Origin of the sequence: Sphingobium sp. B11D3D (assembly GCF_025961755.1) — a bacterium.
Classification (GTDB): Bacteria; Pseudomonadota; Alphaproteobacteria; order Sphingomonadales; family Sphingomonadaceae; genus Sphingobium.
The window spans coordinates 2,782,538-2,836,770 of record NZ_JAOQOG010000001.1; the positions used below are offsets into that span (position 1 = coordinate 2,782,538).

The window sequence follows — 54,233 nt, forward strand, 5'->3', positions numbered from 1 at the left end:
CTCGCCGGGGCGCCGCCCAGCAGCGCCAGCGCCACCACCCAGGGGGCGATGCGGGTGATCACTGGACAACCACCGAGTAGATCTCGTCCGGCCGCCAGCCAAGGCCCAGCGCCATGCGGATGGCGATGACCAAAGCGATGAAGGCCAGCGCGACGCGCAGATATTCCGGCCGCGCTCGCATCGAGATGCGGCTGCCGATCTGCGCGCCGGTCACGCTGCCGATGAGCAGCAGGAAGGCGAGGACGAGGTCCACCGCATGGGTGGTGGTGGCGTGGACCATCGTCGTGAACATCGTCACGAACAGGATCTGGAACAGCGACGTGCCGATGACGATCTGCGTCGACATGCCAAGAATGTAGAGCATCGCGGGCACGAGGATGAAGCCGCCGCCCACGCCCATCAACATGGTCATGATGCCCGAGAAGATGCCGAGCAGCAGCGGCGCCAGCGGCGAAATGTAAAGGCCCGAAGCATAGAAACGCCAGCGCAGCGGCAGCGCCGCCACCAGCGGGTGGTGCCGCCGCTTGCGCGCGGCCTGCCGCTGCCCGCGCCGCGCCATCACCAGCGCATGGATCGATTCCCGCGCCATCAGCATGCCGATCGAGCCGAGCATCAGCACGTAGAGCACGGCAATGGTGGTATCGATCTGGCCCATCCGCTCCAGCACGCGATAGATCACCGCGCCCAGCGCCGCGCCGATGGCACCGCCGACGACGAGGACGGCGCTCATCTTGAGATCGACCGTCTTGCGGCCGAGATGGCTGAACACGCTGGAAACGCTCGCGCCCATCACCTGCGTGGCGGAGGATGCGGCGGAGACGGTCGGCGGGATGCCGTAGAAGATCAGCAAGGGCGTGGTGAGAAATCCGCCGCCCACGCCGAACATGCCCGAGAGCAGGCCGACAAGGCCGCCCAGGCCGATGATGACCAGGGCGTTCACCGACAGGTTGGCGATCGGCAGATAGATGTCCATGTCGCCCTCGGTAGTCGCAAAGCGCCCGATCAAAAAGGGGCTTGCCGCCCGATGCTCAAAAATCCGTCGCGAGGGTGATCGCAGGGCCGCTTGCCGGGCGTGCATTGCCCGCGATGCGGAAGCGCCATTCCGCCGAGAGGCTCAGCCCCGGCCGGGCCCATGGCAGCCGCGCGCGGAGTTGCGGCCCGATGTCCAGCCGCCGCGCACCGGGCTGGACGCTGCCGGAGAGCGCGCCACCGACTGCCAGTGCGAGCCCGCGTCCGGGCGGAAACAGCCGGTAAGAGAGCGCAGCCTTGCCGTCCGCAAAGCCATCGCTGCCGGGCAAGCCGACAAATCCGGCCTGTGCATAGCCGTCCGCCTCGACGCGCGGCAGAATCGCGGTCGTGTTCAGGCCGCCGGCCGCCAGCAGGGCGAACCCGTTGCGACCGCCTGTCCCGAGACGCTGGCGTCGCTCCACCATCAGCGAGACTGGCAAGGCAGCGGGCAGCCCGGCCGGGCGCCAGGCGAGGCCCAATGCTCCCTCCTCCGCGAACGGCCGTTCAATTGCGCGGCTGGCCCGTCCATAGAGGCTGAACACGCCCATCTCGCTGCTGCTGACGCGATAATCGAGCCGGACGCCCATTTGCGATCCGCCGAGCAGCGGCGCAAAGGCGCGCGACCCGCCGGCATCGGGGCGCCAGAACAGCCATGCCTGGCCGGACACGCGCCCGCTCTTGCGCGCTTCTCGCAGGGTGCCGATCGACGGCTCGCCAAGCACGGTCCCTTGCGAAGGCGTCGCTGCCGAAGCCGGCGCATTGCGCGGAGCGTCCGACCTTGGCTGTGGCATGTCCGTTCGAGGAGCCTGCGCCCAAAGCGCGACGGGCGTCCGGTATGACAGAACCGCATGGTGAGATCGTGCCGCCGTGCCTGCCGGTCGGCCGGCGACAGCGGGGGCATCGCCCGACAATCCCGCGCTGCGCTGCCCGTCGCTATGATCAGCCCGGACCCCGCCACTCGGCGCCTGCGCCGCAGGCAAGGCCGCAACGTCCGTCGCCCCGCGCTCGCCTCCCGCCATCACGGGCCAGCCCAGCATCACGCCGCGCGCGCAGACCCAGCAGCCCAGGACCGCGCCCAGGAACCGCAGCGGCCGCCCGCCACCCGCGCTCATGCCGAGACTCCCGTGGCCGCGTCAGGGAAGCGATGGCGCGTCTTGTCCCACACCAGCGCCCGCCCGCGCAGATGCCGCACGTAGATCGAAATGGCGCGCCCGGCGGCGAGAATGGCAACGATATTGCCAGTGATCGTGCGCGGCACGGAGAGGAGCGCTTGCCCCCAGCCATAGGCTCGCCAGACGAACAGCATGCGCATGATGAGCCGCCAGGCGAGCAGCACGGCCGTCGCGCGCATCAGCCAGGGCAAGGGCTCGGGCCAGGTCATCGGCGGCAGGCCCATCAGGCTGCGCGTGATGTGGATGAACAGGGCCAGCCCCAGCCCGGCATAAGCCGCGACCAGGACGATCGCTGCCAGCGCGGCGCGTCGATCGCGCAGACGCATCCAGCGCTCGCGCCAGGGGCCGGACCAGCCGAGCCGATCCCAGCCGGCCAAGGCGATCCCGACCGTCCAGCGCGCCTTTTGCCGAACGGCGGCGCCCCAGCTATCCGGGAAATACTCGCGCGTGGCGATCAGCTCGCCCCTGGCGTCGCGCATCCGCACCAATATGCCGCGCCCGCCGGCATCGCCAATGCGCAGGCCCAGCTCATAATCCTCGGTGAGGCTGGCCTCATCGAATGGGCGCCCGCCCCGCTCCATCGCCACGGCGGCGAGCGCATCGCGGCTGAAGCCGCAGCCGACGCCGGCCGACGGCATGGCTGCGCCCAGCGCTTCCCGCACCGTCAGCGAGGCGCCGTGCGCGACCGCGAATTCATCGAGATAATGGCCCGCAACCCATTGCGAGCGCGCCGATTTGAGCGGAAGGACCGGGAGCTGGACGAGCGCGAAGCGTGGCGCGAGATAGCCGATCACCCGCAGCGCATCGGGATGCACGACATCCTCGGCATCGTGCAGCACCACCGTGAGCACGCGGCGCTCCTGCTCGGCTTCCCAGCGTTGCATGGCGACCCACAGCTGGTTCAGGCAATCGGCCTTGGTGGTGGGACCGGGCCGATCATTGACCACCAAGGTCACGCGCCCGCCGCCCCGCTCGGTGATCAGCGTGCAGACCGCCCACAAGGTCGCCGGATCATTGGGATAAGCGCCGACAAAAATCTGCACATCCTCGCCGGCCCATTTGTCGAGGCAGCCGGTGAGCATGGGACGGATCACGTCCGACTCGTCCCAGGCAGGAATGAACACCGCGATCGGCCCCGCAGAGCCAGCGGGCGGCAAATCGCGTGACGTCATCCGCGCCACCCGGCTGTAGACGGTCAGCGACCGCCAGCCGCGCCGCGCCAGATAGATGAGGTCGATGGCCAGATCGTCCAGCCCACCGATGATAAGCCCCAAAGCTGCAAACAAGAGAAGCTCGCCGCACAGCAGCTCGCTCAAAGCGAGTGTCCCACCCATCTTCCCCCCCCCCGAGTCGACACCGCGTTCCCCCTGCGCTGCCGAGCGATTTATTGAGCATAATGAGGGACCTGGAGCAATGATGCTTTTCGCGGCGTTAACGTTTCCCCGGATCATCCTGGCCATTGCCGGTTTGACCTGATCCCGCCCGGCCTCTAGCGACAGGCCATGAGCTGTTGCGCGCCCGCCCCCGACCAGCCGCAGACCTGCGGGAGCCAGCCCGCATGACGCGGGGCAAGCGCGTGCCGGTCGGCTTGCTGGGTGGATCGTTCAACCCCGCCCATGGGGGCCACCGCGCCATCTCCTTGTTCGCGCACGCCGCACTGGGGCTGGATGAGGTCTGGTGGCTGGTCTCGCCGGGCAATCCGCTCAAGCCACCCGCCGGCATGGCACCGCTGAACGCGCGCGTGGGCAGCGGCAAGGCGGCCGCCCGCCGCGCGCCCATCCGCGTCACCGCCATCGAGCGGGAGACGCATACCCGCTACACGCTCGACACGCTGCGCCGGCTGACGCGCCGCTACCCGCACCGCCGGTTCATCTGGCTGATGGGCGAGGACAATCTGGCCCAGTTCCACCAGTGGAAAGGCTGGCGCGATATTGCGCGAACAACGGCCATTGCTGTTATCGCCCGACCCGGCTATAGTCGGGCGGCTGTAGGCTCACCGGCCATGGCCTGGTTGCGGCGTTTCGTCCGACCCGCCAGTCAGAGCAAAAGCTGGACGACATGGAGACTGCCGGCGCTCGTGCTTTTGCGCTTTCGCCCCGATCCCAGATCAGCCACGCTGCTTCGGCAGAAGGCGCCTCTTTGGCACCGTAGCTTTGCTGATGTTGCGCCGATCGACGGCGTGACCGGTCGCCGCATCCCACAGGAGTGACATTGCCCGACCCGTTACCCATGCCCGCCCGTCCTGCCCCCGCTGGAGGACTGTCCCAACCCGGCATCGATGCATCCTCGGATCGCCTCCTGGCGATCGTTCTGGAATCGCTGGACGATGATCAGGCGCAGGAAGTCGTGAGCATTCCGCTTGCCGGCAAGAGCAGCATTGCCGATCACATCGTGATCGCGTCGGGTCGTTCGTCCCGGCAGGTGGCCGCCATTGCCCAGAAGCTGGCCGAGCGGATCAAGCAGACGATGGGCCGCAATGTCCGCATCGAAGGCCTGCCCGTCGCCGACTGGGTGCTGATCGACGCGGGCGACGTCGTCGTGCATGTCTTCCGCCCGGAGGTCCGCAGCTTCTACAATCTCGAGCGCATGTGGGGCTTCTCGGACGCACCGCTGGCCGCCGGCGAGGCCTGATCCTTATTTAAGCGTACCCCGGGGGCCGAATGCTGCTGCACATCGTCGCACGGGGACGCATCGGCCGCTCGCCAGAGGCCGATCTCGTCGAGCGCTATCTCAAGCGTGTGACGCTGCCCGCCAAGGTCACCGAACTGCCGGATCGTGGCGGCAAGGCGCCGCCGCCCCTGCCCGCCCAGTCGGTCATGGTGATGCTCGATGAAACCGGCAAGCAGCTGACCTCCATGGCCTTTGCCGAGCAGATCGGCCGCTGGCGGGACGACGGCGTGCGCGAATGCCGCTTCATGATCGGCGCGGCGGACGGGTTTGAGACCGCAGACCGGGCCAGCGCTGACCTTCTGATCGCCTTCGGGGCAATGACCTGGCCGCACATGATGGCGCGGGCGATGCTGGCCGAACAGCTCTGGCGCGCCACCAGCATCCTCGCCAACCACCCCTATCACCGGGAGGGATGAGGCGTGGTGGCGGCCAGCTGGACCCGACTGCCCCGGCCGCCGGCACTGCGGCCGTCCCTGCCCGTCATGCTGGCCACCGCTGCCCTGCTCATCACCGCCATCGCGGCACCGCTGGCTCTCTCTGCCCAGCGCAATCCGGCGCCGCAGGCCGCGCAGGCGGAGATCGCCCGACAGCAGGCCGCCCTGGCTCGCGCCCGCGCGCAGGGCGAGGAAGCCCGCAAGCGTGGCGAAGCCCTGGAAGCCCGCGCCCGCGCCTCCTCCGCCGCAGCCGACAAAACCCGCAACGAAATTGCGGCGCTCGCCGCCCGCATCCAGCAGAGCGAGGCAGATCTGCGCGCGGGCGAGGCGCGCATGGCGATCATCATCACGCGCCAGCGCGAGCAGCGGCGCCAGCTCGCCACCCGCCAGCAACCGATCGTCCGACTGACCGCCGCCCTGCAGCAACTGGCCCGGCGCTCGCCGGTGCTCGCACTGGTCGCGCCCGGCACGATCAGCGAGGCGGTGCATCGCCGCATCGCGCTCGCGCAGATATTGCCGACCATCACCGCCTCCACGCAGGATCTGCGGGGCGCCATTGCGCGCAGTGCCGATCTGCAGCGCAGCGCGCAGGCGGCGGCGCAGTCCCTCGTCCGCACCCGCGCCGGGCTGAAAACGCAGCAGGCCGCGCTCAGCACGCTTGAGCAGCGCCAGCGCGGCGCTTCCCGGCAGTTGCGCGCGGAGGCCAGCCTGCAGACCGAGCGCGCTCTCGCCATGGGCGAGCAGGCCCGTGATATCAGCGATCTGATGGACCGGATCGGCGATGCGGCGCAGGTGCAGGAGGCGTTGCTGCGCCTGCCCGGCCCGATGCCCCGGCCGGCCCGTCCGCAAAACAGCGCCGCCCCAGCGCCCGAGCGGCCGAGCGTCGCCGCAGGCCAGACCCCGGCGCCACCCTACCGCCTGCCCGCGATCGGCGACATCGTCACCGGCTTCGGGGAATTGAGCGCAGGCGGCGTGCGCGCGCGGGGCATCACCATGGCGACCGCAGCCGGGGCCGCGGTCATCGCGCCCGCAGCGGGGCGAGTCGCCTTTGCCGGGCCGTTTCGCGGCTATGGCAAGATCGTCATTCTGGAGCATCGCGGCGGCTGGACGAGCCTGCTGGCCGGGCTGGACCGGTTGAGCGTGGCGCCGGGAGATACCCTGCGCCAAGGCGACCCGGTCGGCGCGACCGGCAGCGACCCGGCCCGCCTCATCATCGAGCTGCGCCAGCAGGACCGCGCTGTCGATATTGCTTCCCTTGTCCGCTAGCCCCGTTCAGCAGCGCGTAACGCTATCTTCGCTACGCTGGCGTGCGACCTAGGCAGAACCGTTGTTCCTGCTATAGGTCAGGACAGCATTTTTGTCGAAAGCGTCTCCATGGCCAATGCCCGCCGCACCCTGTTTCTCCGTTCCGCCGCGATCCTGGGCGCCATCGCGCTCATTCCCGCGTCGACCTCTGCCGTTACGGAGACCGAGGGCGAGACTTACAAACAGCTCGATCTGTTCATGGACGTGTTCCAGCGGGTGCGCGCCAATTATGTCGAGCAGGTCGATGATGCGACGCTGATCAAGGGCGCCATCGAGGGGATGCTCTCCAGCCTCGATCCGCACAGCGCCTATCTGGACGTCCGCTCCTTCGAGAATTTGCGCACCCAGACCGAGGGCAGCTATGGCGGCCTCGGCCTCTCCGTCACGATGGACGAAGGCGTGGTGAAGGTGATCGCGCCGACCGACGACACCCCCGCCGCGCGCGCGGGCATCAAGGCCGGCGACTATATCACGCATATCGACGGCAAGCTGATTTATGGCGGCACGCTCGACGAAGCGGTCGAGAAGATGCGCGGTGCGCCGAATACCAAGGTGAAGCTCACCATCGCCCGCGAAGGCCGCACCGAGCCGTTCGACGTGGAACTGACGCGCGCGATCATCGATATCAAGCCGGTCAAATGGCAGGTGAAGGGCGATGTCGGCGTCATCAAGATCGTCAGCTTCTCCGCCGATACCGGCGCGGACGTGCAGAGCGCCATTCGCGGCATCGACAAGTCGCTCGGCCACAAGCCGATCGGCTATGTGCTGGACCTGCGCTCCAACCCCGGCGGGCTGCTGGATGAAGCCGTGCGCGTCTCCGACGCCTTCCTCGAGCGCGGCGAGATCGTCTCGCAGCGCGGCCGCCAGCGCGGCGACACCCGGCCTTATTATGCCCGGCCCGGCGATGATGCGCAGGGCCTGCCCGTCGTCGTGCTGATCGATGCGGGGTCGGCTTCCGCCTCCGAGATTGTGGCTGGCGCCCTGCAGGACCAGAAGCGCGCGCTCATCATGGGCGAGCGCAGCTTCGGCAAGGGCAGCGTGCAGACGCTGCTGCCGCTCTCGCAGGATACGGCCCTGCGGCTCACCACCGCGCGCTATTACACGCCATCGGGCCGCTCGGTGCAGGAAGGCGGCATCGAGCCGGACATTCTGGTGCCGCAGCTCTCCGACCCCGATTACGCCAAGCGGCCGAAATATCGCGAAAGCGACCTGCGCCGTCACCTCATCAACGAGGCCAAGCTGGATCGCTCGGAGCTGGAGGCGGACAGCAACCCCGATCCCCGCTTCACCGCGACGGCGGAGGATCTCAAGAAGCAGGGCGTTGAGGACTTCCAGCTCCATTACGCGCTGCAGACTCTCGGCCGCCTGAACGGAACGCCGCAAATGGCGGCAGCCCCGACGACGAAGGCACGGCGGTAAGCAGACCGATGTCGCGTGACACCTCCCTGTCGCTCGCCCGGTTCGTGGCGGTGATGCTGCCGACCCTGCTGCTGGGCGGCGCGCTGCTCTCGCAGCATGTCGGCGGGCTGTTCCCGTGCGAAATGTGCATGTGGCAGCGCTGGCCGCATCTGGGCGCGATCATCGCCGCGCTCGCCGCGATTGCCCTGCGCCGCACCGCGCCGATGAGCGCGATGTTCACCATGCTCGCGGCGCTGGCCATCGCGACCAGCGGTGCCATCGGCGCATTTCACGCCGGTGTCGAATATGGCTGGTGGCAGGGCCTGACCAGCTGCACCGCGACTATGGACACGTCTTCGGGCCAGTCGATGCTGGATTCGATCATGTCGGCCACGCTGGTGCGCTGCGATGTCGCGCCCTGGTCGATGTTCGGCATTTCGCTCGCCGGCTACAACGCGATCCTCTCGCTGGGCGGCGCACTGCTGATCCTCATTCTGGTTCTCAAATGGAGCCGGTCATGACCGACAGCACACGCGTCTCGCCCCGTCCCGGCCAGCGTCGTGCGGACCGCGCCTCGATGTTGCGGGTCGATCAGGCCGGCGAATATGGCGCGGTGCGGATTTATGCCGGGCAGCTCGCCGTGCTGGGCGACCGTCATCCGATCAGCCGCGAGATTGCCGGTATGGCGGCGCAGGAAGAGCGGCACCGCGCGCATTTCGACGCGATGATGGTGGAACGCGGCGTGCGCCCCACGCTGATGCAGCCCTTCTGGCATGTCGCCGGCTTTGCGCTCGGCGCTGCAACCGCGCTCATCGGCCCGCGCGCGGCGATGGCCTGCACCGCCGCCATCGAGACCGAGATCGACGATCATTACGGGCAGCAGCTCAAGGAGATCGGCGAGGATGACCCGGCGCTGACCGAAGCGATCACGGACTTCCAGGCCGAAGAAGTCGAGCATCGCGATGCCGCGATTGCCCATGGCGCAGAATCCGCGCCTGCCTATCCCTTGCTTTTCGGGGCAATCCGGCTTGGCTGCCGCGCTGCCATTGCCCTCTCGAAGCGGATTTAAGAAGGAACCTGTCGATGCGTGCCCTCGTCCTTGCACTCCCCCTCAGCCTCGCTCTTGCGGTCCCTGCCTTCGCGCAGGCCGCCCCGGCCGCTCCCGCTGCCGCCGCCGGGCCGGAGGATGTCGCGAAGGTGAAGCAGGTGTTCGTCTATGGCGAAGACCCGTGCCCGGCGAGCGAGGGCGACGAGATCGTCGTCTGTGCGCGGATGCCCGACAATGATCGCTACCGCATCCCCAAGGAACTGCGCACCGATCCCAACAGCCCGGCCGTGCAAAGCTGGGCCAATCGCGCCCGCTCGATCGAATATGTCGGCGCGTCTGGGACCGACAGTTGCTCGCCCACCGGCTCGGCTGGCTTCACCGGCTGCTTCACACAGATCGCGCGTGCGGCGCGCGAGGAGCGCCAGAAAATGCTCGGTTCCGGCACCTGGGCCGATGCCGTCGCCAAGGCGCGCGAGGAGCGGCTCGGCAATCTCGATGCGGAATCCGCACAGATCGAAGCACAGGCCAAGGCCGATGAGGAGGCCGCGCGGCTCAAGGCGCAGCGTGAGGCGCAGCAGCAGGGCCCGACCGTTACGCCCTGATCGCGCGAGGCGTTACAGGAAATATTGCAGCTTCACCGCCGTCCGCTTCGCCGCGCCGGGGGTGACGGTGAGGACGACGGACTCAAAGCCCGGCGCGCCGAAGCGCAGCCGGGGGTTGCGCGAAAAGCCGACCCCCTCGCGCGGGATGCCCAGCATCGTGTCCAGCCGGCTGTTGCTGTTCTCATCGTGGAAGACGAGCAGCGCATAGTCGCCGGGCGGCACGCGTGCGAACAGAAGTTCGGCATGGTCGCCCGCCGCAACGCTGGCCGTGAGGGCGAGCGGGTCTTTCTCGCATTTGGGGAAATGGGAGCGGTCCTTGGTCAGGCAGGCGCGCAACATGCCGCGAGTGGAGCGCAAGCCCTCGAACCGCACGTCGATCTGGCCCGTGGCCGGTGCAAGGCCCGCCGCTGCCGGAACGACCGCATCGGCGGTGCGCACGGTGGCCGCGCCATCTTCACCCAGCGCCAGGGTTGGCGCGCCGAGCGAGAGCAGCAGGCCTGTCAGCATCAGCGGCCGTGCGACACGACGCGCCAGACCATGGTCGGCACCGTCAAAGAACATCATGCAGCATTATCCCTTGCCGGCGCGGGGTCATCATTGTGCGGCATGGCGGCGGAGCCTCCCGCCGGTGTCGGCGCGAACCGGGGAGACAGGCCGCGATCCGTGCCGCACAGCCGGTCCCACACGCGGAAATAGAGGCCGTAATTGCAGCGATACTGCTCATGATGCTTCTCATGGTGGGAAGCGGTGATCAGCCAGCGCCCGGCGGGGCCGTTCACCAGCCAGCGCGGGAACATCTCCCAGCCCATATGATTGGTGACGCCCATGACAGTCATCACCGTTAGCACCACCCCCAGTGCCGCAACATGAATGGGAATGACGAAGACGAGGAACGGAATGACGACCGCGCCGGTCACCGCCTCCCACGGATGGAAGCTCATCGCCGCCCAGGCCGTGGGCGGCCGGCTGGCGTGATGCACCGCATGGGCGACGCGAAACCAGGCCGGGCGGTGGAGCAGCCGGTGCGTCCAGTAGAACCACGTATCGTGCGCGGCGAGATAGAGCAGCACGGAGATCGGCAGATACCAGAGCGGGTAGGCATCGACATCGGTGTAGATCAGCGTCCAGCCGTGGCTCTGCCAGCCCCAGGCGACGATCCCCGCGGGCAGGCCAAAGATCAGCGCCGAAAGGAGCGACCAGCGGATTTCCGCGCCGATCTGCCGGCGCAGCCCGGCATAATGGCCGGGGCGTGTCATCCGGGTCGCCAGCGCGAACCCGCCACTGGAAAGCAGGTAACGCACCGCGATGATGCCGGACATCGCCAGAATGGACGCAAGGATCAGCATCGCGGGCTGCATGGCGATGCTATAGGGAGCCCCGCCTGAGAGGGAAACGATAATCGGTAAAGCGTTCGCGCCGGTCGCTCGCCAAGCGCAGAGATAAGTTCCCCCGCCCCTTCGGGCATCGTTCCCACATCACTGGCCGATAGCCAAGCGCCTCCCCCTCGGCTAGGGCTGCGCGGATGACAGGCGCACGACCTATCGATCTGGCCATTGTCGGCGGCGGCCTTGCCGGCAGCCTGATCGCGCTGGCCCTGCGCGCGCGGCGACCTGAGCTGCGCGTCGTGGTGATCGAGGAAGCCGCGCGGGCTGGCGGCAATCAGCTCTGGTCCTGCTTTGCCGAGGATGTCGCGTCCGCCGATCGCTGGCTGATCGAGCCGCTGATCGTGCATGGCTGGGGCGGCTATGACGTGCGCTTCCCGGGTCAGGTGAGGCGCCTGCCGAGCAGCTATGCGACGCTGACCAGCGAGCGGCTGGGGATGCGCCTGCACCGCGCCATGCCGGAGGGTGACCTGCTGTTCGACCGGGCGGCAACCGCGCTCACGCCGCACAGCGTCACACTGGCCGATGGACGCGTGATCGAGGCGCGCGGTGTCATCGACGCACGCGGGCCGGGCGACATGAGCGCGCTGGAGCTGGGCTACCAGAAATTCGTCGGGGCGAGCTGGCTGTGTCATACCCCCCACGGCCTTGCCGAGCCGATCATCATGGACGCGACCGTCGATCAGCAGGACGGCTATCGCTTCGTCTACACCCTGCCCCTCTCCCCCACCGAGCTGTTCATCGAAGACACTTATTATGCCGATGGCCCGACGCTGGATGAGCCCGTGCTCGCGGCGAGAATTGCGGCATATGCCCAGGCGCAGCGCTGGGAGGGCGCGGCGCGCGGCCATAGCGAGACCGGCGTGCTGCCCGTGTGCATGGGCGGCGATTTCGCGCGGCTGTGGGAGGCCGAATCCCCCGGCGTCGCCAAGGCCGGACTGCGCGGCGGCTTTTTCCACGCCCTCACCGGCTATTCGCTGCCGGATGCGGTGCGCAACGCGCTCGCCATCGCGGCGATGGACGATCTCTCCGGCCCGGCCCTGCATCAGGCGATGCGCGCGCGCGGCGCCGCGCACTGGCGGGGGCAGGCTTATTACCGGATGCTCTCACGGCTGCTCTTCCGCGCCGCCGAGCCGCAGGAGCGCTGGCGGGTGCTGGCGCGCTTCTACCGGCTTGACCCATCCCTCATCGCCCGCTTTTATGCGGGGCAGAGCACCCTTTTCGACAAGCTGCGCGTTCTGACCGGGAAGCCTCCTGTTCCCGTCAGCCGAGCCATTTCAGCCCTTGGAGCGACACGCGGATGAAGACAGCCATCGTCATCGGCGCCGGTTTTGCGGGCCTTGCCCTCGGCCTGCGCCTGCAATCGGCGGGCATCGCCACCACCATCGTCGAAGGGCGCGAACTGCCCGGCGGCCGCGCCTATATGTGGCAGAAGGAGGGCTTCACCTTCGATGCCGGGCCGACTGTCATCACCGACCCGGATTGCCTTGCCCAGCTCTGGCGCCTGACCGGCCACGACATGGCGCAGGACGTGACGCTGCTGCCGGTCAGCCCCTTCTACCGCCTGCACTGGCAGGACGGCACGACCTTCGATTATGGCAATGACGATGCCGCGCTCAACCGCGAGATCGCCAAGCTCGATCCCGCCGACATCGCCGGCTACCAGCGCTTCCTCGCCTACAGCGCCGAGGTCTATCGCGAGGGCTATGAGAAGCTGGGGCATGTCGCCTTCCTCGACTTCAAGTCGATGCTCAAGGCCGCGCCGGACCTCGCCCAGCATCAGGCGTGGCGCTCGGTCTATTCCATAGTTTCCAGCTTCGTGAAGAACGAGAAGCTGCGTCAGGCACTGAGCTTCCACACCCTGCTGGTCGGCGGCAATCCGATGACGACCAGCGCCATCTATGCGCTGATCCACAAGCTGGAGAAGCAGGGCGGCGTCTGGTTCGCCAAGGGCGGCACCCATGCGCTGGTGCGCGGCATGGTCACGCATTTCGAGCGGCTGGGCGGCACGCTGATCCTCGGCGATCCGGTCGCCAAGATCGAGACGGTGGGCGATCGCGCGACCGGCGTCGTGACCCGCTCGGGCCTGCATATCGAGGCCGATGCGGTGGCGAGCAACGCGGACATCATGCACAGCTATGCCGACCTGCTGGCTGACCATCCGCGCGGCCAGCGGCAGGGCGCCAAGCTGTTCCGCAAGCGCTGGAGCCCGAGCCTGTTCGTCGTCCACTTCGGCATCGAGGGGACTTGGCCCGGCATCCCGCACCACATGATCCTGTTCGGCCCGCGCTATAAGGAGCTGCTGACCGACATCTTCGACCATGGCGTGCTCTCGCAGGATTTCTCGCTATACCTGCATCACCCGACCGTCACCGACCCCGATCTGGCGCCGCCGGGCCACTCGACCTTCTATGCGCTGGCGCCGGTGCCGCATCAGGGCAAGCTGCCGGTGGACTGGAACGAGGTGGGGCCGATCCTCACCGGGCGCATTCTCGACGAGATCGAGCGCCGGCTGATCCCGGACATCCGCTCGCGCATCAAGGTCCAGTTCTCCTATGCACCGAGCGACTTCACCCATGATCTCAACGCGCATCTGGGCAGCGCCTTCAGCCTGGAGCCGCTGCTCACCCAGAGCGCCTGGTTCCGCACCCACAATCGCGATGATGTGATCAACAATCTCTACTTCGTCGGCGCCGGCACCCATCCGGGCGCCGGCATTCCCGGCGTCGTCGGCTCGGCCCGCGCGACGGCGGCTTTGATGCTCGAGGATCTGGCATGACATCGTTCAACCGGCTGGCGGTCTATTGCGGCTCCGCCACCCCACCCGACCCGATCTACATGGAGACGGCCCGCGCGGTCGGCGCCGGGCTGGCCCGGCGCGGCATCGGCGTCGTCTATGGCGGCGGCAAGGTCGGACTGATGGGCGCCATTGCGGACTCCGCGCTGGCGGCCGGCGGCGAGGTGATCGGTGTGATCCCCGAGGCGCTGGTGAATGCCGAGGTCGCCCATCGCGGCCTCACCGAACTGCACGTCGTGCCGGATATGCACAGCCGCAAGGCGTTGTTCACCACGCTTTCCGATGGGTTCGTGACCCTGCCGGGCGGCGTCGGCACGATGGACGAGCTGTGGGAAGCCGTGAGCTGGGCGCAGCTCGGTTATCATGACAAGCCGGTCGGACTGCTCAATACCGGCGGCTTCTACGATCAGCTGATCGGCTTCAATCGCCAGATGATCGAAACCGGCTTCATCCGCCCGCCCCACGCCAACATCCTCATCGCCCGCGAGACGCTGGACGACCTGCTGGACGCGATGGCCGCCTACACGCCCCATGAGACGATCTTCGCGATGAAGGTCGACCGGCTTTGAGAGGCTAAATGTCGGTCGAGCAACGCCCTGCCCTCGTCGGTCTTGCGCAGGAGAGCATTGCGCGCGGGTCGAAGAGTTTTCGCACGGCCTCGCGGCTGTTCGACCGGGAGACGCGCGAGCGGGCGTGGTTGCTCTATGGCTGGTGCCGGGCATGCGATGACATTGCCGACGGGCAGGATCATGGCGGGACCATGCAGGCGACCGGCGACCCCATGGCCCGGCTGGCCGACATCCGCGCGCGGACCGAGCGCGCTCTGGCGGGGCAGGCCGGGCTGGATGATCCCGCCTTTGCCGGCGGGGCGCTGGTGGCGGCGGAATGCAAGATTCCGCGCCGCTATATGGACGATCTCATCGAAGGCTTCGCGCTCGATGCGCAGGGCTGGCGACCGCAGACCGAGGACGATCTGCTGCGCTATTGCTACCATGTCGCCGGTGCGGTCGGCTGCATGATGGCCATTGTGATGGGTGTCGCGCCCGATGACGAGGCGACGCTGGACCGCGCCTGCGATCTGGGGCTGGCCTTCCAGCTCGCCAATATCTCCCGCGATGTGGCCGAGGATGCGGCAGGCGGGCGCTGCTATCTGCCCGCGGACTGGCTCATCGAGGCCGGCATCGACCCGACGGACCCGATGGCGGCGGAGCGGCGCCCGGCCCTCGCGGCGGTCACGGAGCGCGTGGCGGCGATGGCGGCGCGCTATGAAGACAGCGCCCGGCATGGCACCCCAAAGCTGCCGTTCCGCTCGGCATGGGCGGTGCTGGCTGCCGCGGGCATCTATGGCGGCATTGCCCGGAAGGTCGCCGCCGACCCGCAGGAGGCGCTGCGTCGGCGCCTGTTCACCAGCAAGGCGGAGAAGCTGGGTTGGCTGCTCCGCGCCGGCACGCAGGCTGGTCGGCGCACCAGCCTCTACCCCCCCGCGCCGCGTGATCCATCGCTGTGGAACCGGCCCCGCCAGAGCGCGCGCATTTCGGAGGCTTGATCCCGATCAATTTCTGCATGGGCGCGATCTGCTGAAGAGGCAGGCGGGAGGACATGCATGATTCCGTCACGTCACGCTTATTACCGCAACCGCGCCAACGAACATCGCCGTCTGGCGCAAGTCGCCGCGGAGCCCGCACAGCGCCTGATGCACGATCGTCTGGTCGAGGCCTATCTGGGTCTGGCGCGCGAATCGCGGCTGCGGCAGGTCGTCCGGCTCAAGGCCTGAGCGCAGCCGCGCCCAGACAAGCCGATCATCCCTGCTTGAGCAGCCTGAGCGCCCGCGCGCGCAGCCGGCCCAGGCCGGCATCGTGCAGGGCGGGAACGGCGCAGAGCATCCCCGTCACATAGGGGTCGGGCTTGTTGAAGATGATGGGTTCGCCCAGCGCATCGGTAACGCGGGCGCCGGCTTCCTGCGCGATGAGAGTCGCGGCCGCCAAATCCCATTCCGCGCCGCGTCGCAGGCCGGCTACCAGATCGGCTTCATTGGCCGCCACCATCGCCATGCGCAGCGCGATGCTGTTGGGCTTGGCGACCATGCGGTAGTCGATATCGATGCCGCCCAGATGATCGAGCGGCACGCGTGCGCCCGAGAGCGTGGCATGATCGCCCACGGCGAGCCGCTCGGGCTGTGCCCCCGTGCGCTCCCGCCAGGCACCGGCGCCGCGCACCGCCCACCAACGCTCGTTGCGCGCCGGTGCGGTCAGCACCGCGACAGTCGGAACGCCGTCCTCGACCAGTGCGACCGAGACCGCCCAGCCGGCCCGGCCCCGCACGAAATCGCGGGTGCCGTCGATGGGGTCGATGATCCACGCGCGCCGGGCCTCAGCGCGTCCGGGCGTCTCCGCGCTTTCCTCGGAGAGCCAGGCGGCGTCGGGCAGAAGCGCGCCAAGCTGTGTGCGCAGCAGCGCATCGGCGGCGAGATCGGCCTCGCTCACCGGCTCGCCGGGCCGCTTCTCCCAATGGCCGTGCATGGGCGCGCCGGCTTCCCAGAAACGCATGGCCATCTGGCCGGCAGCGTCGGCTATGGCCAGAATATCGGCCAGAAGATTCAGAGTGGGGGGCTCACTCCCCGGCAACGGTCATCCCGTCGATGCGCAGGGTGGGCACGTTGATGGCGCGGCGGAAGGTGAGATCGTTCGCAGCGATGATCCGCCCGAACATCTCCTTGAGATTGCCCGCGATGGTGATTTCAGACACGGCGTGGCTCACCGTGCCGTTCTCGATCAGGAAGCCGGAGGCGCCCCGACTGTAATCGCCGGTGACGCCGTTGACGCCCTGGCCAATCAGTTCGGTGATGAACACGCCGCGCTTCACGTCTGCGAACAGATCGCGCACGCTGGCCGTGCCGCCTTCCAGATGCACATTGCTCGCGCCGACCCCGGGCGAGCCACCGCCCCGCGTGGCATGGCCGGTGGGATCGAGCCCGAGTTGGCGGGCTGAGGCGCTGTCGAGCATCCAGCCGGTCAGCACGCCGTCATCAATGAGGCGCCGCCGCCCAGTTGGCAGTCCTTCGCCATCAAACGGGCGCGAGCGCAGGCCCCGCTCGCGCAGCGGATCGTCGATGACGCTCAGCCCCTCGGGCAGAATGCGCTGGCCGAGGCTGTCGAGCAGGAAGGTCGCCTTGCGGGTGACCGATGGCCCGGCGATGGCGCCGAGCAGATGCCCGATCAGGCTGTTACCCACGCGCGGATCGAAGATCACCGGCATCGTGCCGCTTGGCACCCGGCGCGCGTTGAGCCGCGAGACCGCGCGCGCGCCGGCGCGCTGGCCGATGCTGTCCGGCCCTTCCAGATCATCGAGATGCCGGGCGCTGTGGCTGGCAAAGTCCCGCTGCATCGCGGCGCCCTCACCCGCCAGCACGCTGGCGTAGAGCGAATGGCTGGTCCCGGCATAAGCGCCCGAAAAACCGTGGCTGGTGGCCAGCGCCGCCTGCGCGCGGGAGAAGCCCGCACCGGCGCCTTCGCTGTTGGTGACGCCCAGCACGCTGCGCGCCGAATCTTCCGCCGCCAGCGCCCTCTCGCGCAGTTGGGCCGGCGTCGGCTCCTCATCATCCTCGATATCGAGCGAGGGCAGCCGGCGCCGCATCAGCATCTGCTCGGGCGCGAGGCCCGCATAGGCATCTTCCGGCGCCTCGCGGGCCATGGCCACCGCGCGCTCGACCAGCGTTTCGAGCGTGCGGGGCGTCAGGTCCGATGAAGCGACGCTGGCCGAGCGTTGGCCGACAAACACGCGCAGGCCGAAATGCTCGGATTCGGATTGCTCGACATCCTCCAGCGCGCCCAGCCGCACCGTCACGCCGGACGAGGCATCGCAGCCATAGACGGCGTCGGCCGCATCCGCGCCCGCCTTGCGGGCCGCGGTGACCAGCGACCGGGCGCGATCGAGAGCTTCGTTAAGGCTGAGCATGAAAGACGCGGTCCGAATGATGTCTGATGAAAGGCCGCGCTTTAGCTCCCGCGGCGAGGCGACGCAATGCGGCTGCGTCAGGTGCCTTCCGACCAGTCGCTCCGCTTTGCGACGAACGGAGGACAGCAACATTTTTTATAGGGAACCACCAGGCCTCGCCGATCCTTTTGTTGATAACATCAACCCACAGGAGCATCTCATGGCGACTGAAACATTCACCGACGCGATTGCCCTGCTCAAAGCGGATCATCGCACGGTCGAGGATCTGTTCGAGAAGTTCGAAAAGGCCAATGCGGCCGGCCGCAAGGAATCGCTGGCCCGGGAAATCTGCACCGAACTCAAGATCCACACCATGCTGGAAGAGGAAATCTTCTATCCGGCCTTTCGCGGCAAGATCGAAGACGATCTCATGGATGAGGCCTATGTCGAGCATGACGGCGCGAAGGTGCTGATCAACGAAATCGAGGCCGGCTCTCCGCAGGAAGATTTCTACGATGCCAAGGTGAAGGTGCTCTCGGAAGAGATCGAGCACCACGTCAAGGAGGAGGAACAGCCCTCCAAGGGCATGTTCGCCCAGTGCCGCAAGACCGACGTCGACCTCGTCGAGTTGCGCGACCGGATGCTCGCCCGCAAGAAAGAGTTGCTGGCCCAGGCGAAGAGCGAAGGCCTGCCCCCGGCAGAGCCGCGCACGCTCAGCGTTTCGGCCGTCTGACCCGGACGAAACGGCATGTCGGCGGCGTTTTCATTGTTCGAACCTTCCGATAAGGACGCCGCCGCGCCGGCGCCGCACCCCAATGATGCCGAGCGCACCCGCCTCGGCATCATTTTGCCGCGCTTTGGCGGACTGGGCCGAGATGCGGCCTTGCGGCAGGCGCAGAGCGAGCAATCTGGTGACTGGATGCTGCGGCACCGCGATTAGGCGGCGGGCGGTTGTTCCGTCTGTCTGCTCTCCAACCAGTAGCGCAGCATGTGATGGGCGACCGCGATGGCGGATGGCGGCAGGAACCTAGCGCCCTCCTCCCCGGCCAGAGCGGCCCTGACATCATCAGTGCTCACCCAGATGGCCTCGGCGATTTCCTCCTCATCCAGCGTCAACGCGTCATCATCGGCCTGCGCGATGCAGGCGACCATGAGCTGGGAGGGGAACGGCCAAGGCTGACTGAACAGATAGTCGACCTGCCCGGTGCGCACGCCGCATTCTTCCCACAGCTCCCGCCGCACCGCTTCCTCGATGGTCTCGCCCGGCTCGACAAAGCCGGCCAGTGCGGAAAAGCGACCGGCAGGAAAGCGCGGATTGCGCCCGATGAGCACCTTGCCGCGATATTCCGCCAGCATGATGACCACCGGATCGGTGCGCGGAAAATGCTCCGCGCTGCACCGGCTGCACCGGCGCGCCCATCCGGCCTTGATCGGATGGGTATCGCCGCCGCAGCGTGCGCAGAAACGGTGGCGATCATGCCAGTCCACCAGGCTGCGCGCCGCCGCATAATGCGCGGCTTCGGCCATGGTGAGCTGCGGGATGATGTCCCACACTTTCGCGGGAAAGCTCGGGGGCTCGACGCTGTGCTCGACAAGCAGCGGGACGAAAACCGGCGTGCCGTCCTCGCGCAGCCCGAGCAGGGCGTGGTCGGCCAGCACAGCGCCGGGCGGCACCGGCTCGCTGGCGAGCGTGCCGTCCGGCTCGATCACCGGGTCCAGCCCATCGAGTTGCACGATGCGCGCGCGCGGATCGGCCCAGGCCCCGGCCAGCCGGTCGGGGTGCACGCGCAGCTGATCAGCGCGGTTGAGCGTGCCGCCGGTGAAGGTGATTGCCTGCCGCGCGGGCAGATCAGGCCGGGTCATGATGCGCATTCTCCTGCTCTCTGGCGTCCAGTGCCGCTTGCGCCGCCCGGGCAAAGACGGTGGGCAGCCCCGCATCGGCCAGCGTGTCGAGGGGCCACAATTGGCCCGGCCCCAGGGCGCTGGCAAGCACGGCGGGATCGGCCCCATTCTCGATCCGCAGCATGGCCACGCGCAGATCGAGCGCGAAATGGGTGAACACATGGCGCACCGGCTGGTTGAGTATCTGCCAGCTGCCCGCCAGAGGCGCATGCGGCAGAGCCTCTGGCGCTTCGCTCCAGTCGCTGGTCGGCAGCGCCAGCATTCCGCCGAGCAGGCCCTTGTCCGGCCGCCGGACCAGCCAGACAGCATTGCGGGTCTCGACCCACCAGGCGGTGCCGCTGCGCGTCGGGCGCGCCTTCTTCGCGGCCTTGAGCGGATAGCGGGCCGAATCGCCCGTTGCCCGCGCGGCACAAAGCTCCGAGAGCGGACAGGCGAGGCAGGCGGGATTGCGCGGGGTGCAGACCGTGGCGCCCAGATCCATCATGGCCTGCGCGAAATCGCCGGCATGAGCCTGCGGGGTGATGCGGTCAGCCAGCGCCCGCAGGATCGGCTTGGCCGCCGGCAGCGGCGTCTCCACCGCGAACAGCCGGCTCACCACCCGCTCGACATTGCCATCCACCACAACGGCGCGCTGCTCGAAGGCGATGGCGGCGACGGCCGCCGCCGTATAGGCGCCGACACCAGGCAGAGCGCGCAAGCCCGCCTCGTCCGAGGGGAAACGCCCGCCCAGCGCGCCTGCGACATAGCGCGCGCAGGCTAGCAGATTGCGGGCGCGGGCATAATAGCCAAGACCTGCCCAGGCGGCCATCAGATCGCCATCCTCCGCAGCCGCCAGCGCCTCGACCGTCGGCCAGCGCGCCAGAAAGCGCTCATAATAAGGCGCGACGGCCGCCACCGTCGTCTGCTGGAGCATGATTTCGGAGAGCCAGACGCGGTACGGGTCCGGCGGCGGCGCACCGGGCGGGCTGCGCCAGGGCAGTGCGCGCGCATGGCGGCGATAATGCGCGAGCAGCGCCGGAGCGACCGCCTCTTCCATCCCCCGCTTTGCGATTAATCCATCGACGGCCATGGCGTGCCTATGGCATGGACGCAGCCATGACAGAAGCCACCCCAGATGCGCAGGCGCCCACAAAGGCCAGCCGGGCCAAACGCCCGGCCGCGCGCAAGGCCAATGGGGCCGGCAAGGCCGAGATGCCGCCGCACGAACGCCCGCGAATCAACGCGCCCCGCGCGATTTCCGATCTCATGCCGGACATTGGCCGAGCCGCCTTCCGCAAGTTCGGCTTCATCCAGTCGAGCATCGTCACGCGCTGGGCCGAGATTGTCGGAAAGCGCTATGCGGAACTGACCAGCCCCGACTCGATCCGCTTCCCCACCGGCAAGCGCTCGGGGGGGACGCTGCAGCTGACGGTCGCCAGCGGCCATGCGCCGATGGTCCAGCATATCGTGCCGGAGATCATCGAGCGGGTGAACCGCTTCTTCGGCTATGAGGCCGTCTCCCGCGTCGCCATCAAGCAGGGCCAGGTCATCCCGCGTGAGCCGGTGCATCGCCCGCCGCCCACGATGCTGCGCCCGATCCCCCAGGAGCTGGGCGAGGGCCTGCGCGAAGTGAGCGACCCGGAACTGCGCACCGTGCTCGAATCGATGGCGCGCAGCTTCTCCAACCCTGTGCGCCCCCCCAAGATCAGCTAAGCCAAATTTCCACCACGGGACCATGCCCATGACCGTCATCTCGCCAGCTTCGTCCGTCTCCCGACAGATCGCCGCACTGGGTGCCCTGTGCCTTGCGGCGCTGACGCTTGCCCTCGCCCTGCTGCTGCCAGCCCCCGCCAGTGCGCAGCGCAGCGCGGCGCGCGACTGGAGCCAGACCGTAACGCTGGGTGCGAACGGCGCCTTCGTGGTCGGCAATCCGGCGGCGCCCACCAAGCTGGTCGAATATCTGAGCTACACCTGCTCGCATTGCGCGGATTTTCAGGCGACCGGAACGCCCGCGCTCAAGGCCCAGTGGATCCGGCGCGGCCTGGTCTCGCTGGAGCTGCGCAATTTCGTGCGCGATCCCTTCGACCTGACGGCGGCGCTGCTCGCGCGCTGCGGCGGCGCGACGCGGTTCGTTGGCAATCATGAAGCGATGTTCGCCGATTATCAGGCCTGGATGACTCGCGCGCAGAGCTTTGCCCAGGCGCAGGAAGGCAAGCCGCCGGCTGCCAATCGCGCCGCGCAGCTGACCGCCATTGCCGGGGGCACCGGGCTTGGCCCGCTCCTCGCCAAGCGCGGCCTGACGCCAGCGGCGCAGGGCAAATGCCTGGCCGACGAGGCGATGCTCAAGACCGTGCTCGGGCTGACCTCCAGCGCCGGCACGATCAAGGAATTCACCGGCACGCCCTTCTTCCTGCTCAACGGCAAACCGCTGGAGAATGTGCATACGTGGGAGGCGCTGCGCCCCCTGCTGCCGCCATTGCCCGCGTCCGGCAAGTGAGCTAGACCGGCCCGCACAGCCACTTTCCGTCCCCCCGATCGATGAGGCCCATCCGTCCCATGAAACCCCTTGCTACCGCCCCGCTCGCCCTCGCTCTGCTGGCTCTCGCCGCCTGCGGCTCTCAGGACAGCAACTCGAGCGCGCCCATCGGCAAGGTGGAGGGCAAGGCCGCCCCGGCGGGAACAACATGGGCGCAGCAGGTCGTCGCGACGCCCGAGGGCGGCATCCGCATGGGCAACCCGGATGCGCCGATCAAGATCATCGAGTTCGCATCCAACACCTGCCCGCACTGCGCGCACTTCTCCGAGGAATCCAAGGATGTGCTCGAGCGCGATTATGTGAACACGGGCAAGGTCAGCTTCGAGTTTCGCAACTTCGTGATGAACCCGCTCGACATCAGCATGGCGATGCTGGCCCGCTGCACCGGCCCGGAAGCCTTCTTCCCGCTGACCCACCAGTTCTTCGCCAATCAGCAGGCGATCATCGAGAAGCTGCAGTCCGCCGGCGAGGATGCGTATAAGAACGCGATGTCGGCCGCGCCGGATCAGCGCTTCCAGCGCATGGCCGAGGCTGCCGGGCTGATCGAGTTCGCCATGGAGCGCGGTGTGCCAGAGGCCAAGGCCCGCCAGTGCCTGGCCGACCCCAAGACGGCCGAAACGCTCGCCGCCAATGTGGAGCGCGATACGGCGCAATATTCCATCACCGGCACGCCGAGCTTCATCATGAACGGCAGCAAGCTCGACAATGTGTCGACCTGGCCGCAGCTCGTCGAGCAGCTGAAGAACGCAGGCGCCTGATTGGCGAGGCTGGGGGGCCATAGCATCGGAGCGGGCGTCGGACGGCGCACCGCCTCGCAGGCTGGGTCAGTCCGGCTGGGCCGCCCTGCCCGCTAAGCCATGCAGATTCGCCGCCTCAAGCTGACCGGCTTCAAGAGCTTCGTCGAGCCGACCGAGTTGCGGATCGAGCCGGGGCTGACCGGCATTGTCGGGCCGAATGGCTGCGGCAAATCCAATCTGCTAGAGGCGATCCGCTGGGTGATGGGCGAATCCAGCCCCAAATCCATGCGCGGCGGCGGGATGGACGATGTGATTTTCGCCGGCACCGCCACTCGCCCGGCGCGCGACTTTGCCGAAGTCGGCCTGTTCGCCAGCGTGCCGCCGGGCACCGTGCTGCCGGCGATCGACATGGGCAGCGATGGCGAGCTGGAAGTCATGCGGCGCATCGAGCGCGGCGCGGGCAGTGCCTATCGCGCCAATGGGCGAGACGTGCGCGCCAAGGATGTCGCATTGCTCTTCGCCGACGCCGCCACCGGGCCGCACAGTCCGGCGCTGGTCAGCCAAGGCAAGATCGCGGCGGTCATTGCCGCCAAGCCCGCCGAGCGCCGCGCGATGCTGGAAGAAGCGGCGGGCATCGCCGGCTTGCATGTGCGCCGCAAGGATGCCGAGCAAAAATTGCGGGCGAGCGCGGCCAATCTCGCCCGGCTGGATGAAATCCTCGCCGAGATGGACGTGCGCGCCAATGCGCTCCGTCGACAAGCGCGAGCCGCCGAGCGCTACACGGAATTGAGCGAAAAGATCGTTCTGGCCGAGGGCCGCGTGTTCTTCGCCCGCCATCGCGAGGCCGCCACCGAAGCTGATCGTGCCGCGCAGGATGCCGAGAAGGCCGAGGCACTGGTGCGGGTGGCGCAGGAGGCGCAGCTGGGCGCCGCCGCTCATCAGCAGGCCGCCATCGAGACACTGGCGCGCGCACGCACGGCCGCCAATGAGGCCCGAGAGGCGGCAACGGAGGCCCGCTTCGCGCTGGAGCGGCTGACTGGCGAGCGCGATACCCTGCTGCGCCGGATCGCCGAGCTGGAAAGCCAGCTCGCGCGTGTGAGCGAGGACCAGCAGCGAGAGGGCGCGCTGGCCGCCGATGCCGCCAATGCCATCGAGGCGCTGCAGGCCGAGGATGCGACGCTCGCCGAGCGGATCAAGGCGGCGAAGACGACGCTGCCGGCCTTCGTCACGCGCCTCGCGGAGGCCGAAACGGCCAGCCGCGATGCCGAGGTCGCGCTGGCGCAGGCCATGGCGCGACTGGCCGGCGAACAGGCCGAGCGCCGGGTTGCCGAGGCTGGGCTGAATGCCGCGCGGCAGAAGCTCGCCCGCGCTCGCAGCGAGGCCGAGCGGATCGCCTCTGCCCTCACCGCCCTGCCCGATGCCGCGCCGCTCGCCACCCGCCAAGCCGAGGCCGAGCAAGCCAAAGCCGATGCCCTCACCGCCCGCACCGATGCCGAGGCGCGCATCGCCGCCGCCGCGCAGGCGCGCGAGGCGCATACGCAGGCTGTCGGCGAGCAACAGCGCGCGCTCGCCGCCGCCCGCGCCACCGTCGCCGCGCTGGATAGCGAAGCCAAGGCACTGGCCCGCGGGCTGGAGACGCAGGGCAGCGGCGATCGCGCCATCGATGCCCTGCGCGTCGACCCCGGCTATGAGCACGCGCTCGCCGCCGCGCTGGGCGATGATCTGCAGGCCGCGCTCGGGGCGCAAGGTCTGGCCCGCTGGAGCGGTGCCGCCGTCGATGCGCGCGATCCCGCTTTGCCGGACGGGTGCGATGCCCTCGCCTCCCATGTGCGCGCGCCCGAGGCGCTTGCCCGCCGTCTCGCCCAGATCGCCGTGGTCGAGCAGGATGACGGCCAGCCGCTTGCGGTGGGCCAGCGCCTTGTCACGCGCGACGGGCAATTGCGGCGCTGGGATGGGTTCGTGGCGCAGGAGGGCGGTGGCGCGGCGGCCGAGCGGCTGATCCGCATCAACCGCCTTGCCGCGATCGAGCGGGAGCGGCCTGCCGTCGCCGCCACGGTCAGCGCTGCCGAGCAGGCCTTGGGCGCCGCCGAGGCATCGCTGCGCGCGGCCGGCACCGACGAGCGCGCCGCCCGCGAGGCAATGAGCGCTGCCGATACGGCCCTGCGCGGGGCAGAGCGCACGCTCGGCGAAGTGGCGACCGCACTGGAACGCCTTGCCGGACAGCGGGCGGACCTCGACCGGCGCCATCAGGAAGCCTCTGCCGATCTCACCACCGCCGAGCGCGAGCTGGAGAGCGCGCAGGCCGCCCATGATGCGCTCCCGGCTGGCGACGACACCGCCGCGCGTGTCGATCTGCTCAAGTCGGGCGCGGAACGGTGCCGGGCCGCCATCGGTCAAGTGCAGGCCGAGCGGGCCATGGCCGAGCGGGCGCTGGCCGCCGATGAGGAGCGCGTGAAGGCGATCCGCAGCGATGTGGCGGGCTGGAAAGCGCGTGCCGGCGATGCCGTGCGCCGCGTCGCCGAGATGAAGACGCGCGCCGAAGCGCAGGCGACCGAACTGGACGGGCTGCGCGATCGGCCCGCAGCGCTGGCGACGGAACTCGACGTCCTGACGCAGGCCGCTCGCGACAATCAGGCCTCCGTCGACCGCAGCCGCAGCGAGGAGGCTGCCGCCGAGGCGACATTGACCGCCGCGGAGAAGGCGCTCGCCAATGCCAATGAGGCTCTCTCCACCGCCCGCGAGGCGCGGGCCGGAGCGCAGGCGCGCGCCGAACATGCCGTCGCGCGCCGCCGGGAAATCGGTCAGGCCTGCGGCGAGCGCTTCTCCTGCCCGCCGCCCGTGCTGCCGAGCAAGCTTGGCTTCGCGAGCGAGGAGGTCGTCGCCGCATCCGAAGAGCAGGCCCGCTATGACAAGCTGGTGCTGGACCGCGAGCGGATCGGCCCGGTCAATCTCGTCGCCGCTTCGGAACTGGCCGAGCTGGAGGACACGCAGACCCGGAGCCGCGCCGAAAGCGAGGAACTCACCACCGCGATCAACCAGCTGCGCGGCTCCATCGGCCATCTTAATCGCGAGGGACGGCAACGGCTGCTCGCAGCCTTCGAGGCCGTGAACGGCCATTTCCAGCGCCTGTTCAGCACGCTCTTCCAGGGCGGCAGCGCGCATCTGGAATTGATCGAGAGCGATGATCCGCTGGAGGCTGGCCTTGAAATCCTCGCCCAGCCGCCGGGCAAGCGGCTGACGACGCTGACGCTGCTGTCGGGTGGCGAGCAGGCTCTCACCGCAGTGGCGCTTATTTTCGGGCTATTTCTAACCAATCCGGCACCAATCTGCGTGTTGGACGAGGTCGATGCGCCGTTGGATGACGCCAATATCGAGCGCTTCTGCGGGCTTTTGGAGCGGATGGTGCAGGATACCGCGACCCGCTATCTGATCGTCACGCACAATGCCGTTACCATGAGCCGGATGCACCGGCTGTTCGGGGTGACGATGATCGAGCAGGGTGTGAGCCGGCTGGTGTCGGTGGACCTGCAGGCGGCGGAGGATTTGCTGGCGGCGGAGTGAGCGACACCGATGGCGCCGCATAAGAGTAGGGCCGCCCTACCCCGCTTCGTCACGCCGGACTTGATCCGGGGTCCAGCTTCTTGTGATGCGTTGGATTGGGGACTGCCAGAAGGCCTTTGCGCCCTTAAGTGCAGAAGGTAGCGGGACCCCGGATCAAGTCCGGGGTGACGAAGTGCTTAATGCACCGTCAGTTCGCCTGAACCAGCGGCACCCTCGCCTTCAATGCGGCTCCTTGCTCACGTCCACCTTTTCCACCCATTCCGGGTAGAAGCTCGGCTCGCGGCTCGACCAGCCCGCAGCCGTGGCGGCGGCTTCGCTGATCGACTGGAGCAGGGCCCGCCGACGTTCGGGGTGGAGGTGCGGCAGGCTGGCGGCGGCGCAGAAGGCGCCGGGCAGCCAGGGGCGTGACCCTGCGCCGATGAGACGCTCGTAGAGGAAGCGATAGGCCGAGAAACTGTTCAGCCGGTTCTGGCCAAGGTCGAAGGCGGAGACGGTGACCAGCGGTGCCATGAACGGCTCGACCTGATCCAGCCCGCTATCATCGGGTACCCGCGCCTTGATCTCGTCCAGCCGGCCATAGAGGCGGCTCTGTGCCTTGATGCTCGCCGCCTCGACAACGTCGCGCCCCCAGGTTTCCATGGGTGCGCCGCGATGGAAGGCGACATCGAGCGAGCGGCGGATGTAACGCTGCGTTGCAGCCGGGAAGGAGGCAAACTCGCGCAGTTCCGCGAGGGTTACGGCCCCGTCAGTCGGCTTGGAATGCTGACCCAATGCTGCCTCCATCATTTACGTTTCGGAGATTATGCCCCTGCCTGGTTACCGGCAGCTTAAGCCTCCGTTGTGCAACGTTCACATGGAATCAGATTATCTTGTGCGACGCAACAGGAATTTTCCTAAGCGGCATTCAGTTTGCCGAAAATATCCGGAAACCCTTGTAATTCCTGAACTATCTGGTGGAGTATCGCCAAGAAAATCATGCTGCATCGCAACATGAAACTAAGAAACTCGAGTCCGGTCGCGGCCCCCGCCAGCCACCGGCCTGTATTTCTTTGCCCTCGTTCCCCCGATAGTAGCCGCTTGGCGCCACAAGGCAAGCAGACCGGTGCGTGCGACAAATGCCCACGGTTGCGGGAAAGCCCGCAAAGTGAGGATCAGGCCGCCGCGGCGCCCTTGGGCGAAATCGTGGGGGCAGTCCGGAACAGCTCGCCGAACGGATCGTCCTCGACCTCCGGTGCCGGCGCTTCACGCACGGTGGCGCGGCGCATGTCGCGACGCTCGTTCCAGTCGAACTGGCCGCCCTTGTGGAACACGGCAAGATTGTCCCAGATCACCATGTCGCCGACGGCATAGTCGACGCTGATCGCATATTGGTCCTGCGTCGCGAAAGCGTTGAGATAATCGATCAGTTCGCGGCTCTCTTCCCAGCCCCAGCCGACCACGCGGTAGCAGTGCGCGCCGGCGTAGATCATCTTGCGGCCCGAGCCTTTGTGGACATGCACCAGCTTGTGGACCGGGCGGTGACGCGCCTCGATATCCTCGCGGCTGATTTCGGCGCCGCCCTGCTTGCGCGACCACCAGAGGCTGTGCTCGCATTCCAGATTTTCGATCTTGTCCTTCACATCCTGCGGCAGGTCGTCATAGGCCGAGCGTGCATCGGCAAACCAGGTCGGCCCGCCGGACGGCGGCACTTCGACGGCGCGGAGCATGGAATAAGATGTGCGCAGGTCCATGAAGCTGCTGTCCGTGTGCCAGATCTGGTCACCCTTGCGATAGGTCGTGGCGCCCGGATCCCAGTTGATCTCGCCCTGCGCATTGAGATTGCCGGCGTTGAACAGGAAGATGCGCGGGCGGCCCTCGCGGGGCGGCAGGCTCTCCAGATGGCCGAAATTGCGTGCGAAGGCGATCTGCCCCTCATCGTCCAGCCCGGTGTTCCGGTAGACGGTCACGCCCCAGCGATCCTGCTGAGCGATCAGCTCGGCGACCGTATCCGCATCCAGCGGCTTGCTGATGTCCACGCCAGAAATCTCGGCGCCGAAACGGGGGGTGATGGGTGTGGCCGTGATCGTCATCAGTCTATCCTGCTCCTAAGGAGGCCGATAGTAGCACAATCATTAGCATGGTCAAGTATTCGCCACGCTTGGAATGCGCCCTGCTTCGCCAGCCTCGCGTCACGGCGATAGCGCCTCCCGCCTAGCTTTTCGAGGCTTTCATGCTGGCAAGAACCTCGCGCAGGGCGCTCAGCCCCGCCGGCTTGGGAAGCATCGGCCAATCCCTGGTGCCATCGCCCAGATAGCTGCTGTCCGGATAGCCGCTCATCACCACGAACGGGATTTTGCGGGCCTCCAGTTCCATCAGCACCGGCTCCGAGGTTTCGCCGCCCAGATTATAATCGACGATCGCGCCGGTGATATTGCCGCTTTCCAGAGCTGTAATCGCCTGGCTTACTGTGGCGACGGGATAGACTTCATCCGCCCCCAATTCGCGCAACGTCAACTCAAGGTCGAGCGCGATAAGCATTTCATCTTCAAGCAAAAGAACATTCAGCATCCCCGGTTCCTCGAACATTCAACGAGAGGCGCCGGCCTGCCCCTGTTACTGACCCTTTGCGGCCCGTTTACTATCATGAACGCGGCTCTGCGGTGCCTCTATGCGCGGTGAGTTGATGGATGTCTGTTCACTTTTGAACATAGACGGGAACTGCGGCGGGGGCTGATCGTTATGCATCGCATGCACGACATCGTCTCGCCCGGCATCGATCATAACAATCTGGTGGCAGCGCTGAACCCTGCCGATCTGGCCCTGATGGCCAAAGTGGCGCGCGTCGTGCGCCTACCCACGGGCACGACCCTTTACGACCCCGGCGATACCGTGGTGGCCGCTTATTTCCCCCTTGGCGATGCGGTCGCGACTTTCCACGTGCTGATGGACGACGGCTCGTCGGTCGAGATCGCGATGGTCGGCCGTGAGGGGGCTGTGGGCGGCATTGTCAGCAGCGGGCGGCTCGCGGCCTATTCCCGCTCCTGCGTGATGCATGGCGGCTATTTCGCCCGGTTCGATTCTGCGACGCTGGAGACGCTGAAAGCGAGTTCTCCCGCTATTCGCGATCTGCTCAGCCGCTATGCGGACTGTCTGCTCGCCCAGATTTTTCAGTCGGTCGCGTGTAACGCGGTCCACAGCCTGGAGATGCGGGCGGCCAAATGGCTGACGGCCGCTGTCGATCGCACCGGCAACAATCAGGTGATGATGACGCAGGAGGAATTCGGGTCCCTGCTGGGCATTGCGCGCAGCTATGCCAGCCGCCTGATCAAAAGCTTCAAGACCGACGGGCTCGTCCAGACCCGGCGTGGCTCGCTCGTGGTGCTGGATGCGGATCGGCTGCGTCAGCGCGCCTGTTCATGCAACGATATGGTGCGCACCCATTTCGATCACGTGCTGGCGGGCGTCTATCCAGACCCCGCCGAGCTTGAGCACCTGGTCCACGACGTCAGCCCCTAACGTTTGCCAGGAGCTGTCGCGCGGGAGATGGCCTCCTACTTTCTGGTCTTCGGCGGGAGCGGCGCGCATTTGGTTTTGTCGCCAGCCAGACAGGCCGCGACATCCGCTTCCCACTTCGCCCGCGCCTCAGCGGCCTGCGCCTGTTCCGCGGCGATTTCTGCATCCCGCGCCGCCAGCGCGTCCCGATAGGTCTGTTCACGCGCGGCCTGCTCGTCGGCAATGGCCTTCTTCTGCGCCTCGAAATCGCTCATCTGCTGCGCAGCCAGCTTTGCCTGCTCGGCATGGAGCACACGCCGCTCTTCCTGCTCCTGCGGCGTGTCCTGCGCCAGCGCGACGGTGGCTGAGACCATCATGGTGCCTGCAAGGGTCGCCAGTCGTGCGTAACGTGCCAGGGTCATGTCGTTCTCCGTCGTCTGTCAGGCCGGGCATTCCACGCCACGGCCTGCTGGTACAATGATTAAGATCAAGACTCGATGCACGTGCAATCGCGCGAATGTCCGTCGGGCCATCTCGCATCTGGCCTCGGGCGATCCTATCTGTGCCTCTGGCTGAACCTTGCCGCTGGATTCCCTTCAGGAACAGAGATAGAACACCGCCCATGAGCCTTACCCATATTTCGGTGCGCGGCGCGCGCGAGCACAATCTCAAGGGCATTGACGTGGATCTGCCGCGCGATGCGCTGGTCGTCATCACGGGCCTCTCCGGCAGCGGCAAGTCGAGCCTCGCCTTCGACACCATCTATGCCGAGGGCCAGCGGCGCTATGTGGAGTCCCTCTCTGCTTATGCGCGCCAGTTCCTGGAGATGATGCAGAAGCCGGATGTCGAGCATATCGACGGCCTCTCGCCGGCCATCTCGATCGAGCAGAAGACCACGAGCCGCAACCCGCGTTCCACGGTCGCGACCGTGACCGAGATCTACGACTATATGCGCCTGCTGTGGGCGCGCGTGGGCGTGCCTTATTCCCCCGCCACCGGCTTGCCGATCAGCGCGCAGACGGTGAGCCAGATGGTCGACCGCGTGCTGGCGCTTCCGGAGGGGACGCGGGTCTATCTGCTCGCCCCGGTCGTGCGGGGCCGCAAGGGCGAGTATCGCAAGGAGCTGGCCGAGTGGCAGCGCGCCGGCTTCACCCGCGTGCGCATCGATGGCGAGTTCTACCCCATCGAGGAAGCCCCCGCGCTCGACAAGAAGTACAAGCACGACATCGAGGTGGTGGTGGACCGCGTGGTGGTCCGCGAGGATATGGCGCAGCGGCTGGCGGAGAGCTTCGAGACGGCGCTCAAGCTGGCCGAGGGGCTGGCTTATGTGGATTTGGCTGAGGGGACGGTGGCGGAACTGGGCAGCACGCCCTCCCCGTTCGTGTCGAGCGAAGTCGAGACACAAGAGGAGAACGCTGCTGGCATCTCGACTTCGCTCGATGCGAACGGAGGCAGTGCCAAAGGCAAGACCGGCATGAAAAACGCCGGCATCCCGGCCAACCGCATCATCTTCTCCGAAAAATTCGCATGCCCGGTCAGCGGCTTCACCATTCAGGAGATCGAGCCGCGCCTGTTCTCGTTCAACGCGCCGCAGGGCGCTTGCCCGGCCTGCGATGGCCTGGGCGAGAAGCTGGAGTTTGACGAGCAGCTCGTTGTCCCCAATGAGGCACTGACCCTCAAAAAGGGCGCGATCGTGCCCTGGGCCAAGTCCAATCCGCCGAGCCCTTATTACATGCAGGTGCTCGCCTCCCTCGCCAAGGCCTTCGGGTTCAGCCTGGAGACGCCGTGGAGCGAACTGCCGGGCGAGGTGCGCCTCATCATCCTGCACGGCACGGGCGGCAAGCCGGTCACCCTCACCTTCCAGGATGGGCGCAAGAGCTACAGCGTCTCCAAGCCGTTCGAGGGCGTGATCGGCAACCTCAACCGCCGGATGCTGCAGACGGACAGCGCCTGGATGCGCGAGGAGCTGGGCAAGTTCCAGACCGCGCAGCCCTGCGAGACCTGCGGCGGCGCGCGCCTCAAGCCCGAGGCGCTGGCCGTGAAGGTCGCGATGCAGGACATCGCCACCCCCACCCGCATGAGCGTGGTGGATGCGCTGGCCTGGTTCACCGCCCTGCCCCAGCAGCTGACCGACCAGCAGAACCAGATCGCCAAGGCCATCCTCAAGGAGATTATCGAGCGGCTCGGCTTCCTCAACAATGTCGGGCTCGATTATCTCAATCTGGACCGCACCAGCGGCACGCTCTCGGGCGGCGAGAGCCAGCGCATTCGCCTCGCCAGCCAGATCGGCTCGGGCCTCTCCGGCGTGCTCTATGTGCTGGACGAGCCGAGCATCGGCCTCCACCAGCGCGACAACGACATGCTGCTGGTGACGCTCAAGCGCCTGCGCGATCTCGGCAACACCGTCATCGTCGTGGAGCATGATGAGGACGCGATCCGCGCCGCCGACCATATCGTGGACATGGGGCCGGGCGCCGGCGTGCATGGCGGTGAGATCGTCGCGCAGGGCACGCTGGCCGATGTGCTGGCGACGCAAGGCTCGCTCACCGCCGATTATCTCAACGGCACGCGGGAAATCCCCGTCGCCGCCAAGCGCCGCAAGGGCAGCGGCAAGAAGCTGACCGTGAAGAATGCCCGCGCGAACAATCTCAAGGGCGTCAGCGCGTCCATCCCGCTCGGCACCTTCACTTGCATCACCGGCGTCTCCGGCTCGGGCAAGTCCAGCTTCACCATCGACACGCTCTATGCCGCCAGCGCCCGCGCGCTGAATGGCGCCCGCGTGATCGCCGGCGCGCATGACAAGATCGAGGGGCTGGAGCATCTCGACAAGGTGATCGACATCGATCAGTCGCCCATCGGCCGCACCCCGCGCTCCAACCCGGCGACCTATACCGGCGCCTTCACCAACATCCGCGACTGGTTCGCCGGCCTGCCGGAAAGCCAGGCGCGCGGCTACAAGCCCGGCCGCTTCTCCTTCAACGTGAAGGGCGGCCGCTGCGAGGCCTGCCAGGGCGATGGCGTCATCAAGATCGAGATGCACTTCCTGCCGGACGTCTACGTCACCTGCGAGGAATGCCACGGCAAACGCTACAATCGCGAGACGCTGGAAGTGAAGTTCAAGGGCCACAGCATCGCCGACGTGCTGGACATGACGGTGGAAGACGCCGTCGAGTTCTTCAAGGCCGTGCCGCCGATCCGCGACCGCATGGCCATGCTCGCGGAAGTGGGCCTGGGCTATGTGAAGGTCGGCCAGCAGGCGACGACGCTCTCAGGCGGCGAGGCCCAGCGCGTGAAGCTCGCCAAGGAGCTGAGCCGCCGCGCCACCGGCAACACGCTCTACATCCTCGATGAGCCCACCACCGGCCTCCACTTCGAGGATGTGCGCAAACTGCTCGAAGTGCTCCACGCGCTCGTCGAGCAGGGCAACAGCGTCGTGGTGATCGAGCATAATCTCGATGTCATCAAGACCGCCGACTGGATCATCGACCTGGGGCCGGAAGGCGGCGTGAAGGGCGGCGAGATCGTCGCGACCGGCACGCCGGAGCAAGTGGTGAAGGAGAAGCGGAGCTATACGGGGCGGTATCTGGCGCCGTTGCTGGGGAAGAATGCGGTGAGCGAGGCGGCGGAGTGATAATCAATTCACAGCTTCACCTGATATTTTTGGCCATCTCGAACCTTACCTAGCAGCGCTACAAGCGCATCAGAATATTTACGGGAAATTGAGCTATCCTTTTTTCCAACTTTCACCGCGCAGTGATATCTATTGTCTGAAGCTTTTATGTCTAATCCCTTTTCTGATTTTACCTTTTCTATAAGCTTATTTGCGCCGTTCCAACTGGAGTAACCCAACTTCTCGCCAACGATGGAGAGCGTATAAGGATGAGATTTATTAACGTCGTCAGCGTGAGTGATACCCAGTAGAGTGGGAAGTTTGTCTTCTGAATCGACTATTCCTTCTAAAGTGTGGTAGTCGACTTCAATGTTACCGTTAGGTATATCACTCCTGGTGAGCTTCATCGCTCGCGCGGCCAGAGCACGCACCAAAGCGGGATTAACATCCTTCAATTCATGACGAGCTGTAAGAGCCTGAAACACTTCAAGTAAAGAATTGGTTCTCAGCGCCTTTATGCGGAATTGATTTCCCTCCGAAGGAATAGAAACTTCTGTTTGAATTGCACCATCCTGCAATTCACTGTCATATATAACCTGAATTACGTTCGCAATTAGGCCCGTTTCGTCCGCAACTATCTGGCCAATATCTTCCAATATTATTCGAACATTGGAATCAGTCAGGCTGTACCCGAAAATAATGATAGGATGTTCAGCGAAATAAGTGAGAAGCTTTGCCGCAAAATACTTGCTTTCTTTACCCCATTTGTCATAGTCTTCTTTATTGATTACTATTGTGTTAGGCGAATCAACATTCCCATGTATGTGATATACTTCACCATAGGCATTTAGATTATATCTAAGAACCTGTTTTCCGATTATAGCCTCATAACCAGTAAACAGACTTTCTAACATATTATCATAATTAGTAGTGATTATTGCATGCGGCCTTATAGACCTTAAGGCAATAAACTCGTTTTTATATTCTTTTACACTTTCAAACACCTCTTTAGGCGTTAGAGATGAAAATATTTCCGCAATGAGATATTTTATGAATGATGATTTATGCTCGCTGCCGTAAAGCTCTTCAGGAAACTTGCTTTTCCCCTCGTTCCATGCCCATTCAAAGACTAATTCTGTGAGATCAGAACCAATTGCTACAAGGTCTCGCTCATTCTTCTGAGACAAGTACTCATATGTTGGACGATCTTTTGGGAGGAGCGCATGGATTGCTCTCAAAGTTCCTTCCCAGTCAGGGGCCGACAGATATCGCCGGGTTAGACCAGAACCCACGAAAAGAACCGGTTGGCACTCAAAATTTTCAATAAGCGCTTCGACAACTTCTTCAGTAACGCTTTGTTTATGGACATTGGCGATCATTCGAGGCCTCCCAGCTTTATCCCAGAATGCACAAGGAACAAAAGGTGGTCAACTCGAGATAGATCCTCATCGTTGAGGCGACATATATCGGACGATGAAGCAGTTAGGCGCGTTTCGCCAACCCCAACCCCACAAACCCGTCAAAATCCCGATCGCTATAAAGCAGCGGCACCCCCTCCATGATGCACCGCGTCGCGATCAGCGTATCGATCGTCTTGCGCACCGTGATGCCCCGCGCCCGCAGCGCCCGATAATCCCGCGCTGCCTGTATCGCCATCTCGCGTCCGCCAATCTCGATCACATCCAGAGCGCCCATCATAGCAAGCGCCTGCTCGAAATCGCGATCCTTGGTGAAGCCTGCCCATCCGCAGGATTGCAGACAAGGCACAACGGAAGCTGCTAATCTCCTCCCATGTCGCTCTACCGCCCCGAGTTCGAAGCCGCGCTCGCCCTCTTCGCCCGCATCAGCGAGGCCATGGATGCGCGCGGGCTATCCCGCCCCGTTCTGGTCGGCGGCGCAGCGGTCGAATATTATACGGGTGGGGCGATCAGCACCGGCGATTTCGACATGTGCTCCACCGTTCAGCCAGAGCTGGAAGAAGAGATGCAGCGGCATGGCTTTGTCAGACCATCGGGCAAAGGCATGGCCACACGCGGCTGGATTCACCCGGAATTGCGGCTTGGTTTCGAGGTGGTCGGCGATGTCCCGCTGGACGGTCATGTCGGTCGGGACCAGCTCGTTCTGGTCGATGAGTTCACGCCCGGCGCCGCCTTCGCCATCATTCGCGTCGAGGATTTGATTGCGGATCGCATGGGCCAATATGCCTCCGGCACGGCGCGCGAGATGCTGGCACAGGCGCGCTCGTTACTGCATCTTCACCCGGACGCCGATATGACCTATCTTGAAGCCCGCGTCCGTCAGGAAACGGACGGAGATTTTGGAGCCGATGATGTCGCAGGCGAAGGATAGAACCGACTGGCCCGGCCAGCGCGTTGCCTTTGGCGCGTTCGCCGAGAAGCTCGCCCGTCGCCGCGCGGAACTCGGCATTACGGACGCCGACATCCCCCGCAACAGCGGCGCCCGCCGCACGGAGAGCAAGAAGGCGTTGCTCAAGGCCATCAAGGAGAGCGGCGGCAGCTGGTAAGGCCGCCGACACGCTTGACCGCCTCCCGCCGGCCCCTCACTCTGAGAGCGCGCATAGTCCGCAGCAAAACTGGAGAGGCCCGCCCTATGAACAGCCGACGCGACTTCATCAAGCAAACCGCCGCCGTCGGCGCCGCGAGCCTCGCCGCCAACATCGCGCCCGCCGCCGCGCAGGCGCAGTCCCCCGGCTCGCCCCTCTGGCAGAAGCTCTACCCCGGCTTCCGCAACCTGCGGATCAAGACCAGCGGCGCGGAGATCAATGTCGTCACGGGCGGATCGGGGCCGCCCTTGCTCATGCTCCATGGCGCGCCGGAATCGCTCGTCACCTGGCATCTCGTCGCCCCGGCGCTGGCGCGGGATTATACCGTCGTGCTGGCCGATCTGCGGGGTTATGGGGATAGCAGCAAGCCGGAGGGCGGCGCGGATCATTCGGCTTATTCCAAGCGGGCGATGGCGCAGGATGGCGTGGAGGTGATGGCGCAACTGGGCCATGAGCGCTTCCTGCTTGTCGGCCATGATCGCGGCGCGCGGGTCGGGCGGCGGATGGCGCTGGATCATCCCGAGAAGGTCCGCAAGCTCGCCGTGCTGGATATCTTGCCGGAACATTATCTCTACAGCCATGTCACGCTCGGCTTTGTGCGCGGCTATTATCACTGGTTCAGCTTCCTGCGGCCCGCGCCCATCCCGGAGGAGGAGACGCTGGCGCGCTACAAGGCGCGCTCGGGCGAGGCGACCAGCGAAATCGAGCGGGAATATGATCGCCACCGGCTCGACCCGGCGATGCTGCATGCGATGTGCGAGGATTATCGCGCCTCGGCCTCGATCGATCTGGATCTGGACCATGCCGATCTGGCGGCGGGGAAGAAGATCACCTGCCCGCTGCTCGCCATCTGGGCCGGCAAGGGACTCTATCCGCGCCTGTTCGATGACATATTGGGTGTGTGGCAGGCAGAGGCCACGGACGTGCGCGGCCATGCGCTGCCCAATGCCACACACAATCTGCAGGAGAGCGACCCGCAGGCGACGCTCGCCGCGCTGCAGGCCTTCCTGCGCGACTGATCTCGGGACCAGTTTTTCGGAGGATGTGAGCGGAAAAGAAGTCCGGCCTCCCGGGGGGTGGGGGGATGGGAGACCGGACCCTTTTCAGCCGCTCGGCTGTGTGTGGGAGATCACCGCCGAAGCGACTTTCTACCCCTTTGGGTGCAGCATTCACTGAACCTGTTCCCTATCAGATAGGGTCGACAGGCCGGGGAACAAGGGCCGCGCGATCAATCGCGCCTGACGCACGTTGGGCCGCCCCGCTGGATCGGACGGACGTATGCAGGCGCTCTTTCGTCGCAGCCATGGTTGGTGGCCGGGCGGGAGGGACCCGGCCACCGGTTGTTCTGGCGGACCTGCCTCAGGTGGAGGGCGCGCCGGAGCCGCCCATGCCGGTGCCGAGGCCGCTGGTGCCGAAGATCTGCGAATTCTCGTTTGTGCCGGTCGTGCTGGTGGTCGCCGCGCTGCCGGCATAGCTGTCCGTCTTCACGCCGCCGGACTGGACGCCTGGGCGCGTGCCATCGGCATAGCCGCCACCAATCGTCAGGCCCTCGGGCATCGGCGTATCGGGCTTGAGCGTGACACGATCGTCATGGATGCTATCGACATAATCGAGGTTGATCTGGTGATGGCGGCTGTCCGCCGAATCCGTGCGGGTGAGGACCAGCAGATCGCCGTCCACCTTGTCGACGGTGCCGACGTGGCGGCCGCTCGCATCCGCGACTTCCATATGCTCCTTGATGCGCCACTTCTCGAACATGGCTCGCTCCTTTTCTCTGCAGATACAATGAACTAGATGGTACTGAAGACAGAACGGCCGAGGCGGCGGAGCGTTCCGAAAACCCCGCCCCATCCAGCGCATCCCCGCCACGACTGGGCTGTTCACGGCCGGCGCCGAGCGCAATCCGGCGCGAGACGGCGCGCGCGGCTTTTGATACGGGTCAATGCGTCCGGCCGCCCGAGCGGTCACATAGCAGCGGATGACCGACGCGATGACCACGCACCCCATGCCCCGCCCCTCTGCCGGCACCGGCGCCGCGCTCGCCTTGCCGGCAGCCTTGCTGCTGATCCTCGGCGGATGCGCCCGGCAGAGCGCCGCGGCGGTGAGCAGCGCGCCGGATACGCCGGGCTTCCTGCTCGGCCTGTGGCATGGCTTCATCTTCCCCTTCGCCTGGGCGCTGTCGCTGATCGCGGACGATGTCGCGGTCTATGCCGTGCCCAATAATGGCGGATGGTATGATTTCGGCTATTTCCTCGGCATCGTCGTCTTCGGCGTGGGCGCGCGCAAGAGCAAGACGGTGACCGTCTATGTCGATCGCTGGCGCGGCCGGTGATGGCGATCGCCCATCCTTCCGCTGCTACACCTGCCTTCCGCAAGAAAGGATGCACCCATGCGTAAATGGCATCGCTGGACCACCGTCTTCATCGGCCTGTTCATGCTGTTCATCGCCCTGACCGGCTTGGGCAGCCATTTCGCCGCGATGGTCGCGCGGGGGAGCGTGTTCGAGACCGAGGAGCGCGGGGCCCCGTCAGCCGCGCAGGCGCCGGTTGCGGCGCAGAAGGCCGCCCCGTCTGCGGGTGCGCCCGCCGCGCCGCCAGCCGCCCAGGCAGCCGCACAGCCAGCCACACAATCCGCGCCGAACCCCGCCCGCAAGCTGGTCGGCCTGTTCCATCATCTCCATTCGGGCGAGTTTTTCGGCCCCGTCGGCGTGATCATCTCCCTGCTCTCCGGCTTCGCGCTCGTCTTCTTCGCGATTTCTGGCATGTGGATGTATGTGCAGATGTTCCGCAACCGCCTCAGCCGGGGACGGCGCGACATCTTCTGGAAATGACCGTCCCAGCGCTCATCATGGCCGGCGTCTCAGGCACTGCGGCGCTCTGCGGTGCGCTCATCCTCGCGCGCAGGGCGCGGACCCCGCAGGGGGTCTATGGCAAGCGCATCGCCGGCACCATGGCGCTCTCCTTCGCGCTCATCCTCGCCCTGTTCGCCTGGGGGCTGGAGCGCATGGCCGGCTGAACCGACGGCGGCCTGCGGCGCTGGCGAAAGTCAAGGCCGGGGACACAAAATTTACTGTGGATGAACGCGACAACACCGCTAGACATTGTGGTGGATTGGACTAGCATCCCCCTTCATCTAGTTATTTGTGCCCTACAGCCATCCCAATTGCGGAGCCCGGAAAAATGTCGCTTCTCCAAGCCTCCAAGGTCTACAAGCCCTTCGAATATCCCTGGGCCTATGACTATTGGAAGCGCCAGCAGCAGGTCCACTGGATGCCCGAGGAAGTGCCTCTGGGCGAGGATTGCCGCGACTGGGCGCAGAAGCTCTCCGACCATGAGCGCAACCTACTGACGCAGATCTTCCGCTTCTTCACCCAGGCGGACGTGGAAGTGCAGGATTGCTACCACGACAAATATGGCCGCGTGTTCAAGCCGACCGAGATCAAGATGATGCTGACCGCGTTCAGCAACATGGAGACGATCCACATCGCGGCCTATTCGCACCTGCTCGACACCATCGGCATGCCCGAGAGCGAATATTCGATGTTCCTCGAATATGACGAGATGCGCGCCAAGCATGATTACATGCAGCAGTTCGGCGTGGACAGCGATGAGGATATCGCCCGCACCCTCGCCATGTTCGGCGGCTTCACCGAGGGCATGCAGCTCTTCGCCAGCTTCGCGATGCTGATGAACTTCCCGCGCTTCAACAAGATGAAGGGCATGGGCCAGATCGTCACCTGGTCGGTGCGCGACGAGAGCCTGCACTGCGAGGGCATCGTGCGCCTGTTCCACGAGTTCGTGAAGGAGCGCGACTGCCTGACCAAGGCGGTGAAGGAAGACATTATCGATTGCTGCCAGAAGACCGTGCGGCTGGAGGATGCCTTCATCGACCTCGCCTTCGAGCAAGGCCCGGTGCCCGGCATGACCGCCAAGGAGATCAAGCGCTACATCCGCTACATCGCCGACTGGCGGCTGGGCCAGCTCGGCTTCCAGCCGATCTACATGATCGAGGAGCACCCGCTGCCCTGGCTCACCCCGCTACTCAACGGCGTGGAGCACGCCAACTTCTTCGAAACGCGCGCCACCGAATATTCCAAGGGCGCCACGCGCGGCAACTGGAACGAAGTGTGGGACAGCTTCGACCGCCGCAAGAAAATGCGCGCCAATGATGGCGAGGCCGAAAGCGACAGCGGTGAGGACATGTTCTCGCGGGCCGGGGTGGCGGCGGAGTAAATCTGGAATAAGCCGTGAAGTCAGCGCCTTTCAAATGCGTATTTTGCGGCAATTCCGGTAAAAAATCCAAGGAGGACGTGTTTCCGATTTGGAGCAGAAAAGTATTACCCATCTACGAAACAAGCTCGAGTAATAGGTTTAGAAAAACAACTAAGAATAGGGATGTCGGCGCAGAAAAAATTCCTAGTACTTGCACAAAATGCAACAATGGCTGGATGTCCGTTTTGCAGAACAAGGCAAAGTCAATTATTTCGCCGCTGATATTAAATCCGACGATTGCATCAGTCTCAAAAACTGAGGCTGATATCATTATGCGATGGGCTGTCATGACCTATATGGTTTTTGACACGGACGAACATAGCTCTCGTGTTTTTTCGGATGACGAGCTCAAAAAATTCTCGGAGGACCAAAGATGTCCTCCTGGTATCAAAATTTACGTTGCACTGCGGTTCGCGCCCCCCAATCGGGGAATATCACATATACCTCTTTCCGTGACGACCGAGGATAAGGCCTTCCGCCGGGTATATGGAGGACTCTTTCTATACCTTTTAGGCAACTTCACCGTAATCATATTTTACAACAAATTTTCAGATTCTTCAGACGTTGATTTAGTTTTACCGCCTGGGTTCTTGAATATAACATCATCTTCCTCGTGGGAATCATCGAAGTACATCAGAAATTATTATGGTGATCCTAGACAAATCATAGACGCGCACTATGATGAATTTCAGAAGGCTATCAGCGCAATCACCATCCAGTTCGGAATGTCTGTCCGTACCAACCCATCGCCTCCTTTCGATCCCCTTTCCCCCAAATGAACCGGCCGTCGCCACCGGTTCAGGCGACTCGCGATACAGTCCGGTCCGATCTCCCGCTGCCGGGAGAGACAGAATAAGGATCGGAGTGAGACAGATGTACAAGGCTCTGAAGAACAGCATCGCGGCGCTGGCGCTTGGTGCCGTGACGGTGGGCGGTCTGGCCGCCACCCCCGCTTTTGCCGACCCGGGTCGCGGGCATGACCGGCATTGGCAGGGGGACCGAGACAGGAACTGGGACAGGGACGATCGGCGCGATTATCGCCATGACAATCGCCGTTGGGATCGGGACGACCGCCGGGGCCGTGACCGGGTCGTGGTGATCGACCGCCGCCCTGTCGTCCGACCTGCCCCGCGCGTCGTCTATGCCTATGACTATAACCGGCCGGACCCGCGCTATCGCGGCTATTATGCGGACCGTTACTATCGCGGCGGCTATGCGCCGGTGCGCGTCTACCGCGATACCCGCGTGTATCGGGGCTATGACGATCGCTATTATTGCCGCCGGTCGGACGGCACCACCGGCCTGATCGTCGGTGCGGCGCTGGGTGGCTTGCTTGGCGATCAGCTCGATCGTGGCCGCTCCTCGATCCTGGGTGCCGTGCTGGGCGCGGGCGCCGGGGCGATGATCGGACGGTCGGTCGACCGGGGCGATGTCGTCTGCCGCTAAGCCCCGCCGACACAGAGCTGTAGCATTAGCCCGGCGCGCTGACCTCAGCGGGCCGGGCTTTTGTCAGCCAAGGGTCAGTTGCCAGGGATCAGTTGCCAAGGATCAGTTGATCGCGTCCTGGCCTGCCTGACCCACGGACTCGATGTCCCGACCAAGGCCCTTCACCGTCGCGCAAGCAGACAGGAGCACGGATGCGCTCACGACCGCGAGAAGCAACGCCGACCGTCTTGTTTTCATTTCCTCGATCCCTTTCCGATTATCGGATGTTTTCCAACGTTCTCGACTATCCGAAAAAATGCGATCCGGCGCAATCCGCCTGCTGGTGATCCCGGCTTGGTGATCCCCGGCCGGATGAAAAGGCGCGCATGTGCGATGCATTGCTGCCGGAAGGTGCTTCAGAGCGGGAACCGGTCGACAGCGCGCACGTATTCCTAGCGGTACAATCGAAGGAGATTTCCGCATGGATCCGGTCACCATCGAGCATCGCCGCCAGGAGTTGCAGAGCCTGCTTGCGCAAATTCAGGCCAACCCCTCGCGTGACTGGCACCGTGAGCGGCAGCGCGTGATCGTGTTGCAGCATATGGTCGGCGCACAGGCAGCCCGCACCCACCCCGGCACCCGACACTGATTGCACTTTGAACGGCGATGAACCGCATCGCCACAAAGCTCTGAATCTCGGCGAGTCGCGGGTTCCCACCGGTGCGACGAATCGAGTCCATAAGGGTCTTGCCTTGGTGGAATCAGAGGAGGATAAGCGCCTCTTGATGGGAACAGGGCCGCCACCCATGGCGCCCCCTCGGGAGGAAGAATGTTATGGCATTGAGCATGATCGGGGGCCGGCGGATCAAGGCCGCAGTCGCACTGTCCGCTCTGCCGCTGCTGGCCCTGGCCGGCTGCACCGCCAAGCAAGTTGCCGAAGCGCCGCTGCAGAACATTCCCGTCCCCATTCCACAGAATGTCCCGCTGATCGAAGTGCCGCCACCGCCGCCGATTCTGATCGGCGAGAATAAGGGGCAGGACATGTGGCACCTGCGCTCGGGCCTGAACGTCGCCGTGCTGCTGTGCCAGGGGCCGGACAATGCCGCGATGGTCTCCGATTATAACCGGATGCTCTCTGTCCATAAGGGCCTGCTGTCGGAAGCCGCGCAGATGCAGGTCGATCTGTTCAAGGCCAAGGGCGGTCGCAAGTGGCAGGATGCCCATGACGACCATATGACCAAGCTCTACAACCGCTATTCCAACACCCAGTCGCGCGACAAGTTCTGCGCCAAGGCCAAGGCGCAGCTCGCCGAAGTCGCGAACCAGACCCCCATCGCGTTCAGCGAGAAGGCGACGTTCCTACTGTGGGAGCTGAACAAGGCCGCCAGCCTGCCCGATCCGGACGGATCGCTCGCGCGGGCTGCGGCCGCAAACAGCACGCCGGGTCTGGTGCAGACCGTCCAGGCGACGACCAGCCAGACGACCACGCAGCGCTAAGCGGCGCCCGGGACGCGCGCCCAGCGTAAGAAGCGGGCGCGCTCCGGGTCCGGATCAATCCTCAGTCTTCGTCCGGCACGGCCAGGGTCGCGCCGAAATCGAACGGCTTGGCCTCCGGCATTGCGGCCATCAGCGCCTTGAAGCGCTCTTCCACATTGTCTTTCCAGTTGCCGTGCGTCGCGACGTACAGCGTGTTGTTGCGGATCGCGTCGACGATCATGTCGCCCACTTCCGTCGGTTCCATCCAGGTGTCGGACACGACGCGCTTGGCGAGCTGATCCTCCGTCTGCGCGAGGCCGCTGCCCGAGCGGAAACGCTCCGGCCGGTTTTGGCCGGATTCATGGATGCGGCTCTTGATCGGGCCGGGCATCAGCACCGTCACGCCGATATTGTCCTGCGCCATGCTGTCGCGGATCGATTCAGACAGGGTGATGACGCCCGCCTTCGCCACCGCATAAATGGCCATGAAGCTCGGCATCGGCGTCAGCCCGGCCAGCGACGCAGTGTTGACGATGTGGCCACCCTTGCCCCGCCGGCGCATGCCGGGCGTGAATTCCATGATACCGTTGATCGGCCCCATGAGATTGACGCCGATGCCATAGTCCCAATCGGCATAGGTGGCCTGATCGAACGGGCCGGACGGATCGATGCCGGCATTGTTGATCAGGATTTCCGGCCCGCCCATGACGGCCTCGCATTCTTTGGCGGCCTCGCGCATCTGGTCGCGGTCGGACACGTCGAGCCGCATGGTGTGGACATTGCGGCCCTGCTGGCGCTCCTCGAAAAACGCCTTGGCTTCATCAAGATGGTCCTGGCGGATATCGGCCAGCACCAGCCTGGCGCCATTGGCGAGCAGCTGCTGGGCAATGCCGAAGCCGATCCCGCTCGCTCCGCCCGTGATGAACGCCGTCGTGCCCGCAATCTCCATGACTTTCCTCTCCAAACCCGGCGCCTCGCCGGCTTGCTCAAACTGACGCATCGGCCGACGCTGCGCCCGGCCGCTCCTCCAATCTCATCCAGCAAATCCGGACAGAGTCAACAGCGGCCGTCGCCTGCGGGGTCGCTGGCCAGTCAGGATCGCGGATGCGCGGCGCGCCAGACCGAGGGCGTCTCGAACGTGCCACGCCAGATGCCGCGCTGCGCGGAACGGGCAGCCTCTTCTTCCTGCCGATAGGTGCCGGGGCCGCGCCCGAGGTTGCTGGTCGCCCAGCCCTGCGCAACCATGATCGCGCCGATGTCCGCGATCCGGGCGGTGGCGCAGGAGGCCACGGCGCGGCCATATTGGTCCGTCGTCCGGGACTCGCAGGTGAGCCCACCGCCACGCACCAGCGCCAGCAGGGCGTCGCGCGCCTGCGTGCCGCAGTCCCAGGGCTGGCCGGTCGCATCCTGGCAACGCTGGTTCAGTTCTACCGCGTCGATGTCCGCGATGCGCACGATCCGCGGGCCGATCCGCAAGCTGTCGCCATCCATCACGTGCACGCGCGCCCCATCGGCGGCCTCGATCCGTTCGGGCGGCGCACGGAGCAGGGCCAGCACGATCAGCAGAAACGCCAGAAGAGCCAGCGAACTCAGTCGCGCAAGCCATCGTCGGCGCCGCCTGCCGGCTGATCTCTGGAAACCCCTGCGCCGTCGGGCAGGTCTGGTGCGGATGATCAGTGCTTGTGGTCGCTGGCCATCGAGCGGACGGCGGCCAGCGTGTTCTTCACATGGTCGCGATAGTCGAGCGCGCTATGCACATAGACGATCCGGCCCGCCGGGCTGATGACATAGGAGGTGCGGTCCGTCTTGCCCGCAAAGGCCGGATTGTCCGCCTTGAGCGCCACATCGTAATTGGTGATGAGACGCGGCCCGGCCGAGGCCACCGCGAACTTGCTGCCGCATGCCTCGGTGGAGAAACGCTGCAGAACGTCGACCGGGTCGGCAGACATGCCGATCACCGTGGCGCCGGCCTTCTTGAACGCATCCGCCTGATCGGCAAATTCCTTGGTTTCCGCCGTGCAGCCCTTGGTGAAGGCCGCGGGGAAGAAGTAGAGCACGACCGGGCCTTTCTTCAGCGCATCGGACAGCTTGACGCTGAACACTTTGCCGGCCAGCGCACCGCGCGTCTCGAAATCCGGTGCCTTGGCGCCGACCGGCAGGGCCGCCTGCGCGCCGCCGCCGAGCAGGGCGCTGCCCAGCATCGCAATCATGATTGTCTTCGATGCTTTGCCGAACATATGCCCATTCCCGTCTGGTGACTCACGATCCGCATAATCTGCCATAGAAGGCCTTGGCGTGCCAGCCCTCACCGGTTACGAGCAGCCATGGCGATCGACCGCCTTGCCCTCACCAATTTCCGCAATCATGCCGACGCCCTGATTGTGCCCGACGCGCCGATGATCGTCCTGACCGGCGAGAATGGCGCGGGGAAGACGAACATCCTCGAGGCGATTTCGCTGCTGGCGCCGGGGCGCGGCCTGCGCGGCGCTGCCCTGCGAGATATGGCGCGGCAAAGCGGGCCGGGCGGATTTGCGGTCGCCGCGCGATTGGGCGATGCCGCCTTGGGGACCGGCACCGACCCTGATGCGCCGGACAAGCGGCAAGTGCGGATCGACGGGCGCGCCTCCCCGGCCAATGCCCTCTCGACGCGTGTGTCGCTGAGCTGGCTGACGCCGGCGATGGACCGCCTGTTTCTGGACAGCCCCGGCGGGCGGCGCCGGTTCCTGGACCGGCTGGTGCTGGCCCAGGCGCCATCGCACGCCCATCACAGCGCGCGCTATGAGGCCGCGATGCGCGCGCGCAATGCCCTGCTGGGAGAAGACGGGCCGGCCGACCCGGACTGGCTCGCCGCACTGGAAGCCCGCATGGCGGAACATGGCGCCGCAATCGACGCCGCACGGCGGGCGCTGATCGCCGAACTTGAAGAGGAGATCGCCCGCAGCGCGCAGCATCTCTTCGCCCGGCCGACCTTGAGGCTGACCGGCGAGCCATTTGAGGAAGGCACCCTTGCCGCTCGGCTGCGCGCGGCGCGGACGGGAGACCGGGCGGCGGGGCGAACGCTTGTGGGCCCCCATCGCGCCGACCTGCTGGTCACGCACGAAGCCAAGCAGCAGGATGCGGCGCTGTGCTCGACAGGGGAACAAAAAGCGCTGCTGCTCAGCATCATGCTCGCCCACGCCCAGCTGGTCGGCACACAGAGCGGACGACCGCTCATCATCCTGCTGGACGAGGTGGCCGCTCATCTCGATCCGACGCGCCGCCACGCCCTGTTCGAGCGGTTGCGCGCCAGCGGCGGGCAGGTGTGGATGACGGGGACCGAGGCCGATCTGTTCAACGGGCTGGATCAGGCGACCTATTTGCGGGTGGACGCGGGGCAGGTCATTCCGGGGTGATCAAGCGGCGTGGCCGAAGCGCGGCTATTACACCTTTTCCCCCACGCGGACTTTCAGACACGGCATCATTGCTGACCGCCCTCCGTTCGTCCTGAGTAGCTGCTGAGCCTGTCGAACGGCGTATCGAAGGTGCAGTCCATGACTGAGATGCTTCGATACGGGTTTTCGCTACGCGCCTGCGGCCCTACTCAGACCCTACTCAGCACGAACGGTGGAGGGTGGCGAAGTCGGCTTCCCCCCACATGAGCCGATGGTCGCGCGCTCTGACCAAATCGATAGTGGACAACGTCCTCGCGAACTCTGTCCTCGTTTAGGAAACCCCGAAAATCTCCTGATGTGCACGCTCGGCGAAGCGATCGGTCATGCCCGCGATATAGTCCGCGATATGGCGGCTGCGCTCGGGCTCGGCAGCGCCGCAACTGGCATCCCAGGCGGTCCCCATCAGCGCAGGATCGGCCTGATAGGCGCGGAATAGATCGATGACGATCACCCGTGCTCGCCCGGCTGCCGCCAGCTGGGTCGGATGATGATAGAGATTGGCGTACATGAAGCGCTTGAGCTGGCGCTCGTCCTCCCGCATCGCATCCGAGAAGGCGACCATGGCCTGTCCCGCGCTCCGCACGGCTGAGACATCGGCCTGCTCCAACCCGTGCAGGCGCAGGTTTTCGCGCGTGGTCATGATGAGATCGTTGACCATGATGCCAATCTGGTCGCGGATCAGTTCCCGCAACAGCTGCTCGGCCGGCAGATCGGGATAGCGCGCGGTGACCTGCTCCCAGCAGCGGCGGACGAACGGCGCTTCCAGAAGCTGTTCGAGCGTCAGAATGCCGGCGCGCAGGCCATCGTCGATATCATGATTGTCATAGGCGATATCGTCGGCAAGGGCCGCGACCTGCGCTTCCAGCGACGGCCAGCTTTCCAGCTCCAGCGGAAAAGCGGAATCGATCTGCTGCATCGCCCAGTTCGGCGCCAGCACCGGGCCGTTATGCTTGGCCAGCCCCTCCATCATCTCCCAGCTCAGATTGAGGCCGGGGAAGCGGGGATAGGCATTTTCCAGCAAGGCGAGCGTGCGCAGGCAATGGGCATTATGATCGAAGCCGCCCTGCCCCACCAGCGCCTCCTCCAGCGCATCTTCCCCGGCATGGCCGAACGGGGGATGGCCGATATCATGGGCGAGGCACAGTGCCTCGGTCAGATCTTCATTGAGCCCCAGCACCCGGGCGATCGTCCGCCCGATCTGCGCGACCTCCAGGCTGTGCGTCAGGCGGACGCGATAATGGTCGCCATCGGGTGCGACGAACACCTGCGTCTTGTGGCGCAGGCGACGGAAGCTGATGGAGTGAATGATCCGGTCGCGGTCGCGCTGGAAAATGTCGCGTGGTCCGCGCGCCTCGCCACCCGGCTCGGCATGTTGACGACCCCGGCTGCGCGCCGGGTCACAGGCATAGGGGGCGAGCACGCTCACTGCGTGCCGATCTTGCTGACTTCCTCGCCGGCTTCGCTTTGCCAGAAGAACGCGTCGCCTCCCGCCTTGCGCAATTCGGTCACCACCGCCCGCGCATCCTCAGGGCGACGGAAGGGGCCGATCAGCAGGCGGCGCGTCTCGCCCCAGGTGGCCGTCCAGCCATCCTGCCCCGCAATCGTGTCGCCATAGGTCCGGCGCAAACGGCGCAGATCGAAAGCCAGCGCAGCCGGATCACGCCCCGCCGCCAATTGTACCCAATTGCGCGACGGGTTTGCCGCCAGCTTGGCCTTGCGCTCGGCCTCGGCCTTGCGTTCGGCTTCCGCCTTGGCGCGGGCCTCGGCATCCGCCTTGGCCTTGGCCTGCTGCGCGGCTGCCGCGACCCGGCGCTGCTCCTGAATCCGCGCGACGGCGCTCAGATCCGCGACGGCGACCTGCCGGCGCTCGCCTTCCGGCACTTCGAGCGCCTGCAGCGTGTCGCCAAGCGAGCGCACCGGCTGCGGCGCGGGCGCAGGTGCCGGTGTCGGGGCAGACGCCGCCGGGGCAGGCGTGCTGGGTGCCGCCGGCGCCACGGCAGCGACGGCCGTCGGCGCGGGATTGGTCACGCGACTGGCCGGCTGTGTCGCCGGAGCCGGTGAAGGAGCCGGGCGCGTCGGCTGCGGCGCGGGGGCGCGCGCGGCGGTCTGCACCGGCTGTTGCGGCGGTGGGGATGCTGTCGGTGCAGGCGGTGGCGGCGGTGGAAGCGGCTGGGCCGCTGCCGCCGCGGGTGCTGGTTGCTGAACCTGCGACGCTCGGCGCGCGGCCTGCTGGGCGGCCCGTCGTTCTGCCGCCGTCTGACGCCGGCCGCCCCGCTCGCGCTCGGTGGCAGCAGCAACCTGCGTATCGCGGTTCCGCGCCGGCTCGGGTGCAGCCAAGCGGAGGACATCCGCCGGATACTCGCCATAATGGACCGCAGAGACCTTCTGGCTCGCGGTCAGCAGCGGCAGGCGCTGCAGATAGGGTTCGAGAGCGTCGGCAAGGCCCTTCGGCAGCGTCGTCTGCGCAATGGAGCGCGCCTCGGCCATCTGGCCGTTCATCGCGAGAACGAAGGCCCGGATGCGCCAAGCCTCACGGTCACCGCTGGTCAGGGCCGGCTTTAGCTGCTGCTCGGCTTCCGCGAGATTGCCGGAGACGCCCAGCGAGACCGCATAATTGAGCCGCGCGGTGTTATCATTGGGATTGGCCTGCAGGACGGCGCGATAATCCTGCTGCGCCTTGGCCTGCTGCCCGGTGAGATCGTAAGCCAGCGCGCGCTCGGGGAGATGCGCTTGGGCGCTGACGCCCAAGGCCGAGGCAGCATCGAAGTTCGCGGCGGCATCGGCAGGCTGCTTCAAGGCGATCTGCACGACCGCCAGACCCAGCCGGGCGCGGCCGTTGCGCCCATCGACCATATTGGCGCGCGTGAAGAAGCCATTGGCCGCCTGAATGTCGCCCAGATCGAGCGCGGCCTGGCCGGCCCCGAGCAGGGCATTCACATCCTGAGGATTACGGGAGAGCGAGGCGAGATGGCGGTTGAGCGCGGCTACCGCCTCGGCTGGTGGCGTGGCCTGAACCATCCCGCCGCTTTGCGCGAACACAGGCGCTGCGATGGCCAGAGAGAGGGCCAGAATGCAGCTGGTCGACTTCACGGATACACCTCTTCTGTCCGGCGGGACGGGCTGCGTCCCGCCGTGCACAGTTTTACTGGTTGTTCTGGCGATTGAGGAAGCGCGGCACCTCAAATTCGGTGCGATCCCGCTCGCTCTCGCTCTCTTCGGCATTGCCCTGCCGTGCCTGGCCACGGGCCAGCTGCGACATGCGCTCGAACAGCGTGCCGCCGCTCGTACCCTTGCTGGCCGGCTCCTCGGCGGGCTGCGGCGGCTCTACCCGAAGCGGCGGCTCGGGCGAGACGCTGTTGTCGAGCACCAGCTCATCCTCGCCGGTGATGTCATCGAAAGTCGACGCCGCGAAACGCGGGGCCGGCTTGGGCTCTTCCGGCTTGGGCGCCTGGAAGCTGGCAGGCGCCTCGCTGGTCGGGGCCGGTGTGAACGACTCGTTGCGCGCCGGCGCGACGCCACCAAGGTCCAGCCCTTCGTCATAGCGCGGCGCGGGGGCAGCCTCCGGGCGGACGAGATTGGCCGGCGCCGACACAGCAGGTGCGGCCTGACGCGGCGCGGCGGCGACGCCCACATCGCCCAGCTTGAACGGCTGGCTGCGGGCCTGCGCCGCGGCGCTCGCTTCATTATCGATGCCCGTCGCGACGACGGAGACGCGGATCTTGCCGTTCAACTGCTCGTTGAACGCCGAACCCCAGATGATGTTCGCATCGGGATCGACCAGCTCGCGGATGTGGTTGGCCGCCTCGTCGACTTCCATCAGGCGCATGTCCTCGCCACCCACGATGGAGACGATGACGCCCTTGGCACCACGCATCGAGACGCCATCGAGCAGCGGATTGGCAATCGCCTTCTCGGCAGCTTCGAGCGCACGCCCGTCGCCTTCGGCCTCGCCGGTACCCATCATCGCCTTGCCCATCTCTTCCATCACGGAGCGGACGTCGGCAAAGTCGAGGTTGATGAGGCCAGGCATGACCATGAGATCGGTGATGCCGCGTACGCCCTGCTGCAGCACTTCGTCAGCCATCTCGAACGCTTCCTTGAAGGTCGTGTTCGGGTTGGCGATCAGGAACAGATTCTGGTTCGGAATGACGATCAGCGTATCGACGTGCTTCTGCAGCTCCTCGATGCCCGAGTCTGCCGAGCGCATCCGGCGCGAGCCTTCAAAGGTAAACGGCTTGGTGACCACGCCGACCGTGAGGATGCCCTTTTCACGCGCAGCCTTGGCGATGACCGGCGCCGCGCCGGTGCCGGTGCCGCCGCCCATGCCCGCAGCGATGAAGCACATGTGGACGCCCTCAAGCGCCTCCTGCACTTCCGCAATGGTTTCTTCTGCGGCGGCGCGGCCGATATCGGGGCGCGAACCGGCGCCGAGACCCTCGGTAATGCGCGGGCCGAGCTGGATGCGGCGTTCTGCAGGAGAGGCATTGAGCGCTTGAGCATCCGTGTTGGCGACAATGAAGTCGACCCCATCCACGGACGCGCCAATCATGTTGGCAATCGCATTTCCGCCCGCCCCGCCGACGCCAATAACGGTAATCCGCGGCTTCAGCTCGTCCACATGGGGCGGACCGATTTCAATGCTCATCAACTATCTCCTCCGGGTGCAGACCGCACCGTCACCTTGTCGGGATTCATGCACCAGATGAGCCGCCAATTCACGTTCTTTTTAACCGCTCATCCACAATATGTTGCGGCCTGACCCTAATAGCCTGCGCGCAACGCCGCGATCAGCCGCTGGACGACCGCTCCGCCGCGCGTCGTGTGGACGCGCTGCTCGCGCAAAGGCCGTTGCAGCAAATCCTGTCGCTCCTTCGACGCATAGAGCGCGAGGCCGGCGAGCGTCGCGAAAGCCGGGCCACGATGCGCCTCGGGCATGGCATCAAGCAGCTTGGGGCGGCCGATCCGAACGGCGCGGCCGAGCGCAGTCTGGGCATAGTCCGCCATGCCCTTGAGCTCCGCGCCGCCGCCGGTCAGCACGACCTGGCGCCCGACCGGCGAGTGGAAGCCCATCTCGCCCAGCGCCTTGTTGACCTCAGCCATCAGGCGGTTGAGCCGCTCGCAGATGACGCCGACCAGCTCGGCGCGAGTCACGCGGCGCGCTTCGGTCTGCTCAGCGCTGCTGGCGGCGGGCGCGATTTCGATGATCTCGCGAAAGTCCCGGCGCGACTGCATGGCCGAGCCGTAAAAACATTTCATGCGCTCGGCCTGGCTGCGGCGAATGCCGAAGGCCGAGGCGATATCGTCGGTCACGTCGGCCGCGCCGATGGGAATGGATTTGAAACCGACCAGCATGCCGCCGATGTGCAGCGACACATTGGTGACGCCCGCCCCGAGCTCGACCAGCGCAACGCCAAGATCGCGCTCTTCATCGGACAGGCAGGCCGCCGCGGTGGCGACCGGCGCGGCGATGATGCTCTGCACATCAAGATAGGCCCCGCGCACGCTGGTTTCGAGGTTGCGCAGTGGCGCGCCATCGGCCAGCACCACATGGACATCCACGCCAAGCTGATCGGCATGAAGCCCCATCGGCCGCGCGACGCCGCGCATGCCATCGATGGTGTAGAGCGTCGGCTGCGCCTGCAGGATGACCCGGCCGCCCGGATCGATCCGCTCGCGCGCCTGATCGTACAGGCTCTCGATATCGGCCTGCTCGATCCGCCGACCGCCGACATTGATCTCGACCGGCTCGACCTTGCTCTCGATGCTGCCGCCGGAGAAGCTCAGAATGACCTTCTCGATATTGGTGCCGGCGACCTTCTCGGCCTGCTCGACCGTCTCGCGCACGGCCAGTTCGGTCCGCTCCATATCGACCACAAAGCCACGGCGCACGCCCCGGCTCTCGCGTTGACCGGTGCCCAGCACCGCCAGCGTGCCATCCTCCTGCTTGCGCGCGATCAGCGCCGACACCTTCCAGGTGCCGATGTCGATCGCGGTAATCAGCCCATCGTTGCGCGCTGCCATGCTTAGCCCTCCCCACCCGATGCAGAGGTCGTCGATCGATCCTTCTCGCCGGACGTCACGACAGCCGAATCCTTCGCCGACGTTACCGCCGGCGCTTCATCCTCTTTCTTGCCCGGCGGCAGGCGCAGCACGAACCGCGCGGGATCGCGCATGTCGAACCGCAGCACCCCGCGCCCGAGCAGCCGGTCCACGCCATCCATGCGCGCAAAGTTGACCAGCGCAGCGGCGGCATCCGCATCGCCCTCGGGGAGCATCAGTTGCTCACCCGACTGAAAGCGCAGATCCCAGCGGCGCCCGCCAACCCAGGTCGCGCCCGCGAGCATCGGCTTGAGCGCCGGCGCGGCGTTCATCAGTTCGGCCAGCGCCTTGGTCCGCTTGTTGGCATCCGGCCCCACCACCAGGGGCAGATCGGGCAAGGCATTGGCCTCGACCGGGCCGAGCGCGACGCCTGCGGCGTCCACCAGCATCAATTGCCCGCCATTCTGCCAGACCGCAGCCGGTTGCCGCTCGACCACATCGACGATCAGCGCATCGGGCAGGCGGCGGGAAATCCGCGCCTCCTTCACCCAGCCCAGCCGCATGACCTCGTTGCGCAGATTGTCGAGATCGACCGCCAGCATCGAACGCTCGACATATTTCACGGCGATGTCGGAGACCTGCATCTCGTCCATGCGCTCGAGCCCGCGCACCTCGATCTTGGCGACGGCAAAGCCTGCGCGCCCGGCGAGATCGTTCACCTCGGCGCGCAGCATCGCCGGCAAGCCCATGAAGCTGGCGGTGACCCAGAGCAGGATGAAGAGGACCAGGCCGATCCCCCAGGTCATCAACCGATTGATTTGCGCCGGGGTGAGCGGAACATAGTCGAGCAGCTTGTCCAGATTGCTCCTCGCCCGCCGCGGCTTGCGGCCGGCCCGGCCGCCGCGCGCGCCGCTCGCCGAGCCGCGCTTGATCGTCGCGCTGTTCATTGCTTCCCCCCACGGTCCGCCAGAGCCTCGGCGATGATACTCTCTACGAGTTCGCCGTAGCTCATGCCCAAATATTTCCCCTGCTCCGGCACCAGGCTCAACGCCGTCATGCCGGGCTGCGTATTCACTTCCAGCAGATACAGGCCATCGAGCCCGCGCTCGTCATCCCAGCGGAAGTCCGAGCGCGATGTGCCCTTGCAGCCCAGCAGACGATGCGCCCGCAGCGCGATGTCCATCATCGCGGCGGCCATCTCGGCCGGAACGGGCGCCGGGCAGATATGGTCAGTCAGGCCATCGGTATATTTCGCGTCATAATCGTAGAAGCCGCTTTTGGGGCGCAGCTCCGTCACCGCAAGCGCCCGGTCGCCGAGCACGGCGACGGTCAGCTCACGGCCGCGAATGAACGGCTCGGCCAGCAGTTGGTCGAAATCCTGCCACGGCCCCACCGCATCGCGCGCGATCGGATTGCCATAATTGCCCTCTTCCGTGACGATGGCGACGCCGACCGACGAGCCTTCATTGACCGGCTTGAGCAC

The 54,233-nt window shown here is 66.0% G+C and carries 60 protein-coding genes (2 of these 60 running past the window's edge); 33 read left to right on the forward strand and 27 right to left on the reverse strand.

The genetic code is table 11. The annotated features are described in order from the left end of the window. The 4 genes in view from M2334_RS13130 to M2334_RS13145 are tightly spaced (at most 55 nt apart) and all read right to left on the reverse strand, a layout consistent with a single transcriptional unit that may run on beyond the window. Positions 1-62, reverse strand: partial view of a TIGR02186 family protein gene (locus M2334_RS13130; RefSeq protein ID WP_413716447.1) — the beginning only. It extends 724 nt beyond the left edge of the window; 62 of the gene's 786 nt are visible here — the first part of the coding sequence; the start codon lies at positions 60-62; the stop codon falls past the left edge of the window. Continuing rightward, the gene (locus M2334_RS13135) at positions 59-973 is read right to left on the reverse strand and encodes a sulfite exporter TauE/SafE family protein (RefSeq protein WP_181558917.1); all 915 of its coding nucleotides are present in this window, start codon (positions 971-973) and stop codon (positions 59-61) included. Before M2334_RS13135 ends, M2334_RS13130 begins: the two co-directional genes overlap by 4 nt. Before the next feature lie 55 nt (positions 974-1,028). After that, entirely contained in the window at positions 1,029-2,120 is a 1,092-nt protein-coding gene (locus M2334_RS13140; RefSeq protein WP_264594979.1) for a hypothetical protein, read from the reverse strand. Further along, positions 2,117-3,514 carry a glycosyl transferase family protein gene (locus M2334_RS13145; protein WP_264594980.1) on the reverse strand — a complete coding sequence of 466 codons (1,398 nt, stop codon included), beginning with the start codon at positions 3,512-3,514 and terminating at the stop codon, positions 2,117-2,119. Before M2334_RS13145 ends, M2334_RS13140 begins: the two co-directional genes overlap by 4 nt. 224 nt (positions 3,515-3,738) lie before the next feature. Here M2334_RS13145 and M2334_RS13150 point away from each other — a divergent pair, with 224 nt between their 5' ends. The 8 genes from M2334_RS13150 (at position 3,739) to M2334_RS13185 (ending at position 9,637) form a co-directional block, all read left to right on the forward strand. Next, positions 3,739-4,389 carry a nicotinate-nucleotide adenylyltransferase gene (locus M2334_RS13150; RefSeq protein ID WP_264594981.1) on the forward strand — a complete coding sequence of 217 codons (651 nt, stop codon included), beginning with the start codon at positions 3,739-3,741 and terminating at the stop codon, positions 4,387-4,389. A gap of 20 nt (positions 4,390-4,409) precedes the next feature. Continuing rightward, a complete protein-coding gene (gene rsfS, locus M2334_RS13155; protein WP_181561330.1) occupies positions 4,410-4,811 on the forward strand; it encodes a ribosome silencing factor in 402 nt (133 codons plus the stop codon). A gap of 29 nt (positions 4,812-4,840) precedes the next feature. Then, positions 4,841-5,266: a 23S rRNA (pseudouridine(1915)-N(3))-methyltransferase RlmH gene (locus M2334_RS13160; protein ID WP_264594982.1), complete on the forward strand. Its 426-nt coding sequence runs from the start codon at positions 4,841-4,843 to the stop codon at positions 5,264-5,266. A gap of 6 nt (positions 5,267-5,272) precedes the next feature. Then, positions 5,273-6,550 carry a murein hydrolase activator EnvC family protein gene (locus tag M2334_RS13165; RefSeq protein WP_264605657.1) on the forward strand — a complete coding sequence of 426 codons (1,278 nt, stop codon included), beginning with the start codon at positions 5,273-5,275 and terminating at the stop codon, positions 6,548-6,550. 108 nt (positions 6,551-6,658) lie between these two features. Then, positions 6,659-8,008: a S41 family peptidase gene (locus M2334_RS13170; protein WP_264576390.1), complete on the forward strand. Its 1,350-nt coding sequence runs from the start codon at positions 6,659-6,661 to the stop codon at positions 8,006-8,008. Positions 8,009-8,016: 8 nt separating this feature from the next. Further along, positions 8,017-8,508 carry a disulfide bond formation protein B gene (locus M2334_RS13175; RefSeq protein WP_264605658.1) on the forward strand — a complete coding sequence of 164 codons (492 nt, stop codon included), beginning with the start codon at positions 8,017-8,019 and terminating at the stop codon, positions 8,506-8,508. Continuing rightward, positions 8,505-9,056, forward strand: a complete 552-nt coding sequence (locus M2334_RS13180) for a demethoxyubiquinone hydroxylase family protein (RefSeq protein ID WP_264584427.1) — start codon at positions 8,505-8,507, stop codon at positions 9,054-9,056. The genes M2334_RS13175 and M2334_RS13180 overlap by 4 nt, the downstream gene beginning before the upstream one ends. Before the next feature lie 14 nt (positions 9,057-9,070). Further along, positions 9,071-9,637 carry a hypothetical protein gene (locus M2334_RS13185; protein WP_264569633.1) on the forward strand — a complete coding sequence of 189 codons (567 nt, stop codon included), beginning with the start codon at positions 9,071-9,073 and terminating at the stop codon, positions 9,635-9,637. Positions 9,638-9,649: 12 nt separating this feature from the next. On the opposite strand, the gene M2334_RS13190 is transcribed toward M2334_RS13185, so the two are convergent. Continuing rightward, a complete protein-coding gene (locus M2334_RS13190; RefSeq protein WP_264584425.1) occupies positions 9,650-10,201 on the reverse strand; it encodes a DUF2141 domain-containing protein in 552 nt (183 codons plus the stop codon). Next, on the reverse strand, positions 10,198-10,983 hold the full coding sequence (locus tag M2334_RS13195; protein ID WP_264569631.1) for a sterol desaturase family protein: 786 nt from the start codon (positions 10,981-10,983) through the stop codon (positions 10,198-10,200). Before M2334_RS13195 ends, M2334_RS13190 begins: the two co-directional genes overlap by 4 nt. Before the next feature lie 176 nt (positions 10,984-11,159). On the opposite strand from M2334_RS13195, the gene crtY reads away from it, so the two are divergent. Genes crtY through M2334_RS13220 form a run of 5 tightly spaced genes read left to right on the forward strand, consistent with a single transcriptional unit; the run spans position 11,160 to position 15,590 of the window. Next, complete coding sequence (crtY, locus tag M2334_RS13200) at positions 11,160-12,323, forward strand: lycopene beta-cyclase CrtY (protein WP_264605659.1); 1,164 nt, start codon at positions 11,160-11,162, stop codon at positions 12,321-12,323. Further along, positions 12,320-13,798, forward strand: coding sequence for a phytoene desaturase (locus M2334_RS13205; RefSeq protein WP_264605660.1), 1,479 nt, complete (start codon positions 12,320-12,322; stop codon positions 13,796-13,798). The genes crtY and M2334_RS13205 overlap by 4 nt, the downstream gene beginning before the upstream one ends. Continuing rightward, positions 13,795-14,385 (forward strand): TIGR00730 family Rossman fold protein, encoded by a 591-nt coding sequence (locus tag M2334_RS13210; protein WP_181558905.1) that lies wholly within the window; start codon positions 13,795-13,797, stop codon positions 14,383-14,385. The genes M2334_RS13205 and M2334_RS13210 overlap by 4 nt, the downstream gene beginning before the upstream one ends. 8 nt (positions 14,386-14,393) lie before the next feature. Continuing rightward, positions 14,394-15,362 carry a phytoene/squalene synthase family protein gene (locus M2334_RS13215; protein WP_264605661.1) on the forward strand — a complete coding sequence of 323 codons (969 nt, stop codon included), beginning with the start codon at positions 14,394-14,396 and terminating at the stop codon, positions 15,360-15,362. 57 nt (positions 15,363-15,419) lie between these two features. After that, positions 15,420-15,590, forward strand: a complete 171-nt coding sequence (locus M2334_RS13220; RefSeq protein ID WP_181558903.1) for a hypothetical protein — start codon at positions 15,420-15,422, stop codon at positions 15,588-15,590. A 25-nt stretch (positions 15,591-15,615) separates the two neighbouring features. Here the strand turns inward: M2334_RS13220 and M2334_RS13225 are convergent, their stop codons facing one another. Then, complete coding sequence (locus tag M2334_RS13225) at positions 15,616-16,440, reverse strand: 3'(2'),5'-bisphosphate nucleotidase CysQ (RefSeq protein ID WP_264594989.1); 825 nt, start codon at positions 16,438-16,440, stop codon at positions 15,616-15,618. Further along, positions 16,427-17,770, reverse strand: a complete 1,344-nt coding sequence (locus M2334_RS13230; protein ID WP_264594990.1) for a TldD/PmbA family protein — start codon at positions 17,768-17,770, stop codon at positions 16,427-16,429. The genes M2334_RS13225 and M2334_RS13230 overlap by 14 nt, the downstream gene beginning before the upstream one ends. Before the next feature lie 199 nt (positions 17,771-17,969). Here M2334_RS13230 and M2334_RS13235 point away from each other — a divergent pair, with 199 nt between their 5' ends. Together M2334_RS13235 and M2334_RS13240 are read left to right on the forward strand one after the other, a co-directional pair. Continuing rightward, positions 17,970-18,482: a hemerythrin domain-containing protein gene (locus M2334_RS13235; protein WP_181558900.1), complete on the forward strand. Its 513-nt coding sequence runs from the start codon at positions 17,970-17,972 to the stop codon at positions 18,480-18,482. A gap of 33 nt (positions 18,483-18,515) precedes the next feature. Then, on the forward strand, positions 18,516-18,689 hold the full coding sequence (locus M2334_RS13240; protein ID WP_264605662.1) for a hypothetical protein: 174 nt from the start codon (positions 18,516-18,518) through the stop codon (positions 18,687-18,689). Here M2334_RS13240 and nudC read toward each other — a convergent pair. After that, positions 18,686-19,612, reverse strand: coding sequence for an NAD(+) diphosphatase (gene nudC / locus M2334_RS13245; protein WP_264605663.1), 927 nt, complete (start codon positions 19,610-19,612; stop codon positions 18,686-18,688). The two genes, M2334_RS13240 and nudC, sit on opposite strands and share 4 nt — an antisense overlap. Next, positions 19,599-20,720, reverse strand: coding sequence for an A/G-specific adenine glycosylase (gene mutY, locus M2334_RS13250; protein ID WP_264594993.1), 1,122 nt, complete (start codon positions 20,718-20,720; stop codon positions 19,599-19,601). The genes nudC and mutY overlap by 14 nt, the downstream gene beginning before the upstream one ends. Positions 20,721-20,746: 26 nt before the next feature. Between mutY and M2334_RS13255 the strand changes: the two genes are divergently transcribed. From M2334_RS13255 to smc, 4 genes are all read left to right on the forward strand, one after another. Further along, positions 20,747-21,343, forward strand: a complete 597-nt coding sequence (locus M2334_RS13255) for a DUF721 domain-containing protein (protein WP_413716448.1) — start codon at positions 20,747-20,749, stop codon at positions 21,341-21,343. A 28-nt stretch (positions 21,344-21,371) separates the two neighbouring features. After that, the gene (locus tag M2334_RS13260) at positions 21,372-22,127 is read left to right on the forward strand and encodes a DsbA family protein (RefSeq protein ID WP_264605664.1); all 756 of its coding nucleotides are present in this window, start codon (positions 21,372-21,374) and stop codon (positions 22,125-22,127) included. Between the two features lie 59 nt (positions 22,128-22,186). Next, complete coding sequence (locus M2334_RS13265; protein WP_264605665.1) at positions 22,187-22,924, forward strand: DsbA family protein; 738 nt, start codon at positions 22,187-22,189, stop codon at positions 22,922-22,924. A gap of 99 nt (positions 22,925-23,023) precedes the next feature. After that, complete coding sequence (gene smc / locus M2334_RS13270) at positions 23,024-26,464, forward strand: chromosome segregation protein SMC (protein WP_264605666.1); 3,441 nt, start codon at positions 23,024-23,026, stop codon at positions 26,462-26,464. 219 nt (positions 26,465-26,683) lie between these two features. On the opposite strand, the gene M2334_RS13275 is transcribed toward smc, so the two are convergent. The 3 genes from M2334_RS13275 to M2334_RS13285 all read right to left on the reverse strand — a co-directional run bounded on the left by M2334_RS13275 (position 26,684) and on the right by M2334_RS13285 (position 29,011). Beyond that, on the reverse strand, positions 26,684-27,235 hold the full coding sequence (locus M2334_RS13275; protein WP_181558892.1) for a hypothetical protein: 552 nt from the start codon (positions 27,233-27,235) through the stop codon (positions 26,684-26,686). Positions 27,236-27,615: 380 nt separating this feature from the next. Then, positions 27,616-28,533, reverse strand: a complete 918-nt coding sequence (locus M2334_RS13280) for a TauD/TfdA dioxygenase family protein (protein WP_264584412.1) — start codon at positions 28,531-28,533, stop codon at positions 27,616-27,618. Positions 28,534-28,654: 121 nt separating this feature from the next. Continuing rightward, entirely contained in the window at positions 28,655-29,011 is a 357-nt protein-coding gene (locus M2334_RS13285) for a hypothetical protein (protein WP_264605667.1), read from the reverse strand. Between the two features lie 180 nt (positions 29,012-29,191). Here M2334_RS13285 and M2334_RS13290 point away from each other — a divergent pair, with 180 nt between their 5' ends. Further along, a complete protein-coding gene (locus tag M2334_RS13290) occupies positions 29,192-29,959 on the forward strand; it encodes a Crp/Fnr family transcriptional regulator (RefSeq protein ID WP_264574598.1) in 768 nt (255 codons plus the stop codon). A 35-nt stretch (positions 29,960-29,994) separates the two neighbouring features. Here M2334_RS13290 and M2334_RS13295 read toward each other — a convergent pair whose 3' ends face one another. Continuing rightward, positions 29,995-30,357 carry a hypothetical protein gene (locus M2334_RS13295; RefSeq protein WP_264586701.1) on the reverse strand — a complete coding sequence of 121 codons (363 nt, stop codon included), beginning with the start codon at positions 30,355-30,357 and terminating at the stop codon, positions 29,995-29,997. A gap of 200 nt (positions 30,358-30,557) precedes the next feature. Between M2334_RS13295 and uvrA the strand changes: the two genes are divergently transcribed. Beyond that, on the forward strand, positions 30,558-33,566 hold the full coding sequence (uvrA, locus tag M2334_RS13300; RefSeq protein WP_264605668.1) for an excinuclease ABC subunit UvrA: 3,009 nt from the start codon (positions 30,558-30,560) through the stop codon (positions 33,564-33,566). Between the two features lie 8 nt (positions 33,567-33,574). On the opposite strand, the gene M2334_RS13305 is transcribed toward uvrA, so the two are convergent. Continuing rightward, the gene (locus tag M2334_RS13305) at positions 33,575-34,924 is read right to left on the reverse strand and encodes an SIR2 family protein (RefSeq protein WP_264605669.1); all 1,350 of its coding nucleotides are present in this window, start codon (positions 34,922-34,924) and stop codon (positions 33,575-33,577) included. A 103-nt stretch (positions 34,925-35,027) separates the two neighbouring features. Then, entirely contained in the window at positions 35,028-35,243 is a 216-nt protein-coding gene (locus M2334_RS13310) for a hypothetical protein (RefSeq protein WP_264605670.1), read from the reverse strand. A 93-nt stretch (positions 35,244-35,336) separates the two neighbouring features. On the opposite strand from M2334_RS13310, the gene M2334_RS13315 reads away from it, so the two are divergent. From M2334_RS13315 to M2334_RS13325, 3 genes are all read left to right on the forward strand, one after another. Then, positions 35,337-35,894 (forward strand): hypothetical protein, encoded by a 558-nt coding sequence (locus tag M2334_RS13315; protein WP_264605671.1) that lies wholly within the window; start codon positions 35,337-35,339, stop codon positions 35,892-35,894. Then, positions 35,875-36,069, forward strand: coding sequence for a hypothetical protein (locus tag M2334_RS13320; protein WP_264605672.1), 195 nt, complete (start codon positions 35,875-35,877; stop codon positions 36,067-36,069). The genes M2334_RS13315 and M2334_RS13320 overlap by 20 nt, the downstream gene beginning before the upstream one ends. Before the next feature lie 86 nt (positions 36,070-36,155). Continuing rightward, a complete protein-coding gene (locus tag M2334_RS13325) occupies positions 36,156-37,127 on the forward strand; it encodes an alpha/beta fold hydrolase (protein WP_264605673.1) in 972 nt (323 codons plus the stop codon). Between the two features lie 340 nt (positions 37,128-37,467). On the opposite strand, the gene M2334_RS13330 is transcribed toward M2334_RS13325, so the two are convergent. Continuing rightward, positions 37,468-37,866, reverse strand: coding sequence for a DUF2171 domain-containing protein (locus tag M2334_RS13330; RefSeq protein WP_264605674.1), 399 nt, complete (start codon positions 37,864-37,866; stop codon positions 37,468-37,470). A gap of 220 nt (positions 37,867-38,086) precedes the next feature. Between M2334_RS13330 and M2334_RS13335 the strand changes: the two genes are divergently transcribed. From M2334_RS13335 to M2334_RS13360, 6 genes are all read left to right on the forward strand, one after another. Next, complete coding sequence (locus M2334_RS13335) at positions 38,087-38,440, forward strand: hypothetical protein (protein ID WP_319801349.1); 354 nt, start codon at positions 38,087-38,089, stop codon at positions 38,438-38,440. A 57-nt stretch (positions 38,441-38,497) separates the two neighbouring features. Then, the gene (locus M2334_RS13340; protein WP_264605675.1) at positions 38,498-38,938 is read left to right on the forward strand and encodes a PepSY-associated TM helix domain-containing protein; all 441 of its coding nucleotides are present in this window, start codon (positions 38,498-38,500) and stop codon (positions 38,936-38,938) included. After that, complete coding sequence (locus M2334_RS13345; RefSeq protein WP_264605676.1) at positions 38,935-39,123, forward strand: hypothetical protein; 189 nt, start codon at positions 38,935-38,937, stop codon at positions 39,121-39,123. The genes M2334_RS13340 and M2334_RS13345 overlap by 4 nt, the downstream gene beginning before the upstream one ends. Before the next feature lie 164 nt (positions 39,124-39,287). After that, positions 39,288-40,340 (forward strand): ribonucleotide-diphosphate reductase subunit beta, encoded by a 1,053-nt coding sequence (locus M2334_RS13350; protein WP_181558882.1) that lies wholly within the window; start codon positions 39,288-39,290, stop codon positions 40,338-40,340. 215 nt (positions 40,341-40,555) lie between these two features. Then, positions 40,556-41,158: a hypothetical protein gene (locus tag M2334_RS13355; protein ID WP_264605677.1), complete on the forward strand. Its 603-nt coding sequence runs from the start codon at positions 40,556-40,558 to the stop codon at positions 41,156-41,158. Between the two features lie 94 nt (positions 41,159-41,252). Beyond that, positions 41,253-41,825 (forward strand): glycine zipper 2TM domain-containing protein, encoded by a 573-nt coding sequence (locus M2334_RS13360; protein ID WP_264605678.1) that lies wholly within the window; start codon positions 41,253-41,255, stop codon positions 41,823-41,825. Between the two features lie 102 nt (positions 41,826-41,927). On the opposite strand, the gene M2334_RS13365 is transcribed toward M2334_RS13360, so the two are convergent. Then, positions 41,928-42,062 (reverse strand): entericidin A/B family lipoprotein, encoded by a 135-nt coding sequence (locus tag M2334_RS13365; RefSeq protein WP_264605679.1) that lies wholly within the window; start codon positions 42,060-42,062, stop codon positions 41,928-41,930. Between the two features lie 223 nt (positions 42,063-42,285). Between M2334_RS13365 and M2334_RS13370 the strand changes: the two genes are divergently transcribed. Both M2334_RS13370 and M2334_RS13375 read left to right on the forward strand, forming a co-directional pair. Beyond that, a complete protein-coding gene (locus tag M2334_RS13370) occupies positions 42,286-42,453 on the forward strand; it encodes a hypothetical protein (protein ID WP_181558878.1) in 168 nt (55 codons plus the stop codon). A 185-nt stretch (positions 42,454-42,638) separates the two neighbouring features. Further along, positions 42,639-43,301, forward strand: a complete 663-nt coding sequence (locus M2334_RS13375; RefSeq protein WP_264569603.1) for a hypothetical protein — start codon at positions 42,639-42,641, stop codon at positions 43,299-43,301. Between the two features lie 61 nt (positions 43,302-43,362). Here the strand turns inward: M2334_RS13375 and M2334_RS13380 are convergent, their stop codons facing one another. From M2334_RS13380 to M2334_RS13390, 3 genes are all read right to left on the reverse strand, one after another. Continuing rightward, complete coding sequence (locus M2334_RS13380) at positions 43,363-44,229, reverse strand: SDR family NAD(P)-dependent oxidoreductase (protein ID WP_264595009.1); 867 nt, start codon at positions 44,227-44,229, stop codon at positions 43,363-43,365. Positions 44,230-44,372: 143 nt separating this feature from the next. Beyond that, on the reverse strand, positions 44,373-44,837 hold the full coding sequence (locus M2334_RS13385) for a thermonuclease family protein (RefSeq protein ID WP_264605680.1): 465 nt from the start codon (positions 44,835-44,837) through the stop codon (positions 44,373-44,375). A gap of 116 nt (positions 44,838-44,953) precedes the next feature. Further along, entirely contained in the window at positions 44,954-45,517 is a 564-nt protein-coding gene (locus M2334_RS13390) for a peroxiredoxin (RefSeq protein ID WP_264605681.1), read from the reverse strand. Positions 45,518-45,604: 87 nt separating this feature from the next. Here M2334_RS13390 and recF point away from each other — a divergent pair, with 87 nt between their 5' ends. Beyond that, the gene (gene recF / locus M2334_RS13395; RefSeq protein WP_264605682.1) at positions 45,605-46,672 is read left to right on the forward strand and encodes a DNA replication/repair protein RecF; all 1,068 of its coding nucleotides are present in this window, start codon (positions 45,605-45,607) and stop codon (positions 46,670-46,672) included. Between the two features lie 310 nt (positions 46,673-46,982). Here the strand turns inward: recF and M2334_RS13400 are convergent, their stop codons facing one another. The 6 genes from M2334_RS13400 to M2334_RS13425 form a co-directional block, all read right to left on the reverse strand. Beyond that, entirely contained in the window at positions 46,983-48,137 is a 1,155-nt protein-coding gene (locus M2334_RS13400) for a deoxyguanosinetriphosphate triphosphohydrolase (protein WP_264605683.1), read from the reverse strand. Next, a complete protein-coding gene (locus tag M2334_RS13405; RefSeq protein ID WP_264605684.1) occupies positions 48,134-49,801 on the reverse strand; it encodes an SPOR domain-containing protein in 1,668 nt (555 codons plus the stop codon). The genes M2334_RS13400 and M2334_RS13405 overlap by 4 nt, the downstream gene beginning before the upstream one ends. A 52-nt stretch (positions 49,802-49,853) precedes the next feature. After that, on the reverse strand, positions 49,854-51,356 hold the full coding sequence (gene ftsZ, locus M2334_RS13410; protein WP_264576423.1) for a cell division protein FtsZ: 1,503 nt from the start codon (positions 51,354-51,356) through the stop codon (positions 49,854-49,856). 116 nt (positions 51,357-51,472) lie between these two features. Next, positions 51,473-52,732 (reverse strand): cell division protein FtsA, encoded by a 1,260-nt coding sequence (ftsA, locus tag M2334_RS13415; RefSeq protein WP_264595016.1) that lies wholly within the window; start codon positions 52,730-52,732, stop codon positions 51,473-51,475. Between the two features lie 2 nt (positions 52,733-52,734). After that, positions 52,735-53,697, reverse strand: a complete 963-nt coding sequence (locus tag M2334_RS13420; protein ID WP_264605685.1) for a cell division protein FtsQ/DivIB — start codon at positions 53,695-53,697, stop codon at positions 52,735-52,737. Continuing rightward, on the reverse strand, positions 53,694-54,233 hold the 3' portion of the coding sequence (locus M2334_RS13425) for a D-alanine--D-alanine ligase (RefSeq protein WP_264605686.1). 423 nt of this gene lie beyond the right edge of the window; 540 of the gene's 963 nt are visible here — the last part of the coding sequence; the start codon falls outside the window, past its right edge; the stop codon is at positions 53,694-53,696. Before M2334_RS13425 ends, M2334_RS13420 begins: the two co-directional genes overlap by 4 nt.

What these genes read in the sequence shown, in the direction of transcription:
- M2334_RS13135 (WP_181558917.1), bottom strand. Translation starts at nt 973, where the DNA reads ATGGACATCTATCTGCCGATCGCCAACCTGTCGGTGAACGCCCTGGTC.
- M2334_RS13140 (WP_264594979.1), bottom strand. Translation starts at nt 2,120, where the DNA reads ATGAGCGCGGGTGGCGGGCGGCCGCTGCGGTTCCTGGGCGCGGTCCTG.
- M2334_RS13145 (WP_264594980.1), bottom strand. Translation starts at nt 3,514, where the DNA reads ATGGGTGGGACACTCGCTTTGAGCGAGCTGCTGTGCGGCGAGCTTCTC.
- M2334_RS13150 (WP_264594981.1), top strand. Translation starts at nt 3,739, where the DNA reads ATGACGCGGGGCAAGCGCGTGCCGGTCGGCTTGCTGGGTGGATCGTTC.
- rsfS (WP_181561330.1), top strand. Translation starts at nt 4,410, where the DNA reads ATGCCCGCCCGTCCTGCCCCCGCTGGAGGACTGTCCCAACCCGGCATC.
- M2334_RS13160 (WP_264594982.1), top strand. Translation starts at nt 4,841, where the DNA reads ATGCTGCTGCACATCGTCGCACGGGGACGCATCGGCCGCTCGCCAGAG.
- M2334_RS13170 (WP_264576390.1), top strand. Translation starts at nt 6,659, where the DNA reads ATGGCCAATGCCCGCCGCACCCTGTTTCTCCGTTCCGCCGCGATCCTG.
- M2334_RS13175 (WP_264605658.1), top strand. Translation starts at nt 8,017, where the DNA reads ATGTCGCGTGACACCTCCCTGTCGCTCGCCCGGTTCGTGGCGGTGATG.
- M2334_RS13180 (WP_264584427.1), top strand. Translation starts at nt 8,505, where the DNA reads ATGACCGACAGCACACGCGTCTCGCCCCGTCCCGGCCAGCGTCGTGCG.
- M2334_RS13185 (WP_264569633.1), top strand. Translation starts at nt 9,071, where the DNA reads ATGCGTGCCCTCGTCCTTGCACTCCCCCTCAGCCTCGCTCTTGCGGTC.
- M2334_RS13190 (WP_264584425.1), bottom strand. Translation starts at nt 10,201, where the DNA reads ATGATGTTCTTTGACGGTGCCGACCATGGTCTGGCGCGTCGTGTCGCA.
- M2334_RS13195 (WP_264569631.1), bottom strand. Translation starts at nt 10,983, where the DNA reads ATGCTGATCCTTGCGTCCATTCTGGCGATGTCCGGCATCATCGCGGTG.
- crtY (WP_264605659.1), top strand. Translation starts at nt 11,160, where the DNA reads ATGACAGGCGCACGACCTATCGATCTGGCCATTGTCGGCGGCGGCCTT.
- M2334_RS13205 (WP_264605660.1), top strand. Translation starts at nt 12,320, where the DNA reads ATGAAGACAGCCATCGTCATCGGCGCCGGTTTTGCGGGCCTTGCCCTC.
- M2334_RS13210 (WP_181558905.1), top strand. Translation starts at nt 13,795, where the DNA reads ATGACATCGTTCAACCGGCTGGCGGTCTATTGCGGCTCCGCCACCCCA.
- M2334_RS13215 (WP_264605661.1), top strand. Translation starts at nt 14,394, where the DNA reads ATGTCGGTCGAGCAACGCCCTGCCCTCGTCGGTCTTGCGCAGGAGAGC.
- M2334_RS13220 (WP_181558903.1), top strand. Translation starts at nt 15,420, where the DNA reads ATGATTCCGTCACGTCACGCTTATTACCGCAACCGCGCCAACGAACAT.
- M2334_RS13230 (WP_264594990.1), bottom strand. Translation starts at nt 17,770, where the DNA reads ATGCTCAGCCTTAACGAAGCTCTCGATCGCGCCCGGTCGCTGGTCACC.
- M2334_RS13235 (WP_181558900.1), top strand. Translation starts at nt 17,970, where the DNA reads ATGGCGACTGAAACATTCACCGACGCGATTGCCCTGCTCAAAGCGGAT.
- nudC (WP_264605663.1), bottom strand. Translation starts at nt 19,612, where the DNA reads ATGACCCGGCCTGATCTGCCCGCGCGGCAGGCAATCACCTTCACCGGC.
- mutY (WP_264594993.1), bottom strand. Translation starts at nt 20,720, where the DNA reads ATGGCCGTCGATGGATTAATCGCAAAGCGGGGGATGGAAGAGGCGGTC.
- M2334_RS13255 (WP_413716448.1), top strand. Translation starts at nt 20,747, where the DNA reads ATGACAGAAGCCACCCCAGATGCGCAGGCGCCCACAAAGGCCAGCCGG.
- M2334_RS13260 (WP_264605664.1), top strand. Translation starts at nt 21,372, where the DNA reads ATGACCGTCATCTCGCCAGCTTCGTCCGTCTCCCGACAGATCGCCGCA.
- M2334_RS13265 (WP_264605665.1), top strand. Translation starts at nt 22,187, where the DNA reads ATGAAACCCCTTGCTACCGCCCCGCTCGCCCTCGCTCTGCTGGCTCTC.
- smc (WP_264605666.1), top strand. Translation starts at nt 23,024, where the DNA reads ATGCAGATTCGCCGCCTCAAGCTGACCGGCTTCAAGAGCTTCGTCGAG.
- M2334_RS13280 (WP_264584412.1), bottom strand. Translation starts at nt 28,533, where the DNA reads ATGACGATCACGGCCACACCCATCACCCCCCGTTTCGGCGCCGAGATT.
- M2334_RS13285 (WP_264605667.1), bottom strand. Translation starts at nt 29,011, where the DNA reads ATGCTGAATGTTCTTTTGCTTGAAGATGAAATGCTTATCGCGCTCGAC.
- M2334_RS13290 (WP_264574598.1), top strand. Translation starts at nt 29,192, where the DNA reads ATGCACGACATCGTCTCGCCCGGCATCGATCATAACAATCTGGTGGCA.
- M2334_RS13295 (WP_264586701.1), bottom strand. Translation starts at nt 30,357, where the DNA reads ATGACCCTGGCACGTTACGCACGACTGGCGACCCTTGCAGGCACCATG.
- uvrA (WP_264605668.1), top strand. Translation starts at nt 30,558, where the DNA reads ATGAGCCTTACCCATATTTCGGTGCGCGGCGCGCGCGAGCACAATCTC.
- M2334_RS13305 (WP_264605669.1), bottom strand. Translation starts at nt 34,924, where the DNA reads ATGATCGCCAATGTCCATAAACAAAGCGTTACTGAAGAAGTTGTCGAA.
- M2334_RS13310 (WP_264605670.1), bottom strand. Translation starts at nt 35,243, where the DNA reads ATGATGGGCGCTCTGGATGTGATCGAGATTGGCGGACGCGAGATGGCG.
- M2334_RS13315 (WP_264605671.1), top strand. Translation starts at nt 35,337, where the DNA reads ATGTCGCTCTACCGCCCCGAGTTCGAAGCCGCGCTCGCCCTCTTCGCC.
- M2334_RS13320 (WP_264605672.1), top strand. Translation starts at nt 35,875, where the DNA reads ATGTCGCAGGCGAAGGATAGAACCGACTGGCCCGGCCAGCGCGTTGCC.
- M2334_RS13325 (WP_264605673.1), top strand. Translation starts at nt 36,156, where the DNA reads ATGAACAGCCGACGCGACTTCATCAAGCAAACCGCCGCCGTCGGCGCC.
- M2334_RS13330 (WP_264605674.1), bottom strand. Translation starts at nt 37,866, where the DNA reads ATGTTCGAGAAGTGGCGCATCAAGGAGCATATGGAAGTCGCGGATGCG.
- M2334_RS13335 (WP_319801349.1), top strand. Translation starts at nt 38,087, where the DNA reads ATGACCGACGCGATGACCACGCACCCCATGCCCCGCCCCTCTGCCGGC.
- M2334_RS13340 (WP_264605675.1), top strand. Translation starts at nt 38,498, where the DNA reads ATGCGTAAATGGCATCGCTGGACCACCGTCTTCATCGGCCTGTTCATG.
- M2334_RS13345 (WP_264605676.1), top strand. Translation starts at nt 38,935, where the DNA reads ATGACCGTCCCAGCGCTCATCATGGCCGGCGTCTCAGGCACTGCGGCG.
- M2334_RS13350 (WP_181558882.1), top strand. Translation starts at nt 39,288, where the DNA reads ATGTCGCTTCTCCAAGCCTCCAAGGTCTACAAGCCCTTCGAATATCCC.
- M2334_RS13355 (WP_264605677.1), top strand. Translation starts at nt 40,556, where the DNA reads ATGTCCGTTTTGCAGAACAAGGCAAAGTCAATTATTTCGCCGCTGATA.
- M2334_RS13360 (WP_264605678.1), top strand. Translation starts at nt 41,253, where the DNA reads ATGTACAAGGCTCTGAAGAACAGCATCGCGGCGCTGGCGCTTGGTGCC.
- M2334_RS13365 (WP_264605679.1), bottom strand. Translation starts at nt 42,062, where the DNA reads ATGAAAACAAGACGGTCGGCGTTGCTTCTCGCGGTCGTGAGCGCATCC.
- M2334_RS13370 (WP_181558878.1), top strand. Translation starts at nt 42,286, where the DNA reads ATGGATCCGGTCACCATCGAGCATCGCCGCCAGGAGTTGCAGAGCCTG.
- M2334_RS13375 (WP_264569603.1), top strand. Translation starts at nt 42,639, where the DNA reads ATGGCATTGAGCATGATCGGGGGCCGGCGGATCAAGGCCGCAGTCGCA.
- M2334_RS13380 (WP_264595009.1), bottom strand. Translation starts at nt 44,229, where the DNA reads ATGGAGATTGCGGGCACGACGGCGTTCATCACGGGCGGAGCGAGCGGG.
- M2334_RS13390 (WP_264605681.1), bottom strand. Translation starts at nt 45,517, where the DNA reads ATGTTCGGCAAAGCATCGAAGACAATCATGATTGCGATGCTGGGCAGC.
- recF (WP_264605682.1), top strand. Translation starts at nt 45,605, where the DNA reads ATGGCGATCGACCGCCTTGCCCTCACCAATTTCCGCAATCATGCCGAC.
- ftsZ (WP_264576423.1), bottom strand. Translation starts at nt 51,356, where the DNA reads ATGAGCATTGAAATCGGTCCGCCCCATGTGGACGAGCTGAAGCCGCGG.
- ftsA (WP_264595016.1), bottom strand. Translation starts at nt 52,732, where the DNA reads ATGGCAGCGCGCAACGATGGGCTGATTACCGCGATCGACATCGGCACC.
- M2334_RS13420 (WP_264605685.1), bottom strand. Translation starts at nt 53,697, where the DNA reads ATGAACAGCGCGACGATCAAGCGCGGCTCGGCGAGCGGCGCGCGCGGC.